This is a genomic window from Bacteroides sp. 41_26, assembly GCF_949740115.1.
In the GTDB taxonomy this organism is placed as follows: domain Bacteria; phylum Bacteroidota; class Bacteroidia; order Bacteroidales; family Bacteroidaceae; genus Bacteroides; species Bacteroides nordii.
In genome coordinates this window covers 1-49,136 of record NZ_CATJGZ010000035.1, presented here as the reverse complement: position 1 = coordinate 49,136, position 49,136 = coordinate 1, and the positions used below count along the sequence as shown (strand labels likewise).

General features: G+C 42.0%; 29 protein-coding genes. 19 read left to right on the top strand and 10 right to left on the bottom strand.

Translation table 11 applies throughout. The annotated features are described in order from the left end of the window. The first annotated feature begins 536 nt into the window (after window positions 1-536). The 14 genes from QX565_RS00840 (at window position 537) to QX565_RS00775 (ending at window position 18,537) form a co-directional block, all read left to right on the top strand. Window positions 537-1,169, top strand: coding sequence for a DUF6563 family protein (locus QX565_RS00840; RefSeq protein WP_221650868.1), 633 nt, complete (start codon window positions 537-539; stop codon window positions 1,167-1,169). Window positions 1,170-1,283: 114 nt separating this feature from the next. After that, window positions 1,284-3,272, top strand: coding sequence for a urocanate hydratase (gene hutU / locus QX565_RS00835; RefSeq protein ID WP_289290697.1), 1,989 nt, complete (start codon window positions 1,284-1,286; stop codon window positions 3,270-3,272). Further along, the gene (gene ftcD / locus QX565_RS00830; protein WP_289290695.1) at window positions 3,269-4,171 is read left to right on the top strand and encodes a glutamate formimidoyltransferase; all 903 of its coding nucleotides are present in this window, start codon (window positions 3,269-3,271) and stop codon (window positions 4,169-4,171) included. The genes hutU and ftcD overlap by 4 nt, the downstream gene beginning before the upstream one ends. Before the next feature lie 51 nt (window positions 4,172-4,222). Further along, window positions 4,223-5,476 (top strand): imidazolonepropionase, encoded by a 1,254-nt coding sequence (gene hutI / locus QX565_RS00825; RefSeq protein WP_221650871.1) that lies wholly within the window; start codon window positions 4,223-4,225, stop codon window positions 5,474-5,476. Window positions 5,477-5,503: 27 nt separating this feature from the next. Further along, complete coding sequence (locus tag QX565_RS00820; RefSeq protein ID WP_221650872.1) at window positions 5,504-6,133, top strand: cyclodeaminase/cyclohydrolase family protein; 630 nt, start codon at window positions 5,504-5,506, stop codon at window positions 6,131-6,133. Then, window positions 6,130-7,626, top strand: coding sequence for a histidine ammonia-lyase (gene hutH, locus QX565_RS00815; RefSeq protein WP_221650873.1), 1,497 nt, complete (start codon window positions 6,130-6,132; stop codon window positions 7,624-7,626). The genes QX565_RS00820 and hutH overlap by 4 nt, the downstream gene beginning before the upstream one ends. A gap of 345 nt (window positions 7,627-7,971) precedes the next feature. Beyond that, on the top strand, window positions 7,972-8,628 hold the full coding sequence (locus QX565_RS00810) for a TetR/AcrR family transcriptional regulator (RefSeq protein WP_289290699.1): 657 nt from the start codon (window positions 7,972-7,974) through the stop codon (window positions 8,626-8,628). A gap of 53 nt (window positions 8,629-8,681) precedes the next feature. Further along, the gene (locus tag QX565_RS00805; protein WP_289290693.1) at window positions 8,682-10,031 is read left to right on the top strand and encodes a TolC family protein; all 1,350 of its coding nucleotides are present in this window, start codon (window positions 8,682-8,684) and stop codon (window positions 10,029-10,031) included. Between the two features lie 30 nt (window positions 10,032-10,061). Continuing rightward, on the top strand, window positions 10,062-11,078 hold the full coding sequence (locus tag QX565_RS00800; RefSeq protein WP_289290691.1) for an efflux RND transporter periplasmic adaptor subunit: 1,017 nt from the start codon (window positions 10,062-10,064) through the stop codon (window positions 11,076-11,078). 89 nt (window positions 11,079-11,167) lie between these two features. Further along, window positions 11,168-14,326 (top strand): efflux RND transporter permease subunit, encoded by a 3,159-nt coding sequence (locus QX565_RS00795; RefSeq protein WP_289290689.1) that lies wholly within the window; start codon window positions 11,168-11,170, stop codon window positions 14,324-14,326. Between the two features lie 71 nt (window positions 14,327-14,397). Then, window positions 14,398-14,691, top strand: a complete 294-nt coding sequence (locus QX565_RS00790; RefSeq protein WP_289290687.1) for a PG0541 family transporter-associated protein — start codon at window positions 14,398-14,400, stop codon at window positions 14,689-14,691. Window positions 14,692-14,803: 112 nt separating this feature from the next. Next, complete coding sequence (locus QX565_RS00785; RefSeq protein WP_289290686.1) at window positions 14,804-16,177, top strand: SGNH/GDSL hydrolase family protein; 1,374 nt, start codon at window positions 14,804-14,806, stop codon at window positions 16,175-16,177. Continuing rightward, the gene (locus tag QX565_RS00780; protein ID WP_407934709.1) at window positions 16,146-17,063 is read left to right on the top strand and encodes an SGNH/GDSL hydrolase family protein; all 918 of its coding nucleotides are present in this window, start codon (window positions 16,146-16,148) and stop codon (window positions 17,061-17,063) included. The genes QX565_RS00785 and QX565_RS00780 overlap by 32 nt, the downstream gene beginning before the upstream one ends. Next, window positions 17,050-18,537 (top strand): MBOAT family O-acyltransferase, encoded by a 1,488-nt coding sequence (locus tag QX565_RS00775; protein WP_289290682.1) that lies wholly within the window; start codon window positions 17,050-17,052, stop codon window positions 18,535-18,537. The genes QX565_RS00780 and QX565_RS00775 overlap by 14 nt, the downstream gene beginning before the upstream one ends. 226 nt (window positions 18,538-18,763) lie before the next feature. Here the strand turns inward: QX565_RS00775 and QX565_RS00770 are convergent, their stop codons facing one another. After that, entirely contained in the window at window positions 18,764-21,100 is a 2,337-nt protein-coding gene (locus QX565_RS00770; RefSeq protein ID WP_289290680.1) for a glycoside hydrolase family 20 protein, read from the bottom strand. 676 nt (window positions 21,101-21,776) lie between these two features. On the opposite strand from QX565_RS00770, the gene QX565_RS00765 reads away from it, so the two are divergent. Then, complete coding sequence (locus QX565_RS00765) at window positions 21,777-22,346, top strand: RNA polymerase sigma factor (protein WP_289290678.1); 570 nt, start codon at window positions 21,777-21,779, stop codon at window positions 22,344-22,346. A 23-nt stretch (window positions 22,347-22,369) separates the two neighbouring features. Here QX565_RS00765 and QX565_RS00760 read toward each other — a convergent pair whose 3' ends face one another. The 4 genes from QX565_RS00760 to QX565_RS00745 all read right to left on the bottom strand — a co-directional run bounded on the left by QX565_RS00760 (window position 22,370) and on the right by QX565_RS00745 (window position 29,891). After that, entirely contained in the window at window positions 22,370-25,873 is a 3,504-nt protein-coding gene (locus QX565_RS00760) for a DUF4886 domain-containing protein (protein ID WP_289290676.1), read from the bottom strand. Window positions 25,874-25,905: 32 nt separating this feature from the next. Further along, window positions 25,906-27,603 carry an alpha-amylase family glycosyl hydrolase gene (locus QX565_RS00755; protein ID WP_289290674.1) on the bottom strand — a complete coding sequence of 566 codons (1,698 nt, stop codon included), beginning with the start codon at window positions 27,601-27,603 and terminating at the stop codon, window positions 25,906-25,908. Window positions 27,604-27,655: 52 nt separating this feature from the next. Beyond that, window positions 27,656-28,630: a FecR family protein gene (locus QX565_RS00750; protein WP_289290673.1), complete on the bottom strand. Its 975-nt coding sequence runs from the start codon at window positions 28,628-28,630 to the stop codon at window positions 27,656-27,658. An 85-nt stretch (window positions 28,631-28,715) separates the two neighbouring features. After that, complete coding sequence (locus QX565_RS00745) at window positions 28,716-29,891, bottom strand: dicarboxylate/amino acid:cation symporter (RefSeq protein ID WP_289290671.1); 1,176 nt, start codon at window positions 29,889-29,891, stop codon at window positions 28,716-28,718. A 225-nt stretch (window positions 29,892-30,116) separates the two neighbouring features. Between QX565_RS00745 and QX565_RS00740 the strand changes: the two genes are divergently transcribed. Then, entirely contained in the window at window positions 30,117-31,022 is a 906-nt protein-coding gene (locus tag QX565_RS00740) for an endonuclease/exonuclease/phosphatase family protein (RefSeq protein ID WP_234129982.1), read from the top strand. A gap of 9 nt (window positions 31,023-31,031) precedes the next feature. Continuing rightward, entirely contained in the window at window positions 31,032-33,035 is a 2,004-nt protein-coding gene (locus QX565_RS00735; protein ID WP_289290667.1) for a retaining alpha-galactosidase, read from the top strand. A 104-nt stretch (window positions 33,036-33,139) separates the two neighbouring features. Here the strand turns inward: QX565_RS00735 and QX565_RS00730 are convergent, their stop codons facing one another. The 5 genes from QX565_RS00730 to QX565_RS00710 form a co-directional block, all read right to left on the bottom strand. Beyond that, window positions 33,140-35,737, bottom strand: coding sequence for an endonuclease/exonuclease/phosphatase family protein (locus QX565_RS00730; RefSeq protein ID WP_289290665.1), 2,598 nt, complete (start codon window positions 35,735-35,737; stop codon window positions 33,140-33,142). A gap of 85 nt (window positions 35,738-35,822) precedes the next feature. Further along, the gene (locus tag QX565_RS00725; protein ID WP_289290663.1) at window positions 35,823-37,619 is read right to left on the bottom strand and encodes a T9SS type A sorting domain-containing protein; all 1,797 of its coding nucleotides are present in this window, start codon (window positions 37,617-37,619) and stop codon (window positions 35,823-35,825) included. An 83-nt stretch (window positions 37,620-37,702) separates the two neighbouring features. Next, a complete protein-coding gene (locus QX565_RS00720) occupies window positions 37,703-38,665 on the bottom strand; it encodes a sugar phosphate isomerase/epimerase family protein (RefSeq protein ID WP_289290661.1) in 963 nt (320 codons plus the stop codon). Between the two features lie 55 nt (window positions 38,666-38,720). Next, window positions 38,721-40,484 carry a RagB/SusD family nutrient uptake outer membrane protein gene (locus tag QX565_RS00715; protein ID WP_289290660.1) on the bottom strand — a complete coding sequence of 588 codons (1,764 nt, stop codon included), beginning with the start codon at window positions 40,482-40,484 and terminating at the stop codon, window positions 38,721-38,723. 14 nt (window positions 40,485-40,498) lie between these two features. After that, window positions 40,499-44,053 carry a TonB-dependent receptor gene (locus tag QX565_RS00710; RefSeq protein ID WP_289290658.1) on the bottom strand — a complete coding sequence of 1,185 codons (3,555 nt, stop codon included), beginning with the start codon at window positions 44,051-44,053 and terminating at the stop codon, window positions 40,499-40,501. A 1,048-nt stretch (window positions 44,054-45,101) separates the two neighbouring features. On the opposite strand from QX565_RS00710, the gene QX565_RS00705 reads away from it, so the two are divergent. Together QX565_RS00705 and QX565_RS00700 are read left to right on the top strand one after the other, a co-directional pair. After that, complete coding sequence (locus tag QX565_RS00705) at window positions 45,102-46,445, top strand: PEGA domain-containing protein (protein ID WP_289290655.1); 1,344 nt, start codon at window positions 45,102-45,104, stop codon at window positions 46,443-46,445. Window positions 46,446-46,461: 16 nt separating this feature from the next. Further along, window positions 46,462-49,041: a hypothetical protein gene (locus tag QX565_RS00700; RefSeq protein WP_289290653.1), complete on the top strand. Its 2,580-nt coding sequence runs from the start codon at window positions 46,462-46,464 to the stop codon at window positions 49,039-49,041. Window positions 49,042-49,136: the final 95 nt, after the last annotated feature.

Genomic DNA, 49,136 nt, shown 5'->3' with positions numbered 1-49,136 from the left:
GCATGAATCTCAAAAGGCTGAAAGCAGGATGGGATGAAAAATACCTGTCAACACTTTTACAGGACAGCGCATTTTAATGCGTCGGCCCTGCACCGAGGCACCATACATTACTCTACGAGTTGCGGCTTTATCGATATCGGAGAAAGAGATAGATGGTAATAACAGGCGCCATTTAGCACAAAACTGAACGGCTTTGAGTGTATTTCACCACAGTAGCACAGAGTACTATTTATCTGATAAAACGCGAATTAACACAGAACGCAGATTAAAAGACTGTAGTTCTTTATCATACATTTGTTTCCCTTTGCGAAAATCTGCATTAATCTGCGTTTCAATAAAGATTTAAACTCTGTGGAACTCTGTGGTGAGTTTTGCTCATGTCTATTCAAAATGGCCAACGACTGGTTTGCATTAACAATTAACACCCCAGTCAAGCTTTTCTTTCTTTTTTTAGAAATTTTCGACTGAAAAACTTGCTTCAATTCGTCAAATGATGTAACTTTCCAAACGATTAATGCTGTAGATAGGAGGTACTTATGAAAAAACTGTGGATTATTTGTTTAATGAGTATTGTGGGACTGCCTCTGGTTGCACAGAACATTGTTTATTCCAACCTGAAAGATTTACTGGCTCATGATGGCGATACGGTGACGGCATTGAAAATAGAAAAGCGAACTAAAAATAATATTTCATTGTCCGGAGGGGCTGATTACAAGATCAGTGCCGATGATAACAAATCATTGTGCAAATATCTGAAAAACCGTTGTTTTGCCGTACAGGAAGATACATCTCTTTATATTAACTGCAAGAAGCTACGCTATAAACGCCTCCGTTTTGGTGGGTGGTATGCTCCTGCTATGTGCGTAAATGAGAATATCTTTTTTAGTGCCATACCTATTGGAGTAGTTGCGGCAAGTTCTTCGGTTACAATGGATGTTACGTTGGGAGGGGTGGTTGGTGATGCCATAGCCGCTTCCAGCCTGGTTTCGAAACGTGTATATTATGAGATTGATGCTATTACCGGTAAAATTGACTTCGTGGGAAAAGACCGGATGTGTGCTTTATTGGATTCCTATCCGGAATGGAAGGAAGCTTATCTCCATGAAAATAGCGAGTCTGCCGAAACTACCGGGAAGTATCTTAGATTACTTAAAACTGTAAAGGAATAATCTTTTTGATAATAAATGTCTTGAAATCTTTGTGATTTCCTTCCTTTTTCCTATATTGCGGAGAGTTATCAAGCTGTAAAAGATGACAGTTTGTAATCCTTAATCCTTATTATTATGAAAATGACTCTCTGCAACACTTTGCCTGTTTATCCAAATTTTGTAGAAGGTATACGGCGGGCACCGGATCGTGGTTATACGCTTACCCCGGCGCAGACAGCTACTGCTTTGAAGAATGCTTTGCGCTACATTCCTACAGAATTACATGAACAACTGGCTCCTGAATTTATGGAGGAGCTTCGTACACATGGAAGAATTTACGGTTATCGTTTCCGTCCCGAAGGCGACTTAAAAGCCAGGCCTATTGATGAATACCGGGGCAAATGCATTGAAGGTAAAGCTTTCCAGGTAATGATTGATAATAATCTTTGTTTTGATATTGCCCTCTATCCTTATGAACTTGTTACTTATGGTGAGACCGGACAAGTGTGTCAAAACTGGATGCAATACCGCCTTATTAAGCAGTATCTTGAAGAATTGACTCAAGATCAAACGCTTGTAGTAGAATCCGGGCATCCACTGGGGCTTTTCCGTTCACGGCCTGATGCTCCCCGGGTAATAATTACTAATGCGATGATGGTGGGGCAGTTCGATAATCAGCATGACTGGCATGTGGCTATGCAAATGGGAGTGGCCAATTATGGTCAGATGACTGCCGGTGGCTGGATGTATATCGGACCACAAGGGATTGTACATGGTACCTTTAACACTTTGCTGAATGCCGGTCGTATGAAACTTGGTATTCCCCAGGATAAAGATTTGCGGGGACATTTGTTTGTCTCTTCCGGTTTAGGAGGTATGAGTGGCGCCCAGCCCAAAGCGGCAGAGATTGCTGGTGCAGCTTGTATCGTGGCCGAGGTAGATGCTTCCCGTATTGAAACCCGGTATGAACAAGGGTGGGTAGGACATGTGACAAATAATATGGGTGAGGCTTACCGCATGGTACAGGAAGCAATGCGGCATGGTGAACCTTGTTCTGTGGCCTATCATGGTAATGTAGTCGACCTTTTGGAATATGCCGAAAGAGAAAATATACCTATTGAACTACTTTCTGATCAGACTTCTTGTCATGCTGTTTATGATGGTGGTTATTGTCCTGCCGGACTAACATTCGAGGAGCGAACCCGTCTCTTGCATGAATCTCCCGAAGAGTTCCGTTCTCTGGTAGATATTTCGCTTCGTCGCCATTTTGAAGTGATAAGGAAGTTGGTAGCCCGTGGCACCTACTTTTTTGATTATGGAAACTCCTTCATGAAAGCTATTTATGATGCAGGAGTTCGGGAGATTTCGCGTAATGGGGTGGATGAGAAAGACGGCTTTATCTGGCCCAGTTATGTAGAAGATATTATGGGACCGGAGTTATTCGATTATGGTTATGGCCCCTTCCGTTGGGTGTGCCTGAGTGGTAAACATGAAGACTTGATAAAGACCGATCATGCTGCAATGGAATGTATCGATGTGAATCGTCGCAGTCAGGACCTGGATAATTATAACTGGATACGTGATGCCGAAAAGAATCGTTTGGTAGTGGGTACACAGGCACGTATCCTGTATCAGGATGCGCTGGGGAGAATGAAGATAGCGCTCCGTTTCAATGAAATGGTACGTTGTGGTGAAGTAGGGCCTATCATGTTGGGGCGTGATCATCATGATGTCAGCGGAACCGATTCACCTTTCCGTGAAACCTCCAATATAAAAGATGGTAGTAATGTAATGGCAGATATGGCTGTACAGTGTTTTGCAGGTAATTGTGCACGGGGTATGAGCCTTGTAGCGTTGCATAATGGAGGAGGTGTAGGCATTGGAAAAGCAATAAACGGAGGCTTTGGTATGGTATGCGATGGTAGTGAGCGGGTGGATGAAATATTACGTTCGGCAATGCTTTGGGATGTGATGGGCGGTGTGGCTCGTCGTTCATGGGCACGTAATGAGCATGCTATGGAAACAAGTGAAGTTTTCAACAAAACGCATGGGGAAAACTATCATATTACGATGCCTTATGTTGCAGATGAAGAACTAATTAATAAATTAATAACCGAACTATGAGCTGGAATAAAATTATTGAGTGCGTCCCAAACTTTAGCGAGGGCCGTGATTTGGAGAAAATAGAAAAAATAATATCCCCTTTCCGTGCACGTGCCGGAGTAAAGCTACTTGATTATAGTAATGACGAAGATCATAACCGCCTGGTGGTGACTCTTGTAGGAGAACCGGAGGCTTTGCGGGATGCTATCATAGAAGCAGTTGGAGTTGCCGTTGCATTAATCGATCTTAACCATCATACTGGGCAACATCCTCGTATGGGAGCAGTAGATGTCATTCCTTTTATTCCGATAAAGAATACAACGATGGATGAGGCTGTCGCACTTTCCAAAAAAGTGGGGGCAAAGGTGGCAGAACTTTACGGGCTTCCCGTCTTCTTATATGAGAAATCAGCTTCGGCCCCTCATCGTGAGAATCTGGCTGCTGTTCGCAAAGGTGAATTTGAAGGTATGGCAGAGAAGATAAAACTTCCTGAATGGACACCTGATTTTGGTCCGGCCGAGCGGCATTCAACAGCAGGAACTGTTGCTATCGGTGCACGTATGCCATTGGTAGCTTATAATATTAATCTTAGCACCCCTAATCTGGAGATAGCTCATGATATTGCTAAAAAGATTCGTTTTATAGGTGGTGGACTTCGTTATTGTAAGGCAATGGGAGTCGAATTGAAGGACCGGGGAATCACACAGGTATCTATCAATATGACCGATTATACGAAAACAGCTCTTTATCGTGCTTTTGAACTGGTACGTATCGAGGCCCGGCGCTATGGTGTGAGTATTGTTGGGAGTGAAATTATCGGTCTTGTTCCGATGGAGGCATTGATTGATACCGCCTCCTATTATCTTGGTTTGGAGAATTTCTCTATGCAACAAGTACTTGAAGCACGAATTATGGAATGATATATGAAACGTAGATTAAGGGGAATTTACGATTTGAAATAATATATAAGTATGAGCGAAAACCTGATTATATTTAATGCAAAGATTGTGACTCCTCTTGGCTTTTCCGCCCGGAAAGGTGAAGAGATGTCACAGTTGCAGATTATTGAAAACGGTACGGTAGAAGTTACTGATGGTATTATTACTTACGTTGGGCAGAATCGTGGTGAGGAGCGTGATGGTTATTATCATCACTATTGGCACTATAATGCCCGTGGCAAGTGTTTGCTACCTGGTTTTGTTGATTCGCATACTCATTTTGTTTTTGCAGGCGAACGTGCAGAAGAATTCTCCTGGCGTTTGAAAGGAGAAAGCTATATGTCCATTATGCAACGTGGAGGGGGGATTGCCAGTACGGTGAAGGCTACCCGTGAGCAAAACTTTGTCAGGATGCGTTCCAAAGCCGAAGGTTTTTTGAAAAAGATGAGCATGATGGGAGTTACTACTGTAGAAGGAAAGAGTGGTTACGGACTTAATCGCGACACCGAGTTGCTACAACTGAAAGTAATGCGTAGCTTGAACAACGATGAGCATAAGCGGGTGGATATTGTATCCACTTTCTTGGGGGCGCATGCCATTCCACCGGAATATGCAGGACGGGATGATGAATATATTGATTTCCTGATTCATGAAATGCTTCCCATTATCCGGCAAAACGAACTCGCCGAATGTTGTGACGTTTTTTGTGAACAAGGGGTGTTTTCGATAGAACAGTCCCGCCGTTTACTTACAGCCGCACGTGATCAAGGTTTCCTGCTGAAACTTCATGCGGATGAAATCGTTTCGCTCGGAGGTGCCGAATTAGCTGCTGAACTAAATGCCTTGTCTGCCGATCATCTGCTACATGCTTCTGATACCGGTATTCGTGCAATGGCTGAAGCCGGAGTGGTAACTACCTTGCTACCTCTGACTGCTTTTGCGCTGAAAGAACCCTATGCTCGTGCCCGTGATATGATGAATGCCGGTTGTGCCGTGGCTTTAGCTACAGATTTGAATCCGGGTAGTTGTTTTTCCGGCTCTATCCCACTAACCTTTGCACTTGCTTGTATTTACATGGGCTTTACTATTGAGGAAGCTATTACTGCATTAACTTTGAACGGAGCTGCTGCATTGAATCGGGCCGACCGTATTGGTAGTATTGAAGTTGGTAAACAAGGTGACTTCGTAGTTCTGGACTCAACAGACTATAATATTCTACCTTATTATATAGGTATGAATTGTGTGAATACAACGATAAAGAGAGGTGTTCTTTATCCTGTAGTTTAATGATAAAACTAAAAAAATAAGATCATTATGTTAGTAGATTTGACAGTAACAGATTTTCTGAATAAAGTAGCCGGAAGCGATCCTGTACCCGGTGGTGGTAGTGTAGCAGCTCTTAATGGGGCTATTGCATCTGCTTTGGCAGCTATGGTAGCAGGCTTGACTATTGGTAAGAAAGGCTATGAAGATACCGGAGAAATCATGAAACATATTCAGTCTCTTGCTCTTACACAGAAGACGGGATTTGTGGCCGATATTGATCGTGATTCTGAAGCATATAATAAAGTATTTGATTGTTTTAGATTACCCAAAAATACAGATGAAGAGAAAGCTATCCGTAGTGCTGCCATTCAGGAAGCTACAAAGTTTGCTGCCCTTGTTCCTATGCAGGTGGCCCGTAATGCTTACGAACTGATGGGTATTATTGCTGATGTGGCTAAACTAGGGAACCGTAATGCGGTGACCGACGCTTGTGTAGCCATGATGTCTGCTCGTTCGGCTGTGTTGGGTGCTTTGATGAACGTCCGTATCAATCTTGGCTCGCTCAAAGATAAAACCTTTGTAGAACAGTTACAATCTGAGGCGGATGAACTGGAGCATAAAACCTGTGTCAAAGAGAAAGAGTTACTGGATGCTATCAACCAAGATTTAAGAATATGAACAACGTTTATTATGTAGGCTCAGGTGAGCTTACTTTCGATATCATCGAGCGCATCATCAACGAGAATTTGAAACTGGAACTGGCTCCTGAAGCAAAGCTTCGCATTCAAAGATGCCGTGATTATCTAGACCAAAAAATAGCTGCTTCTGATACCCCCCTTTATGGTATTACTACCGGTTTTGGTTCCTTGTGTAGCAAGAATATTTCTCTTGATGAACTCGGCACTTTGCAGGAGAATCTTATCAAAAGTCACGCTTGTAGCGTGGGGGAGGAAATTCGCCCGGTTATCATCAAGCTGATGATGCTTTTCAAAGCCCATGCTTTGTCACTGGGGCATAGTGGTGTGCAGGTGATCACTGTGCAACGTATCCTTGATTTCTTTAACAATGATGTGATGCCCATCGTATATGACCGTGGCTCTTTGGGAGCTTCGGGTGATCTGGCTCCGTTGGCCAATCTTTTCTTACCACTGATTGGAGTCGGCGATGTTAACTACAAAGGGAAGAAACGCGAAGCTATCAATGTACTTGACGAATTTGGATGGGAACCCGTGAAACTGATGAGTAAAGAAGGGCTTGCCCTGCTCAATGGTACTCAGTTTATGAGTGCCAATGGGGTTTTTGCCATTCTCAAAGCTTTCCGGCTTTCTAAAAGAGCGGACCTTATTGCTGCTATTTCGCTTGAGGCTTTTGATGGACGTATCGAACCTTTTATGGACTGTATTCAGCAAATCCGTCCGCATAAAGGGCAAATTGAAACGGGTGAGGCTTTCAGAAATTTGCTCGAAGGTAGCGAACTCATTACACGTCCCAAAGCACATGTACAAGATCCATACTCGTTCCGTTGTATTCCGCAAGTACATGGCGCCACGAAAGACGCTATCCGTTATGTTGCTTCCGTATTGCTGACCGAAATCAACTCCGTTACCGATAATCCTACTATCTTTCCCGATGAAGACCGTATTATCTCCGGGGGGAACTTTCACGGGCAGCCCCTTGCTATCTCTTATGATTTCCTTGCCATTGCTCTTGCCGAGCTCGGAAATATTTCCGAGCGTCGCGTCGCACAACTTATAATGGGGCTTCGTGGTTTACCTGAATTTTTGGTTGCTAATCCCGGATTGAATTCTGGCTTTATGATACCACAGTATGCTGCCGCTTCTATGGTAAGTCAGAATAAAATGTACTGCTATGCTGCTTCCAGTGATTCCATCGTTTCATCCAACGGACAAGAAGACCATGTCAGTATGGGAGCCAATGCGGCTACAAAGTTATATAAGGTAATGGATAACCTTGAACACATTCTTGCTATCGAATTGATGAATGCCGCTCAGGGGATTGAATTCCGTCGGCCGGAGAAAACCTCTGCGAAACTGGAACGTTTTTTGGCCGAATATCGGAAAGAAGTTCCTTTTGTTAAAGATGACATTGTGATGTATAAGGAGATTCATAAAACAGTAGCTTTCCTTAACCGGACAAAGTTTGATTATTAACAGTTTCTTTTCTTCTTTATAGGTAAAAACTACCTGAAAATGAAAAACTATAGCGGATATATCCCGGGAACTTACCGGAATATATCCGTTGTTTGTCGATTATTACCCCTATATTGACGAGAAAACTTTTTCTGTATCTTACTGATTATCTACTTTTGTGGTGTACTTATTATTAACACTTGTTTTCACATTACTTCATTAACCTATAATAATTATCAAATGTAAGCGATTAATGTGGAAACTAAATTTGTAATCTGAGTTTTCTGTCTATCTTTGTTCCGTTTTCACAAGCTATTAGTGTGAAAGTACAGATAGTAAAAACGGCTAATTATAAAGAAATGGATGATGAGTACTAGTGCAAAAGAAATTTCGAACAGAGTAGAATTGCGAGACAGAATTATAGTGAAAGCCACTGAAGCCTTTACTTTACATGGTATTAAAAGCATAACGATGGATGATATAGCTACCTCGTTAGGTATATCGAAGCGTACGCTCTATGAAGTTTTTGAAGACAAAGAGACACTGTTGAGAGAGGTTATCTTGAAAAACCAGGAAGATAAAAATGAGTTTTTGGAAAACCTTTTAGCTGAGTCAACAAATGTATTGGAGGTTATTTTGGTGTGTTTTCAGAAGAGCATTGAGATGTTTCATCAGACTAACAAACGCTTTTTTGAGGATCTGAAGAAATATCCCCATGTTTTTAATATGGTGAAAAAGAATCGCGATAAAGATTCGGAAAGTACGATTGCTTTTTTCAAATCGGGGGTGGAACAAGGTATTTTCCGGGACGACGTAAATTTTGCGATTGTCAATTTACTCGTTCGTGAACAATTTGATTTGCTGATGAATACAGATATCTGCAAAGAGTATCCTTTTTTGGAAGTTTATGAGTCAATCATGTTCACCTTCCTCCGTGGAATAGCCACCGAAAAAGGAGCGAGAGTGTTGGAAGAATTTATACAGGAATATCGGAAAAACAGAATAGAGCGGACGGGAGAATAACTTTTCCTGATTTTACAAACAACTAAAGTTTACAAAAAGAAGAAGACTTATTTATGAACAAGATGAGAAAATTAGCAGGCAAGAAGCTGCTTCTGGGTATAGCAGTTTTTCTTGCCGGGGGCTTTGTACGGGCACAGGAGGTAAAAGATACTTTGACCCTGACTTTGGATAAAGCGCTGGAAATTGCTCTGAGTGAGAATCCCACTATTAAAGTGGCAGATGAAGAAATCGCCTTAAAGGAGGTAGCCAACAAGGAAACCTGGCAGAATTTATTACCTCAGGTTAGTGTCTCAGGGTCGCTGGATCATACGATTAAGGCGGCTCAGATGAATCTTGGAGGGCAATCTTTTAAAATGGGACAGGACAATTCAAATACGGCGAATGCAGGTTTAGCAGTCAGCTTGCCTTTGTTTGCTCCTTCCGTTTATAAAGCTATGTCGATGACTAAGACCGATATTGAACTGGCTGTTGAGAAGTCAAGGGCTTCTAAACAAGATCTGGTTAATCAGGTGACAAAGGCGTATTATCAGCTGATGCTGACGCAAGATACCTATGAGGTAATGCAGAAAAGTTATAAACTGGCAGAAGATAACTTTAATGTGGCTAATGCTAAATATCAGCAAGGAACTGTAAGCGAATTTGATAAAATTAGTGCTGAGGTGCAGATGCGCAGTGTAAAACCTAGTGTTGTGTCAGCTTCCAATGCGGTGACATTGGCAAAGTTACAATTGAAGGTATTGATGGGTATTACAGTTGATGTAGACCTAAAGGCTGATGATAACCTGGCTAATTACGAAACGGCTCTGTTTGCCGGAGAGTTGAATGCCGGAAATGAGAATCTGATAAACAATACGACCATGAAGCAATTTGATTTGAATCATAAATTACTTCTTAAGAACATTAAGGCGCAACGGACGAATTTCCTTCCGACACTTTCTATGTCTCTTTCGTATCAGTACCAGTCTCTTTATAATCCGAATTTGAATTTCTTTGATTATACCTGGAGCAATAGTTCTTCATTAATGTTTAATCTGAGTATTCCCTTGTACAAGGCCAGTAATTTTACAAAGATGAAAACGGCCCGCATACAGGTGAAACAATTGGAATGGAATCGTCTGGATACGGAACGTAAGTTGAATATGCAGATAGAAAGTTATCGTAGCAATATGGCGGCCAGCTCGGAGCAGGTTGTAAGTAACAAAGAAAATGTATTGCAAGCCGAGAAAGCAGTATTGATTGCTGGTAAACGTTATGAAGTAGGTAAGGGTACTGTACTCGAACTGAATAGCTCGCAGGTGTCGCTGACACAAGCGGAGCTTACTTACAATCAATCAATCTACGATTATTTGGTATCTAAGGCTGATCTTGATCAGGTATTGGGTAGAGACGAAGTAATAAAATAAACCAGGAAAAATAAAAATATAGAAAACCACATGAAAAAGAGTTTCCAATTAGTAGCCCTGTTTGCTATTATGCTGCTAGGCTCATGTACTGGCGGAAAAGAACAAAAAGCTGTTGAAAAAGTAGAAGATAAGCCAAGAGTAAAATTGGCGGATGTAACAGCAAGGCCTGTCGATCAGATACAGGAATATACGGCAACGGTAGAAGCGGAAGTTAAGAATAATATAGCTCCGTCATCTCCTGTGAGAATAGATAAGATATTTGTAGAAGTGGGTGACCGCGTTTCAAAAGGACAAAAACTGGTGCTTATGGATGAAGCCAGTTTGAAACAGATGAAGTTACAACTGGAAAACAAACGTCTTGAATTTAATCGTGCCGACGAACTTTATAAAGTAGGTGGTACTTCCAAATCGGAATGGGATGCCTTGAAGATGGCACTCGAAGTACAGGAAACTGCTTATAAGAATTTAATGGAAAATACGACGTTGGTTAGTCCGATCAACGGAATCATAACTGCACGTAATTATGATAACGGAGATATGTATAGCGGTGGAGAACCTGTGTTGGTTGTAGAACAGATTACTCCGGTAAAACTGATGATCAATGTTTCTGAAACTTATTTCTCTCAGGTAAAGAAAGGTTCTCCTGTTGCGGTAAAGCTGGATGTATATGGTGATGAAGAGTTTACCGGAAAGGTTAGTCTTGTTTATCCTACCATTGATGCAACTACGCGTACTTTCCCTGTTGAAATCAAACTGGAAAACAAAGACCAGCGGGTACGTCCGGGAATGTTTGCCCGTGCTACTCTGAACTTTGGTACTCAGGACAACGTAGTTGTTCCCGATCTGGCTATTGTGAAACAGGCTGGTGCCGGCGATCGTTACGTCTTTGTATACAAAGACGGAAAAGTGTCTTACAATAAAGTGGAGCTGGGACGTCGTATGGGCGCGGAATATGAGCTGAAGTCGGGTGTACCCAATAACTCACAAGTGGTTGTTGCAGGACAGGCACGCTTGATTGATGGTACAGAAGTAGACGTAGAGAAATAAAATTAACGATTAATGATTAGTGATAGGTGATTAGCGCTCAGTGTGCTTTCACTCGTCACTCGTCACTCAATAACTAATCACTAAACAACATGAGTTTATACGAAGGAGCGGTAAAAAAACCGATTATGACCTCTCTCTGCTTTCTTGCAGTGGTGATCTTTGGTCTTTTCTCTTTATCAAAACTACCAATCGACTTGTATCCGGATATTGATACAAATACGATTATGGTAATGACCGCCTATCCCGGAGCCAGTGCTTCGGATATAGAAAATAATGTGACCCGACCGTTGGAAAATACGTTGAATGCCGTAAGTAACCTGAAGCATATTACTTCCCGGTCATCAGAAAATATGTCCTTGATTACGTTGGAGTTTGAATTTGGTAACGACATCGATGTACTGACGAATGATGTCCGGGACAAACTTGACATGGTGAGTTCACAGCTCCCGGATGATGTGGAGAATCCTATCATCTTCAAGTTTAGTACGGATATGATTCCTATCGTACTATTGTCTGTACAGGCCAATGAGAGCCAGTCGGCACTTTATAAAATTCTGGATGACCGCGTAGTGAATCCTTTGGCCCGTATTCCAGGTGTAGGTACAGTATCTATCAGTGGTGCTCCGCAGCGTGAAATACAGGTATATTGTGATCCGAATAAGTTAGAGGCTTATCATCTGTCTATTGAGACAATCAGTTCTATTATTGGTGCAGAGAATAAGAATATTCCTGGTGGTACCTTTGATATTGGTAATGAAACTTATTCGTTGCGTGTAGAAGGGGAGTTTAACGATTCACGACAGTTGGAAGATATAGTAGTTGGTACTTACAATGGTGCAAGTGTCTATCTTCGTGATGTGGCCCGTGTAGTTGATACTGTGGAAGAACGTGCACAGGAAACATATAATAATGGTGTAAAGGGTGCTATGATTATTGTACAGAAGCAATCGGGTGCCAACTCTGTGGAAATCTCGAAGAAGGTAGAGGAAGCATTACCCCGTTTGCAAAAGAATCTGCCCAGTGACGTGAAACTGGGGGTTATTGTTGATACATCCGAAAATATCCTGAATACAATTGATAGTTTGGCCGAAACAGTACTTTATGCTTTGCTGTTTGTTGTAATCGTAGTATTCCTTTTCCTGGGACGTTGGAGGGCAACATTGATTATCTGTATAACGATTCCGCTTTCGTTGATTGCTTCGTTTATTTATCTGGCCGTCACCGGGAATACGATTAATATCATTTCTCTGTCTTCTCTCTCCATTGCTATTGGTATGGTGGTAGATGATGCCATTGTGGTATTGGAGAATGTTACAACACATATTGAGCGTGGGTCTGATCCGAAACAGGCCGCTGTACATGGAACAAATGAGGTGGCTATCTCAGTTATTGCATCTACATTGACCATGATTGCTGTGTTCTTCCCGTTGACTATGGTGAGTGGTATGTCTGGTGTGATGTTCAAGCAGCTGGGATGGATGATGTGTGCTATTATGTTTATCTCTACTGTTGCTGCTTTGTCATTGACTCCGATGCTCTGTGCTCAGTTATTGAAACTTCAGAAGAAACAGTCAAAAGCATTCACGACTTTCTATAGACCTATTGAGAAATCATTGGATGGGTTGGATACATGGTATGCACGTATGCTGAACTGGGCTGTTCGTCATCGCTCGATTGTTGTTATCGGTTGTGTCATATTCTTTATTGTCAGTTTATTCTGTGCCAAAGGTATTGGTACTGAATTTTTCCCGGCGCAGGATAATGCTCGTATTGCCGTACAGCTTGAATTGCCGATTGGTACCCGTAAAGAGCTGGCCCAGGAGGTATCGGAGAAGTTGACCAATCAGTGGATGACAAAGTACAAAGGAATAATGAAGGTATGTAACTATACTGTGGGACAAGCCGACTCTGATAATACATGGGCTTCTATGCAGGACAACGGTTCTCATATTATTTCTTTCAATATCAGTCTGGTAGACCCGGGAGATCGTAAAATTTCTCTGGAGCAGGTCTGTGACGAGATGCGTGAAGACCTGAAGAAGTATCCTGAATTTAGTAAAGCACAGGTGATTCTTGGAGGTAGTAATACCGGTATGTCTGCTCAGGCAAGTGCCGACTTTGAAATCTATGGCTATGATATGGCAACTACCGATAGTGTAGCAGCTCAGTTGAAGCGTCGGTTGCTGGATGTGAAAGGTGTATCTGAGGTAAACATCAGCCGTAGCGACTATCAGCCCGAATATCAGGTAGATTTTGACCGTGAGAAACTGGCTTTGCATGGCCTGAATCTGGCTACTGCCGGTACTTATCTGCGTAATCGTGTCAATGGGGCCATTGCTTCTAAATATCGTGAAGATGGTGATGAGTATGACATTAAAGTGCGTTATGCCCCTGAGCATCGTACCAGTCTTGAAAGTTTAGAAAACGTTCTGGTATATAATGCTAAAGGAGAGGCTGTTCGTATCAAAGATCTCGGTACGGTGGTCGAACGTTTTGCGCCTCCTACTATTGAACGTAAAGACCGCGAACGTATTGTGACGGTATCTGCTGTTATATCTGGTGCTCCGCTAGGGGATGTGGTAAGTGCTGGTAATGCTATTATTGATAAAATGGATGTACCGTCTGAAGTGACGATTCAGGTTGCCGGTTCGTTTGAAGACCAGCAAGATTCGTTCAGGGATCTGGGGACACTGGCTATCCTGATTGTAATCCTCGTATTTATCGTAATGGCTGCACAGTTTGAGTCACTTACTTATCCATTCATTATCATGTTCTCACTCCCGTTTGCATTTAGTGGGGTGTTGATGGCATTATACTTCACAAATAGTACATTGAGTGTAATGAGTTTATTGGGAGCTATCATGTTGATTGGTATTGTAGTGAAGAACGGTATTGTGCTTATTGACTATATCACTTTGTGTCGCGAACGCGGACAGTCGGTATTGCATTCTGTAGTGACTGCCGGTAAGAGCCGTCTCCGTCCGGTATTGATGACAACGGCTACCACCGTTCTTGGTATGATCCCGATGGCTATCGGTGGTGGTCAGGGGTCGGAAATGTGGAGTCCGATGGCAATTGCCGTTATTGGTGGTTTGACAATATCTACTATCCTTACGTTGATTTTGATTCCGACATTGTACTGCGTATTTGCCGGTACAGGTATCAAACGTAAGCGTAAAGCTATGAAGCGTCAACGCGCACTGGACATCTATTTTCAGGAGCACAAAGATGAGATCATAAAGAAATAACAAGTTACGGGTTATGCACTATAAGAAAAAATAGCAGTATGACCCATAATTCATAACTCATAATTAAAAATATGAAATCAGTATTAATAACATTCGACCAGGCCTATTATGAACGTATCATTGCTTTATTGGATCGTCTCAACTGTCGTGGCTTTACTTATCTGGAACGCGTTCAGGGACGTGGGTCAAAGACTGGTGATCCACATTTCGGAAGTCATGCGTGGCCCAGTATGTGTTCGGCCATTCTGTCTGTGGTTGAGGATGAGAAGGTAGATCCGCTGCTGGATACGTTACATAAAATGGATTTGCAGACTGAACAGCTTGGATTACGTGCATTTGTTTGGAATATTGAACGGAGTATCTGATACTAACGTAAATTAACATAAAGAAAGGAGAATCTTATAAATCATGTAGATTCTCCTTTCTTTTTATCCGTTTTATCTATCTTTGCAGCTCCTTATTAAAGTAAGAGAGTACATGAAGAATTATCTGAAATATTCGTTAGGACTGACCTTATTTATTCTGGCTGCTTTGATTGCCATGCATTGGTTACCGGTCATAACGATTGATGGACATACAATGAGACGGGTGGACTTGTTGAGTGATGTCCGTACACCTGAACCGGAAGAAGCAGAGATAGAAGCAGACAGTCTTCCTCCTGTACCTGAAGTGAAGCCTGCTTTTGTAGATACCTGTCGTACGGGGATGACCTGTATAGAAGATTATAGTGATTCTACTCTGCGTGGGATGACTCCTTTCTACCGTGCACTGGACGAGATTCCGGTGAAGAAGCGTCTGGTGCGTATCGCTGTCTTCGGTGATTCCTTTATAGAGGCCGATATATTCACTGCCGACCTGCGTGAAATGTTACAGAAACGTTTTGGAGGGTGTGGAGTGGGTTTTGTCACCATAACCTCTATGACCAGCGGATACCGTCCTACTGTACGTCATTCGTTCGGAGGATGGTCCAGTCATGCCGTAACGGATAGTGTTTATTTCGATCGAAAAAAGCAAGGCCTTTCCGGGCATTATTTTATTCCGAACAATAATGCTTATGTTGAGCTTCGTGGACAGAATAAGTATGCTTCTTTATTAGATACTTGTCAGCAGGCGTCTATCTTTTTTTATAATAAAGGTGCGGTTGATCTTTCTGTTCGCATAAATCGGGGAGAAACAGAAAACCGTCAATTTGAGCCTGATGGGCATTTGCAGGCAATGCAAGTGGAGGGGCTTATCGGCTCTGTGCGTTGGACAGTAAATCAGGCAGATTCTACGCTGTTTTATGGTATGGCGATGGATGGTACGCAAGGGATTATTGTTGATAACTTCTCTTTGCGTGGTAGTTCCGGACTTTCTCTGCGAACGATCCCTACCGGTATAATGAAAGAGTTCAATGATCAGCGTCCCTACGATCTTATCATTTTGCAGTACGGACTGAATGTTGCTACTCAACGTGGTTACAATTATGATAATTATCAGAAGGGATTACTTACTGCTATTGAACATTTGAAGGAGTGTTTTCCCCAGGCAGGTTTTCTGTTGCTTAGTGTAGGCGATCGTGACTATAAAACCGATACCGGAGAACTTCGTACGATGCCGGGAGTTAAGAATCTGATTCGCTATCAACAGAATATAGCCGCTGAGAGTGGCATCGCTTTCTGGAATATGTTTGAAGCGATGGGAGGAGAAGGTAGTATGGCAAAACTGGTACATGCAAAACCTTCCATGGCAAATTATGATTATACACATATTAATTTCCGGGGTGGAAAACATCTGGCAGGTTTGCTTTATGAAACATTACTCTACGGAAAAGAACAATATGACAGGAGACGTGCTTATGAGAATAAATAAGTTTCTGTTATTTATTGTAATCCTCTTCCTGTCAGCTTCGTTAAAGCTTTTTGCACAGGATGCTTTGCCTGTATGTCCGGTACGGGAGACACCGATGAAAAGTGCTAAACCGATGCGTGAGATGAAACTGCTTTACGACACCCTATCCGTACAGATTGATTTGCCGGCTGCTTTTAAGGGAATAGGAATAAATGAGATTGTTGATAGTCTGGGGATACTCTCTCCTGTGCTTGAGCATTTACGTCTTGTAAAAGGAGGAATACTGGAAGATACTGTACGTATTTTGCATATTGGCGATAGCCATGTTCGAGGACATATTTACCCCCAGACTACCGGACAACGATTGGCCGAGACTTTTGGGAATGTTTCCTATACTGATATGGGAGTAAACGGAGCAACCTGTCTCACTTTTACACATCCCGACCGTATCGCTGCCATTGCTGCGCTTAAACCAGAACTTCTTATACTCTCTTTCGGAACAAATGAGAGCCATAATAAACGTTATAATATTAATTTGCATTATCAGCAGATGGATGAACTTATTTCGCTGATTCGTGACAGTTTGCCGGATGTTCCGATCCTGTTAACGACTCCTCCCGGTTCTTATGAAAGTTTCCGACGGCGAGGCAGGCGCCGGACATATACTATCAATCCGCGCACAGTGACGGCTGCCAATACTATTCAGAAGTACGCTCGTGATCATCATTTGGTTGTTTGGGATATGTATAATGTAGTGGGAGGAAGCCTTCGTGCCTGTAAAAACTGGCAGGAAGCCAGGTTGATGCGCCCCGATCATGTACATTATTTGCCTGAAGGATATATTCTCCAGGGTAATTTATTATACGAAGCCATTATTAAAGCTTATAACGATTATGTTTCCCATTGATATAGATTTTAGCCGCCTCCGTGAGGTTTTCACATATAATCCGGAGGCTCCGATGATATTTAGTAGCGGAATATTTCTCTGGCTGTTTGCCGCCTTTATGGTGGTGTATGTACTTCTGCGTCATAAGTATACTGCGCGTATCTTGTTTGTTACCTTGTTTTCTTATTATTTTTATTATAAGAGTAGCGGTACCTATTTCTTTTTATTGGCTATTGTAACAGTTGGCGATTTTGTGTTTGCCCGTCTGATGGATCGCACTGACAATAAGTATGGGCGGAAAGCGTGGGTGATGCTAAGTCTTTCTCTCAATTTAGGATTACTTTGTTATTTTAAGTATACAAATTTTCTGGGTGGAGTTATTGCTTCATTGATGGGCGGACAATTTACAGCGCTTGATATATTCCTTCCTGTAGGTATCTCTTTCTTTACTTTTCAGTCGCTGAGTTATACAATCGATGTTTACCGAAGGGATATAAAGCCACTCACAAATTTACTGGATTATGCTTTTTATGTGTCCTTTTTTCCTCAACTGGTGGCAGGACCTATTGTACGGGCACGTGATTTTATACCTCAGATTCGTAAGCCGCTTTATGTTTCGCAGGAAATGTTTGGCCGGGGTATCTTTTTGATTGTAGCCGGTTTGTTTAAGAAAGCTGTTATCTCAGACTATATCAGTATCAATTTTGTAGAACGTATTTTTGATAACCCTACGCTTTATTCAGGTGTAGAAAACTTGATGGGACTTTATGGGTATGCACTGCAAATTTATTGCGATTTTTCCGGATATAGTGATATGGCTATTGGTATTGCTCTCTTATTGGGCTTCCATTTTAATCTGAATTTTAATTCTCCCTATAAATCGGCTTCTATTACAGAGTTTTGGCGACGTTGGCATATTTCTCTGTCAAGCTGGTTGCGTGATTATCTGTATATCTCGTTGGGAGGGAATCGGCACGGTAAATTCCGTCAGTATCTTAATCTTATCATTACTATGTTTCTGGGTGGATTATGGCATGGAGCATCTTGGAATTTTGTTTTATGGGGTATGTTTCATGGCATAGCGTTGGCGCTTCATAAAGCCTGGATGACTATTATAGGGCGTAAGAAGGGGGAAGAAAGTCACGGTATCCGTCGTTTCTTTGGTGTCATTATTACATTTAACTTTGTTTGTTTCTGTTGGATTTTCTTTCGTAATGCCGATATCCATAACTCAATGGATATGCTGGGCCAGATATTTACGACTTTCCGCCCACAACTGTTCCCGCAACTATTAGAGGGGTACTGGCGTGTTTTTGCTTTGATGATACTGGGCTTCCTGCTTCATTTTGCTCCTGATAGTTGGGAAAATGCGGTTTGTCGTGGGGTAATTCGTCTCCCGTTTTTAGGCAAAGCATTATTAATGGTGGCTATGATTTATCTGGTTATTCAGATGAAGAGTAGTGAGATCCAACCATTCATTTACTTCCAGTTTTGAGTGTTTTCCGCACGGGGAGGTACGTCAGGCGATGATTAATTGAAACGCAGATGAACACAGATTTTCGCAAAGGGAAATAAATAGATGATAAATATCTACAGTCTTTTAATCTGCATTTATCTGCGTTTCATTAAATAAATAGTACTTTGTGGAACTCTGTGCTACTTTGTGGTGAAATGGATTCAAGACCGTATTACGATCATCCGTATTTCATCAGATAGCAATACTAATCCACACTTATTTCATCCACAAATAAGTAAGGAGTTTTTCCTTCTCCGGCGTGTCCTTTCGGCAAGGCGGGGCTACACTTGATTGTTATCTTTACAAAAGTAGCCTTTACTGGTGAGAATTCCACATTGTAATCTTCTATTCCTTTTTTGCCTAAGTCTGTTTCAGAAGGGTAGGTTTCTGAAGCTACTTCTTGGAAGTCTTTCCCATTTTCTGATATGGAAACAGTCAGTCCGGTAGCTCCCATGATCCAGGCTCCCATGTCAACAATAGCTTCTGTTGAAACTTTACTTATTTCTGTTGGTACTCCTAAATTAATGGTTGCTTCAACATCTGTTCCCCAAAAGCCCAACCAGCGTCCACCGGCATAGCTGTTTCCCCCCTTTAATCCGTCTACTAAAGTCGTAGCACCTTTATAGGAGTATTTGGCCGAAGGTTGAGCTTTCAGTTCAATCGGGCGACAGGTGGCTTTGTTGAAATTAACCTGTTCGGATATAATCTTACTGTTACCGGTAGGACGAACAGCAACGGCCTTGAAATCTGCAGCCTGTGTAATGGTTATGGGAGCTTCATATTTCGTTCCGTTCGTAGGAGTCGGTTCTGTTCCATCCAATGTATAGTAAACAGGTGCATTATCCACTGTGCTAAGCTCTATCATTACTGCTTTTTTTTCTGGGTCGGATGTGATATTTGATTTAATATCAAACACATGTTTGCCGTAGTTGAGGCTGTCACGATCATAAAAAGCTAAAAGTCGGGGCAAGCGTTTGGTGAAGTCACTATAATCTTTCTTTTCGGGAAGTGTCCATTGAACCTCTGCCAAAGCAGCCATACGTGGGAGTACCATGTATTCTACCTGTTTTGTCGTAGGGATATATTCACACCAAAGATTGGCCTGAGCACCAATAATGTGCTTTTTCTCTTCTGCGTTTAAAGTTTCCGGAACAGGTTCCAGACTATATACGCGTTCCAATGTCACACAACCACCAATGGCATCTGGTTCATCTTTTGTGTCTGCCGTTTGGTAATAGTCAAAATATACATAGGTGTTTGGGGTCATAATCACATCATGTCCCAACTTGGCAGCTTCTATTCCACCAGCCATTCCGCGCCATGACATTACAGTCGCATTGGGTGCTACGTCTCCTTCCAGAATCTCGTCCCAACCAATTATTTGGCGCCCTTTGCTATTGAGGAATTTCTCTGCGCGTTGCATGCAGTAACTCTGCAAACGGTCTTCCGCCGTATGTTTAGCGTCAGCTTTCAAGCCCTCTGCTTTGATACGTGCCTGGCACTTCGGACATTTGGCCCAACGATTGCGCGGAGCTTCGTCACCTCCGATGTGGATATACTTATAAGGAAACAGGTCGGCTACTTCGCCCAATACATCTTCTATAAATTGCATTGTTTTATCGTTACCAATGCAAAGTACATCTTCAAATATTCCCCAGGTTTTTTCTACTTCATACGGACCTCCTGTACAACCCAGTTCCGGATAAGCAGCCAAAGCAGCAACCATATGTCCGGGCAGGTCTATTTCAGGGATGATGTTGATATAGCGCTCCTTTGCATAGTCTATAACTTCTTTAATTTGTTCTTGTGTGTAGAAACCTCCATAAGGTGTGCCGTCATATTCACCGGAGTTGTGTCCTATTACTGTTTCTGAGCGTTGTGAGCCTATTTCCGTTAACTTCGGATATTTTTTTATTTCGATTCTCCATCCCTGGTCGTCTGTCAGATGCCAGTGGAAAGTATTCATGTTATGTAATGCCAGCAAGTCGATGTATTTCTTTACGAATTCTATCGGGAAGAAGTGGCGGCTTACGTCGAGATGCATGCCCCGGTAGCTGAAGCGTGGATAATCTTTGATGGCTGCTGCCGGAAGTGCAATCTTGGTGCTGGCAGTAGTTGCCGGAATTGATTTCCGCAAAGTTTGTATGCCGTAGAACACTCCATTAGGCGTTTGTCCGTTAATGGTGACTTGTTCGGAAGATACTGTAAGCTCGTATCCTTCTTTTTCCGTTATACTCTTGTCCAACCCTAAGATAATAGCATTTTGCGGTGTACTTTCCGATGTGATTGTTGCAATGTCGAGTTCTTTTCCTGTCGCATCTTGGATATATCCGGATAAAAACTCTGCGTTTCGTTTCAGCAGCTCGTTTCCTTCCGGATAAAGAATTTTTGTGGTTTCCTGTAGTGTGAAAAGAGGTTCCTGACTGACAACGACCTCTTGGGGGAGAGGGATTACCTGATAATTGATTTCTTCCTTTTGCGTGTTGCATGAAGCGAAAGCCAATGTAGCGACCGCAAGAAGTGCTTGGTTAAGTTTTCTCATAATAAAATTGATTAGTATTAGTTTGGGCAAATATAGTAAAAATTATAGTTATGATTTGTTTAAATAGGATATTAAGTATAGGGATACTTTTTCAGTAAAAATCAAATAGATGTGCGAATCAGTAGTTGACTATTGAGTTCAAAGCTGATCGTAAATAGATTCATATCCGTATAGTAACGAAGATTATGACCCTATCTTTTCGATAGCGGAAGTGCCCATAGACGGCATTGTTACCCTTGCCCGGTATTGTACTTTGTCTTTCTCAGAAAGGAACGTTCCTTTCCCCGGTGAGCAGTATTGTTTTACATGTACATCTAAAACAATGTTACACACCGAGGCTTTATACGTTACTCTACAAGAGGGGGCTTTATCAATACCGGAGAAAGAGACTGATGACAATGACAAACACCATTAAGTTCAAAACAGAAAAGAGATGAGCAAAACTAAATCTTAATTTGATTTCAACTACTGATTCGCATTAGATATGTTAAAGTAAATCTGCAATTAGTGAGAAAAACAGAGAAGATATTGCACCTTGAATTACGTATTATATCTTTCTTAACACTTCTGTAATATATAGGAGAGTTACAAATATACCATAGAACGAAAAAGTTCAGCACAATTGTTCTTTCTTATATTAAAATGTTATGTTTGTATAGTCTTAAATATAATAGTAATGAATGAACCTGATTTGATAACTGGCATAAAGAATGGGGATGTACAGTGTTTTGAAGAACTTTTTATGAAATACTATTCACATTTCAACCAATTTATATTCGGATTGGTGAAGGACGAATGGATCTCTGAAGATATTACGCAAAACACATTTATCAAAGTGTGGGTTAACAGAGAGAAATTACAAAGCGACTTATCGATTCACTCTTATTTGTATGTAATTGCTAAATATGAGATATACAACCACTTTCGTTCTAAGCAGAATCAAATTGTAGATCGTTTCCTGGATGGTGTACACGATACCGTAGTCACTCCAAGTGCAGAAAACGAGTTGTTTTGGAACGAAATGCAGAAAGCAATTGTAGCTATCATTGAAACAATGCCGGAGAAACGACGTGCCATTTTCAATATGAGTCGGTTCGAGCATAAATCTGCAAAAGAAATAGCCGAAATAATGCATATTTCGGCACGTACGGTAGAAAAACATATTGAGCTTGCCCTTCGTGAATTACGTACGAAATTAACTCCTTTCTTATTTTGGATATTAGTCTATGGACATATTACATTGTAATTTGGATAACGATGTCTTCCATCTTATTTTTTTATGAATTTAATGCAATCATGTTTGCTCTTAAAAAGATATATACCATGTTGTAATGAATTTATATCTAATTCTGCGATAGTCTCTTTTATTGTTTTATTAATAACCTCCATTCCGTTTACATCCACAATAGCAATATTGCCAATCGGATTTTCTGAAGTTATATCAATTTTATTATTACTGATTGTTATTTCATCTTTAGTTTTCAGATTATCGGTTCCTGTTGCTATGGTTTTGGCATAGAGTATGAGGTCGGTTTGGGCAGTTGAATTCTCATCATAGCGATTTCCTTTCTCATCATACCATCCTCCAAAAGTTGTTCCGTCGTCAGGAACAGGATTTTGGGGAAATTTCATTTCTGTATTGTTGTAAAGTACTGCATATTCGTTGCCATTATACATAAAGACTGTTTTGTAGACTCTGTTGGTACCACTATAGACGACTGGCATGTTATTATCAGAATCAAGTTCCTGACCGAAAAGAAATTCCATTTGATCACCGTTTAATAAATAAGTAGCTTCTCCGGAATGAAACTTTTTCATATCCATGGGAATTCCACCTTTGCCTGTTAAGGTATAGCCCGCATAATAATAGTTGTTTTCACAGTCGAAATTTACAGTGTTGTTTTTTCCGTAAATAGCTCCTTGATCCGTGGCCGTGCAGTCAATGGTGCCGATAACATAATTGTTCGTAATGGTTTCGGCAGCTTTTGACAAATTAGAATACGAATTGATTCCGGCTACATATTTAGGGATTCCAGAACCGTTATTTTTAATGCTACCGTCAAAGTAACATCCGTTAATAATAGCTTCGATGCCGGTTGTACTTGAATTTGTACATCCCAAAATGCCGCCGACACCATTGGTCACTTTTCCGGATGTTGTGATTATTATATTGCCTGAATAAGAGCAGTTTTTTACATTCGCATTTTTCATAAATGCCAATACACCACCCACATATCCCGGCGCTCCCATGATATTGATTTCAACATCGCTATGGCAATTAACCATATTTCCTAAGGCATTGGCTTTACCAATGAATGATCCGACTTGAGTTTTCTGAGTTATGGATGCAGGAATATCGATTTTTCCTGAGAGATTGATGTTGAGAATATCACAGCTTTCGCTATTTGTACCACCTATTAAGCCTGCAAAATTTGATTTTTCTGTAAGGTCACTTTTATTTATATACATATTATAAATGTGATAACCTTGTCCGTCAATTTTTCCGGTAAAATAAGTTCCGTATCCTATTGGAGTCCATGGTTGATTGCCTAAATCTATATCTTTTGCAATTTTTATACCTGTTATGGCATGGCCTTGATTGATTTGATTGGCTACCCATGCTAATTCTGCTCCTGTGTAAATAACACAATTACCGGAAACGTCACGAGCCGGTTCAATCATGGAAATACCATCCCACGGACCTTCTGCTACGGGTTCGAAGGGTACGACTTTCACAATACCCGGAACCATAATAGCCATAGCATTGATGTAACCAGTTTTGTAGGTATCTGCACTTGTAGCTCCCGGGGTTACCGTAAATCGGATATGTCCGTTTGCATCCGGATATATTGAAGAGAGTTCAGCGATTGAATGATCGTTGTTGTTTCCATTTAATCCAATGTAATTTTCTACAGTTCCAAAGGTTGAATATTCAGCTTCATGAACTTCTGTAGCATTCATATAGGAACCAAACATATAAAAATCATAGGATTCCTTAGGATTCAGATTACTGAATACGATTTCGGCATTGTCAATAAGAACGCCGTCTTTTTCGATACCGTTTACCCAATAACCTGTTGTAGACGCATTTGCGGGCATGTTAAGCAACGTATTTGTTTTGGATGCACCGTTTTCTGTGACACCGGCAAAACCTTTTGTGATGTTTAGAGATATGCCTGAAGCCTTATTCTCCGAATCTGTCAAGCTTTCAATTTTAGTTCCGGCAAGATGGGATGTCACATTATTCCAGTAATCTTCTTGAGTTGTTTTTCCATTGGTGGTAAAGTTGATATAGATAGGAATTTTCCCCGGAACCTCAAGATGTGGAGTTACCATCAATGCTCCCAGATAATAAGTTTTCTTTTCTTCGTTATTGTTTGCGCCGGCTTTTACAGTTAAATAGATGCGTCCTTTTTCATCGGCAATTATTCCTTGGGCCGTTGCAATATTTGCCGTGTTTTTTGTAGGATTCAGAGAGGCGTTTCTATCATTTTTTCCTTTGAATGAGTAGACGGTTTCAGAATTGGTCGATGTATTATTCATAATTGAGGCAAATACGTTCATATCATACGCCTGACCCGGATATAATCCGGAAATAATAACCGAACTCTCTGTAGTACCATAAAAGGCTGATTTAGACACATTCGAAGGCATATCTAAAGCTGTAGTCGATGAAGTAGTTCCGATAGAGGAAACACCGTCGAATGGTTTTTCTATTGAAACTTTCACTTCGGTTCCATAACCTTTGCTGTTATATAGATTTCCCACATTTGCTCCGGTTAATGTGGTTGTTAAACTATTCCATGAATATTGAGAGATTGCAGATGAACCAACACCGATGCCGAAATTAATCATTAGCGGTCTGTCGATGACCTTGGGCTTTGCATCAGGGTTTACCCCATAAGTATCTGCAAGGCTACTGATACTTTTGGGGTGGATAATGGCTTCACGTACGGCATGTTGGCACATCTCTGCACAGAAATCACTGATGGAAGCAGGGTGATAACTTAACCCAATGACACTCTTTCCGAAGATTTTTTCGTACCATGTTAGTGCTACGGTATAACGGCCGTGACTGAGATTCATGTGATAGCCATCACGATTATAATCATCACCAATATAACTGGTACGCCCATTTTGGACAGCTGTTCCACCTGGAATTATGTTTTCTTCGCCAATTCCCGATTGTATGGCGGCGCGGCCTGCACAATCAACGATTTTTGTATATTGATCCATTTGGTCGGTGTAAAGACCTTTATTGATTAACTCCTCTAATTTTGCCGAACCATTTTGATAGGCCCAGGTCATGTAAAGATAAAACTGGGCGTTTTTATTCGTGAGATGAGTTTTAAAGTAGGTGATCAGATTGGTCAGGTATGGGAAATAGTGACTATATGCACCCGAATAATTATGGTCAGTTTGTATAATGACAATATCCCAGTCTTCATCCGTAATGATATTTGCATCGAATTTGCGACTGTTGCCTCCTGTCGATGTCATTTTTCCATCTTTAATTTTGTAGTAATTGTATATCTGCTGATTTGTGGTAATATAATTCGTGTGAAGTTCCAGTGTGGTTCCTCCTTTATATGGAAACCCCAGCACAATATCATCTCCAGCAGCTTGTACTATCGGAAGAAACTCCTGTAAAGCCGCATCAAACGAGAAACTGTTTCCAACAACGAGAATCTTTTTCGTTTCTGCATTCGTTGTAAAAACTGTTCCTGTAATACTTAAGAACAGCATTAAATAAAGTTTGAAAACCTTTTTCATTGATTTATTATTTTGTTGATGACTAATATGAATTACAGAACCTTACAGATGACAGAACTTACTCCTTGGATTCTCAGTGATAGTTTATCTTTCGATTTCTTTACTGACAAGTTTTGGGGATTTCCCCAAATAACTTCTAATCGATCATATCCTTCAATGGATGCCGTAGCACTTTTTTCTCTCGGATTAATAATTATCAGATACTTTGAGTGATCGTCGGAGCGTTCGTATACGGCAGGATATGCTTGTTGCGGATCGCTGACAAACTTCCATCCTCCTGTATTTCCCAATGCGGAGATTGAAGAACGGAGGGCAAGAAGTCCCTTCGTCCAGTTAAGTATTGAATGTGGGTCATCGATTTGACCGGCTACTGTCGGACGCTTCGGATCCGGGTCTATAGGTAAGTACAACTTTGAAGGGTCGCAGGTAGAGAAACCGGCTGTTGCGCCTGCTTCCCATTGCATGGGTGTTCTTTGTGCCGACCGGTCACGACTACCTTCAATAAACGGCCATCCATCCATCGAACGCATCCCGATCTCTTCTCCATAGTAGACAATTGGTACCCATGGCATTGTCAGGAAGAATGTCATGGCTACTTTTAGTTCCTCCGGAGTAGAACGTTGGTTGCGATTTAGTCTCCATGTATCATGGCTGGATGTGGGCATACATGGGAAACCGTGCCCCTTGGTTACTTCATAGATTTTTATAAAAGGTTCTACAAAAGAGCTGAACTTCCCTTTTCCCGCCCTGTCAAACCAACAATCTTTCGGTTGGTATATACCGGTGTCTGGATCTGTATTCCGATATGTATTGTGTACCAGATCGCGATACATGGTTTTTCCACACCCGTTGTGACGGATAATATCGATATCGAAGCCGCAGGAAATAGCTTCTATCGGACTTGACCATTCAGACAGGAAGATAGTTTCGGGATAGTTTTCCGCTTGCCAGGAAAATATTTCATTCCAAAGTTTTCTTACTCCGTGAAACTCTGCGTCATCTCCCTTTACCAATGACCAGGCCAGGTCACAACGAAAACCGTCAACTCCCTTATCAAACCAGAAAGAGATGATATTCTTTATCTCTTGGCGGACTGCTTTTGGACCGGGGGCATTATAGGCTTGTTCCCACGAATTCTCCGGGTTCGGCTGATAATATCCATAATTAAGTGCCGGTTGAATATCGTAGTAATTCATCAGATAGTATCCGTCGCGCGGATATTCATTTTTTACCCAGCCTCCTCTTTCCGGTTTCGGTGGAGTTGTTTTTTTACCTTTCGTCCAGATGTAATAATCGGCATAATGACCATTCGGGTCTCCATTTGCAGATTCCAGAAACCAGGGATGCTTGTCCGAAGTGTGACCGGCTACGAGGTCGAGGCATACTTTAATACCCTTTTCATGTGCATCGTTTACCAGATTTACCAAATCGGTATTTGTGCCGAAGCGTGGGTCGATTTTATAGAAATCGGTGATATCATAACCGCCATCTTCAAATTTACTGCAAAAGACCGGACTGATCCAGATGGTATTAAATCCCAGATCCTTTACGTAGTCCAAGCGAGAACGTATACCCTCCAGATCGCCGTATCCGTCTCCGTTGCTATCCATGTAAGAAGAAGGATAGATGTGATATATGGCTGCACTTTCCAGCCATTTGGGGTAGTTTCGGATGGCAAAGAGGTTGCTTGCAAGGGCCATAAAACTAAAAAAGAAAATGATTCGTTTCATCTGATTATTTTTTGTGGGTTCTATGATTTACCTATTGAAAACTGAAATTGTGTTACCGTATCTCTATAATGGTGTTATCATGATATATAATTTTCATCTGTTGTGATGCATTCAGGCAATTTAAAATCTGTTCAATTGTCTCGTCATTGGCAAATATTGCATCGTATTTTATCGATTTTAATTTGGGATTGGTAATTACAATCTTCTTTTGGAAGTGACGTTCGAGTTGATTGGTTATATCTTCCAGCTTTTTATCGATAAAGTAAAATTTACGGGATTGCCCTGGGTTGGCTATAGTCGAAATATTCATTTGTGACATTTCGCCGGTATTCTTATCAATCTTTATAATATCACCGGGAGCCATGAGTACTTCTACCTGTTTATTGTTGAAATCTGATTCTACGTCCACGCATCCTTCGTATAGCATCACTTCAAATTCTGAATCGGATTCATGCGATTGTACGTTGAATTTAGTTCCCAATACTTTGATTGTGGCATTGTTACACACAACGAAGAATGGATGTTTCATATCTTTGGTTACCTCTACGTATGCTTCGCCAAACAAATGCACTTTCCTGTTACGGGCAAAATCATTTGCTGCGTAAAAGAGAGTACTTGTGGGGTTGAGATAGATTTTTGTAGAGTCGGGAAGTATCACCATTTTTGAATCACCTGCCGATGCATATACTTTTTCCAAATCGATATCGCCGAACCGGGGACTCCATAAATGTATACCCAATAGGAAACCGCATATTAGGACGGTGGCGGCTATTCCCGATATCCAACGGTATATTGTTTTCCTCTTTTTCATGACTTGGGGTGTCCCGATACCTATACGATGGCATGTACGGTTGAATGCGTTTCTGGCTTTCTGTTCATCCTGATGAGTACATTCTTTCAACAGCTCCAGAAGAATAGTGTCCAATTCGGCATTATTGATATTGTTTATATACCATTGCTCTATTTTCTCGGAATCAGAGGGTGTGGACTGACTCTCAAAAAACATCTTTATGCTTTCTTTTTTCATATATTTTTTATTAATCTTTCCTTATATAAAAAGAACACATTACATGATATGACTACGTAATCCGATTTTGAAAATAGACATTTTATTATTGTGCGGATGCATATTTCTTTCCGAAAAAGCGGTCGATAATGAGGGTGATAGCGCCGTCTCCGCTTACGTTACATGCTGGACCATATCCGTCGAGAGCCAGATAGATGGTCATCATCAGGGCACTCTGTTCAGGCGAAAAACCGAGAATCGATTCCAATAATCCGATTGATGCCATTAAAACTCCTCCCATTACTCCGGGGGCAGCTACGGCTGAAATCCCTTGTAAAAGGATGAAATTGGCAAAGAGGGCGAAACTAATGTTCATTCCGCTCAGATACATCACTGCGATTGATGTAGTGATAAGCTTGATAGTCGATCCGCACATGTGGACTGTTGAACAAAGAGGGACAGTAAAGTTGGCGATCTCTTTAGTCGCACCATTCTTCATGGCACACTCGAGAGTGACTGGAATAACGGCCGAACTGGAACAGATTGAAAAGCCTGTCAGGTACGCTGGCATAATATTCCATATACATTTAAAAGGATTTTTTTTAGCCACCAGTCCGGCTATGATATATTGGATAATGAGGTAACAGATAGACAGGATAACACCGGTTGCAATGACTTTAACACCTGTTCCCATGACGGTTGACAGATGACCGGCAGCACTCATCTCACATATCATTGTAAAGATGTAGAATGGTAAGAGAGGGATGATGGCATGTTCAATCGTGAGTTTTACAATTTCTCCGAATTCATCGAAGGCTTTCTTCAGTCCCGGGGCTTTGGTGAAAATAATGCCGATGCCGAGCATGAATGACAAGAGGAGAGCTGTCAGTATGTCACAAATCGGAGGGAATTTGATATTGAAATAGGGCTCGAATACTTTTCCTTCCAGCGCAGAGGTGGAAATTTCACCAATACTTAGATAATGAGGAAGTAGACTTGAAGCAAAACCATATGCAAAAAATCCTGCACCTATCGTTGACAGATATGAGATAACGATAACACTCAATAGCATCTTTCCAGCTCCACGTCCCAGATTAGCTACAGATGGAGTCACAAGGCCCAATACGAGTAAGGGTACGATAAATTTGAGAATTTGTGCAAAGAATACATTGAAGGTTTTAAATATTCTGATCATAACATCCGGCGCTATAAGTCCCAATAACGAACCGATAGTTATCGCAATCAATACCTTAGGGAACAATCCTAACTTTCTTTTTTTCATTTTGTCAATATTTTAATTTAAAGGAACACTCATTCAAGGAACACATCACATCATACATCTACGTAGTCGGTATTTTTATTTGTTTTGAATATTGTGTTTTTTGACGGCTTTGCTGTTGTAATAAAGCATGTTAATGTTTTTTAAATCAGTGTCGGTTTTGTGTTGTTGGTTACGTATTCAGTACTTTTTGATAAGTCTTCATAGTATAATTTTAAAGATACATATATGAAAAAAAACATTCTTTTGTCTGGTATTTTACTGCTGAGTTTTTCTTGTGCTATCGCTCAAGATTATCATGACGATGTTGTCGTGTTGGATTCTGTAAAGGTGATGTCGTTCAACATCCGTTTCAATAATCCGAATGATTCTCTTGATACGGCATGGGATCGGCGTCGGGAACCGTGTGCCCGTATGATCGCCCAGTACCGTCCCGACGTGATAGGCATGCAGGAACCACGCAACGAGATGTGGCAGCAAATCTTTGCCATGCTACCTGATTATGGCTATTATCGTATAGAGATGAACGACACGTTACCTGATTCCCGCACCGGAGGAGTATTATTGTTGTATCTTCGTGAGAAATATTCAGTGATACGTTCGGGACATTTTTGGCTGAGTGCTACTCCCGAAGTTCCATCCCAACCGTGGGACTCGACTGACAGACATTATCGGGCCGCTTTGTGGTTACAACTCAAGGATAAAAAAAGCCGGAAAGAATTTTATATTGTCACCACTCATTTGCCCTATAAGAAAGAACCGGTGGACACTGAGGTGCGTGCCCGGTGTGCTGCATTGATAAACAATAGAATGAAGACCATCGCCGGTGAGGAGGCAACTGTTTTCGTAACCGGTGATATGAATGCTTCTTACAATCCCTATGATCCGCGGCGTGAGAGCTTGGCTCCATTTTACCGTTGGTTTGCTTCTGCCAGAGAAGATGCTTCCAAAACGGATGATCATTCCAGCTTTAATGGTTTCGGACGCGTTTCTCCTTTGGTAAGAAACAAGAATCTGGATCATATTTTCTATCGTAATGCTTGCCCGTTGGTGTTTGAGACCATTGATAAGCCAGTTTATGGTGTGAGGTGGATATCTGACCATTATCCTATCATTTGTACATTTACTTATTGATTTGTAAAGATGAAATATAAGAAAGTTTTTTTGATGTTTATGGTGGCTTTCACTGTTACAATAGCTGGTGCTGCCGAATATAAACTGGGCTCTCCTGATGGGAGGCTTACGAGTGAAATTAATGTCGGTGATAGTCTTACGTTCACTCTTTCCAATGAACACCAATCAATATTGTCTCCATCGACCATTGCTATGGAATGGATGAATGGCACAGTTTGGGGGGCCGATATGAAAGTGAAAAAAGTACAACGCTCGTCTGTTGATGAAGTGATTCTTTCTCCACTGTATAAGAAATCACAGGTGCGAGATAAATATAACCGGTTGGTATTGACCACGACTGCCGGTTTCAGTATCGAATTCCGGATGTATGATGACGGAATGGCTTATCGTTTTGTATCTTCACTTTCGGAGGAGTACACAGTGAAGAATGAAAAGGCAGTGTATCGGTTATCTCAGAATTTTGAGACATGGGCTCCGTATGTACGTGACCGTAAGAAACGAAAGGACGCCACCCGTGAACAGCAGTTTTGGAATGATATGCAAAATCTGTATACGTATCTTCCGTTGAAGGATTTCGATGAAAAAAATCTGTTGTTTACACCGATACTTGTCAATCTGGAGTATGGCGAAAAATTGTGTATTGCCGAAGCCGATGTTGAAGATTATCCCGGAATGTATTTAGCGACAGATAGTTGCAGACCGCAGTTGAGAGGAGCCTTTGCTCCTTATCCGAAAAGTGTGGTACAGGGCGGACATAATGATCTTGAACATCTGGTTACTTCGCGGTATCCCTATATTGCGAAGATCAATGCACCGCGGACTTTTCCGTGGCGGACTTTCATTGTTACACGTCGCGACGGAGAGTTGATGGAAAACGATATGGTATATCGGTTGGCGGCTCCGTCACGCGTAACCGATCGGTCATGGATCAAACCGGGAAAGGTTGCCTGGGAGTGGTGGAATGACTGGGGGCTTTATGGAGTAGATTTTAAGGCTGGCATTAATACGGAAACTTATAAATACTACATTGATTTTGCTTCCGAAAACGGCATCGAGTATGTTATTCTCGATGAAGGATGGGCTACTAAGGGAAAGTGTGATCTTCTTGATGTCGTCCCGGAAATAGATCTTCAGGCAATAGTAGATCATGGGAGGAGAAAAGGAGTTGATATTATTTTGTGGGCCGGTTATCTGGCGATGGAACTTAATTTGGAAAAGGTCGTATCGCATTATGCCGATATGGGTATCAAAGGTTTTAAAATAGATTTCCTTAATCGTGATGACCAGGAGATGATTGATTTTATGTACCGTACGGCTGAGGTATGCGCAGCCCATAAGATGCTTGTCGATTTTCACGGCTGTCCCAAACCAACGGGTATGCAACGCACGTATCCCAATGTGATCAATTATGAAGCGGTATTTGGGCTTGAACAGTTGAAATGGTCCAAGCCCGATGTCGATATGGTTTCTTACGATGTTTTATTGCCATACATTCGCATGGTGGCTGGTCCGATGGATTATACGCAGGGAGCGATGCGCAATAGTGTCAAAGGTGGATATTTTCCGAACAGGAGTAATCCGATGAGTCAGGGCACCCGTTGCCATCAGCTTGCAGAATATGTCGTATTCGATTCTCCGCTTAACATGCTTTGTGATTCTCCATCCAATTATATGCGTGAACAGGAGTGTATCCGGTTTATATCCCAGATTCCCACAGTTTGGGATGACACTTTCGTGCTCGATGGTAAAGTTGGCGAGTATATTGTCGTGGCTCGGCGTAGAGGTGATAATTGGTATATCGGAGCATTGGGGAATTGGGATACCCGTGAACTGAAGGTGAGATTACCGGATGATTGCATTGGGAAGCGGATCGAGATATTCAGTGATGGTGTAAATGCCCATCGGGCAGCTCAGGATTACCGGAGAACGTCCGAAGTATTGGAACAGAATGAGATTGTTGTCCGACTTGCACCGGGTGGGGGATGGGCAGCTTGTATTTCATCACCGGAGTAAAAAGAAAGATGGAGAGTGTGCTATAACTTTCCTTTCAATGAAATCACCCGCGCTGCAACTATTGAAGCGTGGGTGATTTTTAATTTACTGGCAGATAATCTTATTTATCTTTTTATAAACCGTGAAGTTCCTCCTTTCCAGGATAATATATATACTCCGGGATAAAGCCGGGAAACATTGACTGGAGTCTCTCCTGTGGTAACTTCGCCCAGAAGAATAACCGTTGATCCGGTCATAGAGAATATTTTCACATCCTGTAATGTCATAGAAGTAGACAGATATAAAATAGAACCGTTCTGGTATGTTTTGACCGGATTGGCGACACTTGCTGTTTCGGTAATACCCGTACCTTCCCTTCCATATTCATACGCACCGATCGATGAGGTTCCATCGGTTAAACGTTCTACTCCCCGTTGGTCGAATATCAGTTTGTTTCGCAGTTCAATCGTGTTGTCTACATCTCCTTTTAATAATTTTTCTTCCAATTGAGATGCCGGCAGCACATTGATTGCATTCGATCCGAAAAAACGTTTTTTTACTTTGACTGTCTCAACCGGACCACCGTTTAGTGCCAGAACAGGGATAATATCTCCTTCTACTATGTTACTCTCAAGCATATTACCGAGCAATAGGATGGATGAATCGACTGAGGTTCCTAAAATATCGGTTTCTGCCGGTGTTATATTTATATTATCGGCACTCGAAAAGATGTTATAACCGGTAGTTGCCAGCTGTCCTGCATTATAAACATCACCAGTATGCGCTGAAGTGGAGCGATTTCCGGCAATCACGTTGTTGAAAATGAATGGTGTTCCGTTGTAAATATGCACGGCTGCACCATAAAAGTCGATGGTAGGTGTACCGTTTTTGTAGCATGATGCATGGTTTCCGACAATCGTATTATTGACGATCGAAATTGTAGATGCTACATTCAAATTGGCATAGATGGCCGATCCTCCTTTCATTTCGTTAATGACACCGCCGATAGCTTCTACCCGGTTATTGACAAAGGTGTTGTTGACTAAAGTCGTTTTAGAAGCATAGGCTGTTCCGTTGAGGGAGACGGTACCTCCGTAAGTAGCCTTGTTATCGACATAAGTGTTGTGTCCCAGGTAAGCCCACGAGTATCCTGAATGGTATCCGGCAGAACCTTGTACTGCTTCATTTTCCGAGAAGTAACAATCAGTCATTGCATGGCGCCACCATAATTCCACACCGGCATAGGCAGTGAAATAAGCGCCGCCGTTGGCTGAGGAGACATTACGGATAAACCGGCAATTGGTACATAACAATTGTCCGGCTGCATAGATTCCGGCACCTTGACCTGTGGCCTGGTTATTGCGGATAATCACATTATCGAGTATCAGTCGGGAACCCAGACCGGTGATACCTGCCCCTGTGGTAGCACTTCCGTTGGCGTTTCCTCCGACTATTTCGAAATTGCAAAGCATCAGTGCGCAGTATTTCTGAACTGTCACTACATGATAAGCATTTTCTTCATTACCGGTCCATACTCCGTCTGCGATTTCATCATCGCCGTTTATATCTCCTGATAGAACTGTACGCCCCGTCACTTCTTTAAATGCAGAGTCGTAGCCGCCGAATATATCCAGAGAATGAGGAATATTGAGTGTAGCGTCCCGACCTTTAAATTGCTCCGATTCGGTTACGGTATAATATCCCTGGGCAACGTAAATGGTATCGCCGTTGCAAGTGGCATCGACAGCTTCCTGGATATTACGGAACGGCGCTGACTTGCTTCCATCGCCACCATCAGCAGCATTTATATCGACATAGCGGGTATGGGAGGCCACGAAAGGTTCTAATGAGACGTTCACTATCACGGGAAAATGGTCGGAAGGAGTGACACTGCGTCCGAAAGTCTCATTGATGTGATTGTATGTATGTACTTTCATCCCTTTTACCCATACATAATCCAGTCTGGTCCCATCTTTTTTCTCGGGATCCCATTTGCACAAGGTTCCGTCCTTAGGCCATGGGAATGGGGTTTCCGATACTTTGCGACTGTCTGACATATAGGCACTGCAAAGGTCATAGAACGGATAACGTATGGCCGACGAATTATGATCACCGCATATGATGGCGGGGTAATGACCGGAAATGGAACGTACTTTTTCCATGTTAACGCGCGTTCCTTCATTGCGGGCATCACTTCCCTGATGATCGAGATGGGTGATGAAATAATAAAAGATATCGCCTGTTTCCTTGATTTTCAGCTTGGCCCATACGGTGAAACGTTTGTTCCCGCTGCTGTTATCCCACGAAAGTAGTGATTTCGAGGGGTCTGTACACAAAAAGTAATGTCCTTCTTCAAGCAGATCGAACTTATCGGTACGAAACAATACCGCATTGATTGTTCCCTGATTGGGCACTGTCGATGAGTTTCCTCCCCATTCTACGAATGAATACTCCGGAAGTAAACTTTTCATGTCCTCTTGTTGTGAACCGGCATTCATTTCGTTGACTCCAACAATATCGTATTTGAAATCGATAATTGTCCGTGCAACATAACTCTTACGGTTGTTCCAGCTTAGCTCTCCCTGATCGGCGCTCGTTTTGAAACGGATATTGAAACATCCGACGTTTAAAGTCGTGGTATTGGCTAGACCGACCGTCGACAGGGCCGATAAAAATAACCATAGAATGGCGAATAGTCTGTATTTGATATGATAGAAAGCCATATAATAATGATTTATAAAACAAACAAGTCGACTGCTTTCCAAATACGGAAAGCAGACGGACCTGTTCAATAGATTAGTTACAATATTATCTGGCAACTTTGAACGTTTGTCCGTTCACGTTAGCCATGTAAATGCCTTTTGTGAGATCACGCAGGTCAATCGTGTTACCTTGGGTAATAGACCGGATACGTATACCTTGTAAATTATAAATATGTATCGTAGCATTGTCGGTGAGTCCTACAATCTGGTAGATACCATCACCCGATACTTGTAATTTGAGAGAGGACATCGGAGAATTCGTGTCGGTAATACCGGTCCCATGATTGGTCAAGAAGTCATAGGCTCCCGGAGCTGTTTCACCGTTAATCTCTTCCTGGCTACGTTTCGAACCGGTCTGGTCTACGGTAACGTCGATCTCGAATGGGAGATATTTGCCTTCATCTTTTAGAGTCTTGATGTACTCTCCAAGTTCGAAACCATAAAGGGCGTAAACTCCGAGCTGGTCGAGAATGCCATTATCTACAGGTTTCAGCGTCTTGGTGAATCCGCCGTTTTCGCCAGCTGTGGTTGTGCCGAATATCTTGGAATAAGTATTCGGGTTACTGCCATCCATGTGATCATTGTTCCAGTTGATAGCAATGGTTGGAGAATTCATGACCGAGCCGAACGTGCCTAATATGCTGCCACCATACGAATTTAAATAGGCGCTGGAGGGTGTCTTTTCCGTACCGGTAAGAACGATAGCGGCTTTGGCAACTGTACCGTCATCTTCGCGTCCGACAATAATGGAATTACAGATATTCACTGCCGGATCACAGGCAATACGTATTTGCGATCCCAACCATGAACCAGGATTAGTGACAGTACCGGTTTCCGTATCTTCAGCATATAGTTCCGAAGGATCGGCAGCGCATGTATTGCCGGCAATTGTACAGTTTATGATATGTACTGCACGTACATCATCATCAAAGGAGCTGCCATTGGCGCAGATTCCGGCACCTTCGTAAAAGGCCTTGTTGTCAACAATAGTGGAATTTATGATCCACATATTTTCTCCTGAAGATTGGGCGATGGCACCACCGTAACGGGATTCCACTTCATTATTACCGAAGTAACAACGTTCGATTACGCCATTCGCTTTCTTAGAACTGCGGGAAGTACACCGGAATCCGGCTCCGGTCTTATGCGCTTTGTTGTTGTATACATTGCAGTCTTTTATATGATAAAGTCCACCATAGATGTGGATACCGGCACCGATTCCGTCTCCCGTACCTTCGCCTTTGCTTATATTATTATATATATTGCAATATTGAAGTTCGATGGCTCCCTGCGTGCAATAAACTGCTCCACTTGCGTTAGTTGAACCTTCGGGAGAATATGAACAGGTAAAATCGATACCTATCAGTTTGCAGATGTGGGCCAGGTTCTCGGCATCATCATTCCGAGCCTGACGCACATGAATTAAATTACGGAGGTCGCCTGCACTCGGTCCTCCGTTTTCGTCGAGGTCACCGGAGAAAATTGTAGGTGTTGCCGATGGATAGGCAGGCCACTCAGTAACCACACCTTTACTTTGATCACATCCTCCAACGAAAATATAGCCACGATAAATGCGCCCGGCATCGGAACCGGGACTGGTAGCATTGTAATAGGTTCCTCCTGCAAGAAAGAATACGTCTCCGGTTTTATACTTGGATACCTCATCGTTTTTTGCAGCAGCGGCATCATTTTCGAAAATGTCATACATGGTAATCGCTTTTTCCCAGGATGAACCGTCGTTGCCTGTAGCACGTAACCCCGGTACGACATAGTATTCAGCCGAAAAAACGGTTGTAGGAATCAAAATTCCCATCACACAGAGTAAGAAATGTTTTAGTTTCATAATTCTCATAGATTTGTTAATAATGTATTGGTAAAATCACTTGGAGTTTTTATACGTTTGAGGAGGTATTGACAACAGCCTCCTTACGGTTGTAAAGACTTTATATAATTTTTATAAAGCAGATTATAGGCAGTGACAAGATCTGTAAATCCATCTACTTCTTTTGCTCTTATTTCATAGAGGAACGGACCAGTGTAACCGGCATGATCAAGTGCCTGAAGAATAAGAACCCAATTGTTTTTCCCGCGTCCCGGGAGCTGATGACACTCCTTCTCTCCGTCACCGTCGGCAATGTGGACACTCTTTATGCGAGAGCCGAGTGCAGCGATCAGCAGTTCGGGATTTTTGATGTGATTCATGTCGACTGCTGCATAAACATCAGCCGGCATTAAATCCATAATTTCAACCATCTCTTCGACAGTACGGCCCAACGGGCGTTCTACCCCGGGACTGCGAAGTAATTTGTATCCGAGAAGATTTTCCAATACAATGATGGCCCCTATCTCCTTTACATCTTTATTCAGGGAAGTGATGGTTTTTACCAGTTGGCTCATGCGTTCCTTGCGTTCGTTGAGGCCTAATCGCCAGCTTGGATGGAACAGGATTACTTCCGGCTCCAATACGCTGACGACATCGATGTAGCTACGGTAGGCATTTTCGGAGTGTGAACGAATGGTTTCGTCAATGTGTGACGGGTCACAGTCGGCCCCATAAGGCATATGTATCGACCAGATGTTGATCCCTGCACTGTCAGCATTGTGTTTTACCTGGCGGAATTTCTCTTTTAATTCGGCATTTGGAATAGGATGATCTCCATTTACTAAGCCGGTGAGAGAAATTTCTATGTCAGAGATACCCGCAGACCGTGCTTCTTTCAGGTTTTCATAGGTTAACTCTTGCAAACCGCCGAAAACGCTTATAGTTGTACCTATTCGCAATTTCTGCGGAGTATGTACTTTGTCTTCGTTCATGGTATCCATGCAAAAGCCACTTACGGAAACCATTAAGACAGATATCCATACATAGATTATTTTTCTTTTTAACATACTGTTTACTTGTAATTTAAAACTTAATAATAACTGACTTGCGAATAAGATGTGGTTAAAAATTTAGTCCGTCATCCCATCCGGGGTTCTGTGTAATCATACCTTTGGTAAGTGTACGTTCATTACTTGGGATTGGATAGAGATAATCTCGGTCCTCGTTGAAGGCCCTCATTAATTGTCCGTGAGCCAGAATATAACCGGTCTCTCCTTCTGACAGGAATATGTCTTGGTTTATTTTTAATGGAGTTACTCCCGGAGCGGGAATACGGCGGTCCAGATAAACCACAAAATCGATTTTTCCATTGCCATCCATGTCATAACGGCCTTCACCGGGTACATAGGGCCCATAAAATGGCTGGGCCAGAAGTTGGCCTTCACGCCAGCGGCATAAATCGGCAAAACGGATGCCTTCGCTTACCATTTCTATCGAACGCTCCCGACGGATCTCAAGAATGACTCCTTTGTTGGGACCGTTATCCACATTCTTATATCCATAAAGTTCAGATGTGAGGAACGGATCAGGATCGGCATTTACTGCTGATTTGTCCAGGTGGGGCATTCCTACGCGATCACGGATTAAATTGATGGAGTGATCGAGGTCATCTTGCGTCAATGTTCCCAGTTCGGCTTTGGCTTCGGCGTAATTGAGGTATACTTCGGCCATACGGTAAATAGGTATATCTATTGTCGAAGCATTGACAAAATTGGGTCCTGAAATGTACTTTAGCATCGGATATCCTGTCACGGTATTGGCAAAATTGAAGGTTCCTTCTGTACCATCGATGTATTGGGTATTTTGTGTCAATACTGTTTGTGCAAGACGCGGATCGCGTTCTTTGGTCTCTTCAGTAAATGGCATCGTTGCCCATCCTGCTTTATCGGTAAAGCGACTGCCGTCTTGCATTAAGTAAGAGAAAACGAGTGCCTTGGTGTAACCGGCCATGCCTTTGGAGGGCATTAATGCATAGGCGTCGACTGCATGTGCGAAATTTCCTCCATAGCAACGTGCAAGAATTACTTCCTGTGCAATGGCGCTTTCTGAAGTAAAGAGTGAATAATAAGGGTTTTTCCCTGTCGAGTAGATGGAATACTTTTTATCATTCATAATATCAAGCGATGCATTAACACATTCCTGCAAGATAGCTTCATAAGGTAAATTGCTTTTATTAAATGTGTGACCGGCATGGTATTTACGGAAAGTTCCTTCAAAAAGGCACGCACGTGATTTTAATGCAAGGGCTGCATAACGTGAAACTTTATAAATAGAGGATGATGCCGGAAGGCTTTCTGCCGCTTTGTTGCAGTCTTCTATGATATGATTTATGATGACGTCGCGGCTGTCGCGTGGTTTGGCCAAAAGTTCGTCTTGGTCGGAAGCCAATACCTGATCATACCATGGTACTTCGCCAAAACGTTTCAGCTTTTCAAAGTAAAAGTAGGCACGCCAGAAATAAGCAACACCGTCATAGCGTTTGCGGGCGGATGCATCTTCACAGCGATGGGAATTTTGCAGATAATAGTTGATATATCTCAGATAAGACCATGACCATCCCCCGCCGGAGGAAGGAACGGTACGTGTCAGTCCTACTACGACATCGCTCTGAGACAGACCGTCAACAATCAGGTTGGATGGTTCGTCATACAGATTGACTGCGGTAGGTTCCATGAGATAAAACTGGTTGGTATAAAGTTCCAACTCTGACTCTGTATGAAAAAAGGTATCGGGACTGATGGAATCCTTAGGAAACTCATTAAGGTCACACGATACAAAGCCTGTTAATAAGGCGGCGGATATGAATATGTATTTTATAGTACGCATAGCTGGTTTGTTTTTTAGAATGTAATATCGATGCCAAATGAGAATACCTTGCTGAAATTGTATACTTCACCGGAATTCTCAACGTAAGACGAAGATGAAACAGCTGCTTCGGGATCAATGTATTTACAGTATTTCTTCATTGGCGACCAGTAAGCAAGATTCTCTCCGGTGAAATAAATACGTATTTGCTGGAGGTACTTTTTGAACACCGGAAGAGTGTAGCCTACTGTCAGATTCTTAAGCCGTAGATAGGCTACGTTCTGGATATACCGGTCATTGGGTGATGTCAGAGTATAGTGAGAATTGGTATTGTCAGAGTATGCTTCGTAACCGCGAGGGAATGGAAAGTATGCATCCGTATTATCTTCGCTCCATACCTGATCAACCAATTGCTGGCTTAAGAATGTATTGTGCGGACGGCAATACGGTCCCCAGAAAAGATTGGCTTGACCGGAACTGGGATACCAGTTGCGTTTGCCCACACCTTGAAACAGAATAGAAAAATCAATGCCGTTCCATGAAAAATCACCACCGAATGTATAAGAATACCTTGGAAGTGAATTACCGATGACTACCCGATCTCCCGGATCTTCGACCGTGTTTTTACCGATGGAAATTTTATTATCTCCATTGAGATCCAGGAATTTCGGATCGCCGGCATGAAGTCCCTTGCGGGTGGCAGTGGCGTCAATACGTTTGGTAAAGTAGGAGCAGTCAACTTTTTGGGCATATTCTGCCGCCTCTTCATCGATACGGAAAAGGCCGTCGATTTTATATCCCCAGATATCTCCGAGCTTTTCACCTACATAGTGTTCCGAGATCAGTCGGGTATCATTGTCGAACCGGGTTACTTTGGTCTGGTAATCGCCGAGACTGGCGCGTAGCGAATAAGAGAACGGCCGGCTAAACAGAGTCGCTCTGTCGCGCCAGACGAAACTGAGTTCCCAACCTTTAGTGCGCATATCCGCAGCATTGGTACGCGGTTCGCTTGCACCGTAAACTCCGGGGAGCGATGCTCCCGGCATCATCATATCGGTGGTGTTGCGTATGTAATAGTCACCACTGAATGTTAGTCTGTTGTTTAAAAAAGCAAGGTCGACTCCCCAGTCATACGTCGTTATCTTTTCCCATGTCAAATCATTGGCTACAGGGGCGTCTTCACGGGCATATGTTAGCTTATCCGTACCATTGAACGTAAAATCTCCACTGGTGAGATTGGTGTTGATCTTTTGAACAAACAGGTAGTCCGATACCTGTTGGTTGCCAAGACTACCGATAGAAAAACGTATCTTGGCATTATTCCACCACTGGCGTAAAGGTTCCCAGAAATTCTCCTGACTGATACGCCATCCGACGGAACCTGAAGGAAAGTATCCCCAGCGGTTACGACTCCAGAAACGTGACGATCCGTCGGCACGTCCGGATGCTTCAAACAGATACTTGCCATCATAGTCATAATTAACACGTCCAAAGACACCGAGTGTCTTGTACTTTGATTGTCCTCCGCTGACAGAATAAGTCGATCCGGCAGAGAGGTTGAAATCATTCAGATCTTCCGAAAGATTTCCATCGACCGATACTGCATTCTTGCGGTAATAACGGGTGTCATATTGTATACCGGCTACAATCTTGAAATTGTGTACCCGATTCCAAGTGTGCGAATAATCGGTAAATGCTTCAAATGTCTGTTTATAGAGCGATTGGTTGGTTTCTTGAAGTTCGTTACGAAATTTGCTGGTGGTTTCCCATGAAATCACGCCTTCATGTGAAGAATACGGTGCATTATTATAGCGATATTGTCCGAACTCATGAGAAAAACGATATGCGTGACTCAAATGCAATGTTAATCCTTTCACGATATCTAATTCAAGGTTGTTTTTAATCGTCGCTTCATTCACTACCTCTTCGTTGGAAGTTTTGCCGTAAGTAAGCATCAGGTTCATATCACCAAGTACGCCGGCTCCTTGATTTACTATTTCGGTACTATGTACGATCGTTCCATCGGGATTTTTAGGGACAAATAATGGAGAACCACCCATGGTTACATTACGAAATGTAGTTTGTTGGTTTTTCATTCCTGGCCACCACATTTTACCATAAAAATAATTCAGATTGGTACTAAAGCGGGCCCACTTCGTAATGTTAATGTCTAACTTTCCGCGAATACTGTAATTGTCATAAGGGTCATTTTGCAGGTTCATAATCCCTTCGGTATTGTAATAACGGCCGCTGACGTAGTATTTTACCCTGTCATTTCCTCCTCTTATCGATACATTGTGCTCATGTTGCATGCGAGTACGTTTGTAAATGTAATCGTACCAATCGAAATTTCCGTAATACTTGTATGTTCCGTCTTCTTCGGCTACTACCCACGGGCGTTCGGGGTTTTCGGTCTTATCGCCGCGACGTATCTCGAGTTCATTCCAATCGTCCTCATCATATTTAAGATAGTTTATCCCCTTATTCGAATAATAGAAAAAGCGGTCAACTACTTTGGCCCAGTCGTAACCACTGGTTATGTAGTCGGTACTTGTGGTGTTCTTTAATAGACCGAAACGGCCGTTATATGTAACTTTTACACTGGAGTCACTACCGGTTTTGGTGGTAACTAATACTACACCGGCTGAGGCTTTTGCACCGTATACCGAAGCCGCTGCTGCATCTTTTAATATGGATACTGACTCTATGTCGTTAGGATTAAGGCGGTTAAGTTCCATCTCCACACCGTCGACGAGAATAAGCGGGGTACCTCCATTTAGAGATGCGGCACCACGAATATCTATTTCATAGCCTGAATCGGCTCTACCGGTATTAATGCCAATGTTTAGCGATGGGTCCAGCCCTTGCAGGGCTTGTGCAGCCGAAGCGACAGGACGGCCGTTGATCTCTTCATTTCCAATCACCCCGACAGCTCCCGTCAGGTTTACTTTTTTCTGGCTGCCGAATCCGACTACTACTACTTCATTAAGTATAGTCGAATTCTCGGTCATGGTAATATTCAAGACGTTTGAACTGCCTACTTTTATCGAAACATCGGAGAAGCCTACATAAGAAAACTTCAGTGTTTGTCCTGAAATCGCTTCGATGGAATAATCGCCGTTTACGTTGGTGATTACACCTTTACCCGATTCGGGATTAAGGACGGTAACACCGATAAGTGGTTCTTTGTCAGTACCGTTTATCACTTTTCCGGAAATCGGGCGTGGCTTTGGTGTCGCAGGGGTATTCTCGGTTGGTTGTTTCCGGTTTTGGATGATAATACTTTTGTTGGTCACTGTATAAGTGACATTTTGTCCCGTAAATATACGGCTAAGTATTGTACTAATAGATTCATTTTTAGCTGAGACTGAAACTTTACGATTCATGTCCACGTCATTCGATTCTACTGTTACGGAAAATCCATATTGCTGTTGCAGTTTCAATACAGCTTCGCGTACAGTCACATTCTTTACTTGAAAATCAATACCTGTTGCAAGTGCTTTACCGGGAAGCAATGCGCTGATAACCAACGCAAACACTATAAAGGTGTTTCTTAGTATTGATTGATTAAAATGATAGCTGTTGTACATGTTATAAGATTTATTATAATTGATTGATCAGAATTGATTCATTGATGTTGTTTCCATTTATTGTAGCAGGGATATTTATAGTATTTCATGGAGTACTTTATTCTATCTATGTTATTAGATTTAGTTCTCTACGAGTCATCATTCCATCGTTTTAGGTTGGATAAGGGAATTGGGTTTCTCATTGTATTTGGTGCTAACTTTTTTATCATAATCGAATCTGATATGGGTGGTTCTACTTAAAGAACCCACAATAGAAAGAGATTACGTAACGGGGAGTTGCTTTTTTTGTTTCAACTCAATATAATGCGTGAATTAATTATGAAATACATTTTTTTATTGATAGATATATTGTGACATCTTAATTTATGGAGATATTTGAATGACATTGACAGATGTCTTGTTGTAATGTTTTGTGTGTGTGAAAATAAAACAATGGGTAGCCTGTTATTTTTCTTTGAATAACCGGCAGTGTACATTCTTGTATAGTAAAAAGATACACTTTCTAGATGTTTGATTATCCGTTTTTTTGCAGGAGCTTTTTTGGGGGGATCTATACGTTTTTTTTCTGTATAGCTATGAATTATCGTTTTATTTATCTTCAGAATATTCTTTTTGTAATATGTTATTTTCTTTATTGTAGAAGAATCTTTTGTACTGGTTTTCCGGTACGTGAGAATAAATCTTTAATATATTTGCTCTTTTTCTTTCTTTTTGCTGTGGCTGTGATAGAAAATTGTTATACATTTGCAATACAGTTTTGCTATTCGTGGTGACGAGTTATGATAAGCAGAACTTTTAAATATTAGAAAAACGCAAGAAGCGTAAAGTTATTATCCCCTAATTCGGAATCTGGAAAATTCAAAATGTCATGGGATAATAGCAACAGTCTTCTCACGCCAACGTTATAGTTAGGCGTGAGGATTGTTGTCTATTCATGACATGGGCATTTTCCAGAGCCTCGGATTTAGAATAGAATTAACAGTCCTCGCGCCTTCTTTATGCAGTTAACCTCCGTTGAAGAGGACAAGCGGAATAAAAACTATACACAATGACAAACCAAGCAAGGCGTGGCTTCTTTTTAGCAGTCTTCTTTTTGGCTAACTTCTTATTTCAGCAGGTCTGTGCCCAAGGAAAAATAGAAGTTGCTTCTTTTAACCGGATGGAAACTGATATTACAGCTCGCGTCACGGCTCCTAAGAGAGATCAGAACGGAGAAGTATGTGCACTGATCCGGATTGTAACTACTGTAAAAGATCTGATGTTCGAACCGGACGCTTTAGGAATCACTGCCCGTGAAAACAAACCGGGCGAAATCTGGCTTTATGTACCTCGCGGTGCTCGCCGTATTTCTATTATGCATGACAAATATGGGGTGCTACGCAATTACTTTTACCCCGATATTATTGATAAATCTACCGTCTATGAAATGGAAGTACGAGTCAATGACGGTACTTCCCACGAACCTGTAGATACAAATACACAACTTTTAGTGATGCGCCCCGACCCGGCTGATGCTACTATCTATATAGATGATGAAAAGGTGCCTACGGAAAAAGGGCTCTTCACGGCTACCATGAAGAAAGGTAGTCATACCTATCGTGTGGAAGCTCCTATGTATGCTTCGGAAGCCGGAGTCGTCGATCTGGGGAGTGAACAGAAGATTATGAGTGTCACTTTAAAACCAAAATTCGGATACCTCGAAGTCTTTTCTTTACCGGAGCAGGATGCCAATGTTTACATTGATGGTACTTTGGCAGGGCAAACACCTTATAAAAGTGACCGTATGCCAATACGTTCCTATAAACTTCGTATAGAGAAAGATCTTTTCTTTCCTATAGATACGGTTGTGAATATCTCTGCCGGAGAAACAAATGGGCAAACCTTCACAATGATCTCCACGATTAAACCTAAAGAGCCACGTCGTATGCTGGTGATGGCTGAAGTAGGTTATCATCCTTCACAATTGTCTTATGGCGGTATGATTGGTTTTGTTCGCAAGAACGGAGCTTATGTAAAGTTTCGTAGTGATTTCGGTTCTGCTTCCGCTGATTTGGAGTGTGATGATAGCGGCGCGTTGACTTCCGGAGGTGAGGGTACTCCCTATTACAAAGAAGGAGTCACTCAGAAAGCCCGTTTGTCGGTCACTGCCGGTTATCTGCGGCAATTATGGAAGCCCGTTTATCTCTATGCAGGTGCCGGATATGGTAGCCGTACACTGGCTTGGGAAACTGTAGAAGGTGAATTGGTAAAGAATACCGACCATTCGGCAGCAGGTGTTGCTGCCGAACTGGGTGTTATCGGACGGTTGGGTAAGTTTGCTCTTTCTGTAGGATTTCACACTGTGAATTTTAAGCATCATGAAGTTGCTGTTGGAGTGGGTATTATGTTTTAATTAGTGGAAGTAAAAAATGAAAAAGATAACACATCTTATTATATGCAGTCTGTTGTTAGTGATGGCAGCCTGTGAAAAGGATACGGAGCCTGCAAATTTTGCTCCGAAGTTGGCGACTGGTGAAGCGACCAATATTTATCGAACCGGAGCTACCCTGTCAGGAAGCATGGAAAAAGCAGAAGGAGTGGTTGTAAAAGAATACGGTATCCTTTATTCTACTCTGCAGAGTATGGCCGAATATACTGAAATGAAAGTAGATGAAAAAAGTGGTAACGATTTTGTCGTCCAACTCCAAGGGCTTGAATCCGGTAAAACTTACTATTATTGTGCATATGCCCATAGCGGTTATAGTATAGCTAAAGGGGAAATCCGGAGTTTTACCACCGGAGCAAGTAATACGCCGGTATTTAGCGCGTTGGAAGTTTCCGGTACGGATGAGAAAAGCTTTACGGTTTCTACTTCTATACTTGATGAAGGGGGAGGAGAGATACTTTTTTCCGGTTTCTGCTGGAAAGAGACAAGTGTCTCCGGCTATCTTCCGACAGAAAAAGACGAAATGAAAGTTATAGACAATCTGTCCGACTATCGATTGCGTATCAAGGACCTCAAACCAGGAAGACAATATGCCGTTCGTGCTTATTCCGCAAGTACTAAGGGAATAGGATATGGAGAGACTGCCTACATTATTACAAAAACGACGGACCTTCCGGTTGTCTCTTCTTCCGTGCCACAAGACTCTACAGAAACTTCGATTACTTTGCTGGCAAGAATATTGGCAAACGGAACTACCGTAACTGAAAAAGGTTTCTGTTATAGTACAGAGATGGAGGAACCAACTATTACCGGACTTAAAGAAATTGCTTATACACCTGATACAACGATTTATGCTACAATAAGCAGATTGAAGCCGGGAAATACATATTATATCCGTGCATATGCAGTTGGGCAGCAAGGAGTAGGATATGGGGATGTGATAACCTATACTATCCCTGATGACGGACACCAGGCAGTTCCTCCAGTAGTAACGACACTAAGTGCCGAAGATTTGGGAAATAGTGCAGCCGTACTAACGGGAAGTATTGCTACTGATCATTTAGAAGGGATTACTTCATTTGGATTTACCTGGCAATCAAAATCTTCTTCTATAGGGAATGTTGTTATAGAAAATTATCCAAGTGGAAATATAAGCCAGTTAACAGGCATATTCACATTAAAACTGGAAGGGTTACCTACGGAAGAGGCTATTCAGGCATATGCTTGGGCTATAAGAGAAGTAAATGGGCAAGAATTGCGAGGTCAGGGAGATTGGATTGAATTTACGTTGGCACAAACGCTACAGCCTGCTACGGTAGCCCAAACGACTGTGCGTGATATTACCGTTCACACAGCTTCTGCCATTGCTGTAGTGACCAGTAATGGTGGAAGTGAGATTACAGAAAGCGGCTTTTATTATAGTACAACTCATGCTTTACCTGATGAACGGGACCTTCATGTATCTTCATTGACTACAGGAAACAATATTACTGCCAACCTTGTGGGGTTGGAAGAGGGTCAAACTTATTACATTCGTGCTTATGCGATAAATCAGGCAGGGCTATCATATGGAGTAGTAAGTAACTTCCAGACGAAATCTGTCACTCTGCCTGTTGTAAAAACAGGTGCTGTTGCCAATGTGACCTCTGCTTCTGCGAGCCTATCTGGTACTATTACTTCTTTAGGCAATGGTACATTACAGCGTAAAGGCTTTTGTTGGAGCAGCACACATACGGTTCCTTCTCTTGAGCAACGAGAGGGCAGTAGTGAGGTTTCAACAGAGGGAAGTACTTATTTTTATGAGTTAACAGGATTATCCGGTAAAACAAAGTACTATGTCCGTGCCTATGCTGAGAACGAGAAGGGGGTAAGTTATGGTGAAACACAAGAATTTACAACTGGTACCTCTGCTGTTGTTCCAACACTTAGTGGTACTACTGTCAGTGAAATAGGTGAGACTTCTGCTAAAGCAACTGCTACAGTAGTGAGTGATGGGGGAGCTTCTGTTTCCGGAAAAGGTTTCTGCTATAGTTTGACAAATAGTTCGCCTACCATAGAAGGTGGTAGTAGTATTCTTGCGGATACGTCAACCGGAAATTCAATAACCGGAGTTTTGAAGAATCTGGAACCTGATGCAAAATACTATATTCGAGCTTATGCTACTAATGGGGAAGGGACTGCATATGGAGTGGTATACACCTTCTCTACACAAAAAGTATCTTCTATACCGACAGTTGGAGCTACTGTTATTAACACCGTGACCAAAACAACGGCTGAAGTTTCATCGAGTATAAGTAATGATGGAGGAGCAACTATAACAGAAAATGGATTTTGTTATAGTATTACTAACACGGTGCCTACTATCAGTGATAATAAAATAAATTCGGATATCTCAAAGAAAGATTTTACAGGAAGTCTGGCGGCTTTAGCTATGGGTACTCAATACTATATCCGTGCCTATGCCGTAAATATGAATGGGATAAGCTATGGAGAAACTAATTCGTTTACTACCAGAAGTGATATCCCGGACAACTCTGATAATCAATCACCTGATAAAAAATAATAGTTACTATGTTTGTAAACACTGAAAACCAACGCTCGTCGGGACGGGTGGTCCCGCCCCTTGCCGCTGGGCGTTCCCCGACCGAAGATTTGTTT

What these genes read in the sequence shown, in the direction of transcription:
- QX565_RS00715 (WP_289290660.1), bottom strand. Translation starts at nt 40,484, where the DNA reads ATGCGTACTATAAAATACATATTCATATCCGCCGCCTTATTAACAGGC.
- QX565_RS00755 (WP_289290674.1), bottom strand. Translation starts at nt 27,603, where the DNA reads ATGAAACGAATCATTTTCTTTTTTAGTTTTATGGCCCTTGCAAGCAAC.
- QX565_RS00770 (WP_289290680.1), bottom strand. Translation starts at nt 21,100, where the DNA reads ATGAGAAAACTTAACCAAGCACTTCTTGCGGTCGCTACATTGGCTTTC.
- QX565_RS00800 (WP_289290691.1), top strand. Translation starts at nt 10,062, where the DNA reads ATGAAAAAGAGTTTCCAATTAGTAGCCCTGTTTGCTATTATGCTGCTA.
- QX565_RS00745 (WP_289290671.1), bottom strand. Translation starts at nt 29,891, where the DNA reads ATGAAAAAAAGAAAGTTAGGATTGTTCCCTAAGGTATTGATTGCGATA.
- hutH (WP_221650873.1), top strand. Translation starts at nt 6,130, where the DNA reads ATGAACAACGTTTATTATGTAGGCTCAGGTGAGCTTACTTTCGATATC.
- QX565_RS00725 (WP_289290663.1), bottom strand. Translation starts at nt 37,619, where the DNA reads ATGAAACTAAAACATTTCTTACTCTGTGTGATGGGAATTTTGATTCCT.
- QX565_RS00795 (WP_289290689.1), top strand. Translation starts at nt 11,168, where the DNA reads ATGAGTTTATACGAAGGAGCGGTAAAAAAACCGATTATGACCTCTCTC.
- QX565_RS00790 (WP_289290687.1), top strand. Translation starts at nt 14,398, where the DNA reads ATGAAATCAGTATTAATAACATTCGACCAGGCCTATTATGAACGTATC.
- QX565_RS00810 (WP_289290699.1), top strand. Translation starts at nt 7,972, where the DNA reads ATGAGTACTAGTGCAAAAGAAATTTCGAACAGAGTAGAATTGCGAGAC.
- QX565_RS00750 (WP_289290673.1), bottom strand. Translation starts at nt 28,630, where the DNA reads ATGAAAAAAGAAAGCATAAAGATGTTTTTTGAGAGTCAGTCCACACCC.
- QX565_RS00710 (WP_289290658.1), bottom strand. Translation starts at nt 44,053, where the DNA reads ATGTACAACAGCTATCATTTTAATCAATCAATACTAAGAAACACCTTT.
- QX565_RS00720 (WP_289290661.1), bottom strand. Translation starts at nt 38,665, where the DNA reads ATGTTAAAAAGAAAAATAATCTATGTATGGATATCTGTCTTAATGGTT.
- QX565_RS00820 (WP_221650872.1), top strand. Translation starts at nt 5,504, where the DNA reads ATGTTAGTAGATTTGACAGTAACAGATTTTCTGAATAAAGTAGCCGGA.
- QX565_RS00805 (WP_289290693.1), top strand. Translation starts at nt 8,682, where the DNA reads ATGAACAAGATGAGAAAATTAGCAGGCAAGAAGCTGCTTCTGGGTATA.
- QX565_RS00785 (WP_289290686.1), top strand. Translation starts at nt 14,804, where the DNA reads ATGAAGAATTATCTGAAATATTCGTTAGGACTGACCTTATTTATTCTG.
- QX565_RS00840 (WP_221650868.1), top strand. Translation starts at nt 537, where the DNA reads ATGAAAAAACTGTGGATTATTTGTTTAATGAGTATTGTGGGACTGCCT.
- QX565_RS00780 (WP_407934709.1), top strand. Translation starts at nt 16,146, where the DNA reads ATGACAGGAGACGTGCTTATGAGAATAAATAAGTTTCTGTTATTTATT.
- ftcD (WP_289290695.1), top strand. Translation starts at nt 3,269, where the DNA reads ATGAGCTGGAATAAAATTATTGAGTGCGTCCCAAACTTTAGCGAGGGC.
- QX565_RS00700 (WP_289290653.1), top strand. Translation starts at nt 46,462, where the DNA reads ATGAAAAAGATAACACATCTTATTATATGCAGTCTGTTGTTAGTGATG.
- QX565_RS00740 (WP_234129982.1), top strand. Translation starts at nt 30,117, where the DNA reads ATGAAAAAAAACATTCTTTTGTCTGGTATTTTACTGCTGAGTTTTTCT.
- QX565_RS00765 (WP_289290678.1), top strand. Translation starts at nt 21,777, where the DNA reads ATGAATGAACCTGATTTGATAACTGGCATAAAGAATGGGGATGTACAG.
- QX565_RS00730 (WP_289290665.1), bottom strand. Translation starts at nt 35,737, where the DNA reads ATGGCTTTCTATCATATCAAATACAGACTATTCGCCATTCTATGGTTA.
- hutI (WP_221650871.1), top strand. Translation starts at nt 4,223, where the DNA reads ATGAGCGAAAACCTGATTATATTTAATGCAAAGATTGTGACTCCTCTT.
- QX565_RS00705 (WP_289290655.1), top strand. Translation starts at nt 45,102, where the DNA reads ATGACAAACCAAGCAAGGCGTGGCTTCTTTTTAGCAGTCTTCTTTTTG.
- QX565_RS00735 (WP_289290667.1), top strand. Translation starts at nt 31,032, where the DNA reads ATGAAATATAAGAAAGTTTTTTTGATGTTTATGGTGGCTTTCACTGTT.
- hutU (WP_289290697.1), top strand. Translation starts at nt 1,284, where the DNA reads ATGAAAATGACTCTCTGCAACACTTTGCCTGTTTATCCAAATTTTGTA.
- QX565_RS00775 (WP_289290682.1), top strand. Translation starts at nt 17,050, where the DNA reads ATGTTTCCCATTGATATAGATTTTAGCCGCCTCCGTGAGGTTTTCACA.
- QX565_RS00760 (WP_289290676.1), bottom strand. Translation starts at nt 25,873, where the DNA reads ATGAAAAAGGTTTTCAAACTTTATTTAATGCTGTTCTTAAGTATTACA.